This window comes from Pantoea sp. B_9 (genome assembly GCF_008632015.1).
GTDB classification, from domain to species: Bacteria; Pseudomonadota; Gammaproteobacteria; order Enterobacterales; family Enterobacteriaceae; genus Pantoea; species Pantoea dispersa.
Genome location: NZ_VWVL01000006.1, coordinates 229,395 through 287,065, shown reverse-complemented (window position 1 = coordinate 287,065; position 57,671 = coordinate 229,395). Strand labels below are relative to the sequence as shown.

The window sequence follows — 57,671 nt, the reverse complement described above, 5'->3', positions numbered from 1 at the left end:
AAATCTGGCGGTTACCTGATTATCGACCAGACCGAAGCGATGACCACGGTGGACATTAACACCGGTGCGTTTGTCGGCCACCGCAACCTCGACGAAACCATTTTTAATACTAATATCGAAGCCACGCAGGCGATTGCGCGCCAGCTGCGGCTGCGTAATCTCGGCGGCATTATCATCATCGACTTTATCGACATGAATAATGACGATCATCGCCGGCGCGTGCTGCACTCGCTGGAGAGCGCGCTGAGCAAAGATCGCGTTAAAACCAGCATCAACGGCTTCTCCGCGCTGGGGCTGGTCGAGATGACGCGCAAACGCACGCGCGAAAGCATTGAGCATGTGCTGTGTGCCGATTGCCCGGTGTGCCAGGGACGCGGTTCGCTGAAGACGGTGGAGACCGTGTGCTATGAAATCATGCGTGAAATCGTCCGCGTCCATCACGCTTACGACTCCGACAGCTTCCTGGTGTACGTGTCACCCGCAGTGGGTGAAGCGCTGAAAAGCGATGAGTCGCACGCGCTGGCCGAAGTGGAAATTTTTGTCGGCAAGCAGGTCAAAGTACAGGTTGAACCGCTCTACACGCAGGAGCAGTTTGACGTCGTCATGATGTAAGTCGTGAGGTTGAACGCCGTAACCCAACGGAAAGCAAGGAGAGGTGTGTGAGGCGGTTGCCGGGGATTTTGTTACTGCTGCTCGCCGCAATCATCGTCATTGTGGCGCTGCTGGTCAGCGGGCTGCGCCTTGTGATGCCGCATCTCAACAGCTATCGCGGCGAGGTGCTGCACACCCTTTCGCGCGTCAGCGGCGTCACCATCGATGCCAGTGAAATTCAGGGAAAATGGGAGAATTTTGGCCCGACCCTGCAGGTGCGCGATCTGCGTATCGACATGGATAAAGATGGCGAGCTGCAGATTGGCCGCGTTACGCTGGCGCTCAATGTGTGGCAGTCGCTGCTGCACTGGCGCTGGCAGTTCCGCGATCTCACCTTCTGGCAGCTGCGGCTGGCAACCAACCGTCCGTTGCTCACCAGCGACGAGCAAAAAAACAGCTTCAAACCGGCCCAAATCAACGATCTGTTCTTACGCCAGTTTGACCATTTCGATCTGCGCGACAGCAGCATCCGTTTTCTCACGCCATCCGGCCAGCATGCCGAACTGGCGATTCCCCGCCTTACCTGGCTGAACGAGGACAACCGCCATCGCGCCGAAGGCGAAGTGAGCCTGTCCAGCTTCACCGGCCAGCACGGCGTGGTGCAGGTACGGCTCGATCTTAACGATACCAACGGCTTACTCAACGACGGCCGCATCTGGATGCAGGCCGATGACGTGGACGTGCGCCCGTGGATTGGCCGCTGGCTGCGTGATAATACCAGCCTGCAAAGCGCGCGTTTCAGCCTGGCCGCGTGGGTCAATCTGCGCGACGGTGAGGTGTATGCAGGCGATCTGCTGCTGAGCAAAGGCGGCGCGCGCTGGCGCGGCGAGCAGGGCGATCATCAGCTGCAGGTGGATGGCCTGACCGCGCATCTGGCGCGCTACCAGAATGGCTGGAGCCTGACGGTGCCGCAAACCCGGCTGATGACTGACGGCGTGGCCTGGGATGCCGGCCATATCGCCCTGCTGTGGAAGCCGGAAGATAAACAGATGATCGGCGCGAACAGTGCAGCGGAAGTGCGGGTGCGCGCCACCCGGCTCGATCTGCAGCGTCTGGCACCGCTGGTGCCACTGTTTGCGCCGCTCTCGCCCACGCTGCTGGACAACTGGCGGGCGCTGCAGCCGCGCGGCTATATCGACGCGCTGGCGCTGGATATTCCGCTGGCGCAGCCGGAGCAGACGCGTTTGCAGGCGCGCTGGCGCGATCTGGCGTGGCAGCACTGGCAGCTTTTGCCGGGCATCAGCAATCTGAGCGGCAGCGCCAGCGGCAGTCTGAACCACGGCCAGCTGGATGTGCAGATGGGCCAGGCCGAAGTGCCGTACGGCGATATGTTCCAGGCGCCGTTACAGATTCAGCAGGTCACCGGCAGGATTAACTGGCTGCGCGATGGCAACGGCCTGACGCTGGATGGCCAGCAGCTGGACGTGCAGGCACGTTCGCTATGGGCGCGCGGCGATTTCCGCTATCAGCAAAATGTCGGTAAAGCGCCGCGCCTCGACATTCTTGCCGGGATTCGCGTCACCGACGCCGGTGATGCGTGGCGCTACTTCCCTGAGCCGCTGATGGGCCACGATCTGACGCAGTATCTCAGCGAAGCGGTCAAAGGCGGCCAGGTGGAGAATGCCACGCTGCTGTTTGCCGGCGATCCGCGTCTGTTCCCGTTCAAGCACCACGACGGCATGTTTGAAGTGGCCGTGCCGGTGCGCAATGCCACCTTCCAGTTCCAGCCAGGCTGGCCGGCGCTGCAAAACCTCGATATCGACCTCGATTTTATCAACGATGGTCTGTGGATGAAGGCGGCGCAAACCCGGCTGGGCGCGGTGGACGCGCGCAACGTCAGTGCGGTAATCCCGGATTACCTGAAAGAGAAGCTGATCATTGACGGTGATTTGAGCGGCGAAGGTAAAGATATCGCCGACTATTTTGCCCGCACGCCGCTCAAATCCACGCTGGGTGCGGCGCTGGAGCAGCTGCAGATTAGCGGCAACGTGCGTGGTTCGCTCAACCTGGATATTCCGCTGGATGGGGAACTGGTGCACGCCAGCGGTAACGTGGTGCTGAATAACAACAGCCTGCACATTAAGCCGCTCAACACCACGCTGAAAAACCTGACCGGACGTTTCCGCTACAACAACGGAAACCTGGAGAGTGAAGAGCTGCAGGCCAACTGGTTCGGTCAGCCCACCGGCGTGCGTTTCAGCACCACGGAAAATCCCGATGATTTTGGCGTTAACGTCAAACTGCTGGGCGACTGGCAGCCGGCAAAACTGGCCATGCTGCCTGCCAGCGTAAGCAGTAAGCTGGGCGGCAGTCTGGCGTGGCAGGGCAATGTCGACATCACGCTGCCGCATCAGGGTGGGGCGCGCTACAAGGTTGATATCAACGGTGACGGCAAGACAGTGAGCAGTCACTTACCTCCACCACTGGATAAAGAGGCCGGTGAGGCACTGCCCATCGCCATTAATGCCAGCGGCGATTTGCACAGTTTTAACCTCAGCGGCAGCGTGCGTGAGCACCATCGCTTTAACAGCCGCTGGCTGCTGGAGCCGCAGCTGCGCGTTGATCGTGGTATCTGGCTGAATGATGCCAAAAGCACGCCGGCGCTACCGGATCGGCGTGGGATGGTGCTTAATCTGCCGGCGCTGGACGGCGAAGCCTGGCTGGGGCTGATGACCGGCGCGACGGGTTCACGCAATGCGCAGGGCGAGACGGACATCGGCGGCGCACTGCTGCCGGGCGATGTGACGCTGCGCACTCCGGCCCTGACGCTCGGCGGCCAGCAGTGGCACGATGTTAATGCCACGGTGACCCAGGGCGCGGGCGGCAGTACGCAGCTGCAGCTGGAGAGCCGCGAAGCGCGCGGCAGCCTGCGAACCGCACAACACGCGCCGTGGCAAATCGACCTGAGCTATCTTTATTACAATCCGCAATGGAGTGACGACGAAGCGGGCAAGGCCTCCTCGCCGTTCAGTGGGGACAGCGGCATTGATTTCCGCAGCTGGCCAGCGCTGCAGCTCAACTGCGCTGAGTGCTGGCTGCGCGGGCAGAAGTTCGGCCACATTCAGGCCAGGCTCCAGCCGCAGGGAGAGACGTTAGCACTCACTAACGGCAGCGTCGATACCGGCAGCTCGAAGCTCAATGTCGCGGGTGAATGGGTGAACAAAGCGGGCGAGCAGCGCACCTCGTTAAAAGGCAGCCTGAGCGGCAAAAATATCAATGATGCCACCAACTGGTTTGGCATGAACACGCCGCTGCGCGATGCGCCGTTTAAAATTGATTATGACCTGCACTGGCGCTCCGCACCGTGGCAGCCTTCAGAAAAGACGCTGAGCGGCACGCTGAAAACCCATTTCGGCAAAGGGCAGATTGCGGATGTGAACACCGGTCGTGCCGGACAGTTGTTGCGGCTGGTGAGCTTCGATGCCCTGCTGCGTAAGCTGCGCTTCGATTTTAGCGATACCTTTAATGAAGGTTTCTGGTTTGATTCGATCAACGGCACGGCGTGGATTGAAAACGGCGTGATGCGCACCGATAACCTGCTGGTGGATGGCCTCGAAGCGGATATCGCCATGCAGGGCAAAATAGATCTGGTGCAGCGGCAAATCGACATGGAAGCGGTGGTGGCACCGGAGATCGGCGCCTCGGTTGGCGTGGCCACCGCGTTTGTGATTAACCCGGTGGTCGGCGCGGCGGTTTTTGCCGCCAGCAAGGTGCTGGCACCGTTGTGGAATAAGATTTCGCTGCTGCGCTATCACATCAGCGGACCGCTGGATAAGCCGGAAATCAATGAAGTGCTGCGCAAACCGCGCGAAGCCGATAAGAAGTGAATTTGACGCCGTCGGGGAATTGCCGCAGGCTATGACTATCCGAGCACATAATGAGTGAGAAACGATGACTCTGAATCTGGTAAGTGAGCAGTTACTAGCTGCGAACAGCATTAATCAGCAGGACCTTTTTTCCCTGTTAGGGCAGCTTTCAGAACGTCGTCTGGACTATGCCGATCTCTATTTTCAGTCCAGCTTCCATGAATCCTGGGTGCTGGAAGACAAAATCATTAAAGATGGCTCTTATCACATCGACCAGGGCGTGGGCGTCCGCGCGGTAAGCGGCGAGAAAACCGGTTTTGCCTATGCCGATCAAATCAGCCTCAACGCCCTGCGCCAGTCGTCCGAAGCGGCGCGCAGTATTGTGCGCGAGCAGGGCAACGGTAAAGCGCACGCGCTCTCCGCGGTGCTTAACCGTTCGCTGTACGCACCAGTCAATCCGCTGGACAGCCTGACGCGCGAAGACAAAATCGCGCTGCTGCACCGGGTTGATAAAGTGGCACGCGCTGCTGATCCGCGCGTGCAGGAAGTGAATGCCAGCCTGAGCGGCGTCTACGAGCAGGTGCTGGTCGCCGCCACCGACGGTACGCTGGCGGCGGATATTCGCCCGCTGGTGCGCCTGTCCATTAGCGTTCAGGTGGAAGATCAGGGTAAACGCGAGCGCGGCGCCAGCGGCGGCGGTGCGCGTACCGGCTACGAATTTTTCCTCGCCGATGAGAGCGGCGACGTACGGGCCGATGTCTGGGCGCGCGAAGCGGTGCGCATGGCGCTGGTTAACCTGTCCGCCGTCGCGGCGCCAGCCGGTACGCTGCCGGTGGTGCTGGGTGCGGGCTGGCCAGGCGTGCTGCTGCACGAAGCGGTGGGCCACGGTCTGGAAGGGGATTTCAACCGCCGCGAGACTTCCGTCTTCAGCGGTAAGATGGGCCAGCTGGTGGCGTCCGAACTCTGCACCGTGGTTGACGACGGTACCCTGCAGGGGCTGCGTGGTTCGCTGGCGGTGGATGATGAAGGCGTGCCGGGACAGTACAACGTGCTGATCGAAAACGGCGTGCTGAAAGGCTATATGCAGGACAAGCTCAATGCGCGTCTGATGGGCGTGCCGCCTACTGGTAACGGTCGTCGTGAATCCTATGCGCACCTGCCGATGCCGCGCATGACCAACACCTATATGCTGGCGGGCAAATCGACGCCGCAGGAGATCATTGAGAGTGTGGAGTATGGTCTCTATGCCCCTAACTTTGGCGGCGGCCAGGTCGATATCACCTCCGGCAAGTTTGTGTTTTCGACTTCCGAGGCTTATCTGATCGAGAACGGCAAAGTCACCAAACCGGTGAAAGGCGCGACGCTGATCGGCTCCGGCATTGAGGCGATGCAGCAGATTTCCATGGTCGGTAACGATCTGGCGCTGGATAAGGGCGTCGGCGTGTGCGGTAAAGAGGGCCAGAGCGTGCCGGTCGGCGTAGGTCAGCCCACGCTGAAGCTGGATAAAATTACCGTGGGCGGAACGGCTTAAGGTTCATGCTGGTGCGCATCAGTGCGCACCCTGTCAAAACCGCGCAATGGGTTTGTACAATGCTTGTCAGTTATGAGTAAACAGCACGCACACTTTGGTAGCGGCGCAATTTATTGCGCGAAGCATGGATGGGAACGGTGCTGCTAGTAGTACGCGCGATTAATCGCGCCGCTACGAAATCTGCGGTAATTGAATTTGGTACTTAACTGATCGGCATTACTCAATTGTTTTGCCAGGTCACCTTTCAGGGTGACCTGGCATGCATAACTGCCCCGCATTTTCCCGTATGCGCCCTTCAGGCCGACCACACCAGCGCCAGACGGCGGCTAACTTTTGCGGTGCTGCTGATACTGCCTTGCCACCTGCCTGAAATACTCGGTCAGATAATTGATACACACCTGCACCTTGAGCGGCAGCTTATCCTTCTCGGTATAGACGGCATACACCGGGCGCGGCTCCGAGTGATACTGCGGAAACAAAATATCGATCTCACCGGCGTTAATCTCATCAATCACCCACATTAGCGGCACATAGGCGATACCGCAGCCGGCTTTCAGCCAGCGAATCAGCGTCTGAGAATCATTGGTGACAAAACGTCCCTGCGGCGTCAGGCGCGTCACCAGACCTTCCGGCGCCACCAGCTCGAAGGTGTTATCCGGGCGCACGCTGTACTCCAGCCAGGAAAAGTTGTCGATTTCAGCCGGCTTTTCCGGCGTGCCGTGCTGGGCCAGGTAGCTCTTCGCCGCGCATACCACCATCGGCATGGCACCCAGCCGGCGCGAGAACAGGTTGGAATCCTGCAGCTCACCGACGCGTATCACCACATCCAGCCCGTTAGCAATCAGGTCCGGCGCCGGTATGCCGGTCATCAGGTTGACGCTCAGTCCCGGGTATTCGTGCAGCATCTCGCTGGTCATGGCGGAGAGGACATTTTGCGCCATGGTGGTTGAGCAGCCGATGCGTAAAATCCCGATCGGCGTGTTGTTGAAGGCGTACAGCTGTTCGTGCACCTGCGAGGCCTCAGCCAGCATGCGGCGGCAGCCCTGATAATAAATCTTACCGGCTTCGGTCAGGCCCAGACTGCGGGTGCTGCGGTTAAGCAGTTTCACCTGCAGCTCATCTTCCAGTCTGGCAACAATCTGGCTGATTGACGAGACGCTAAGCTGCAGCTGGCGTGCGGCGGCGGTAAATGAGCCCAATTCAACCACTTTGGCGAAAATGGACATGCCTTTGAGTCGTTCCATTGTTTACTCTGGCTAAAAAGTGATTTAGCTCACAATATGTAGAAAACGTATAGTCAAGCGCGTTACTATACGCACGCTGGGTCTCTTCACCGCACCTGAACACGGCAGTGTTTACCCGATGATACGCTATGATTAGCTCAACGCGGCCTGAATGTTGTCATCAGATTATCCGTCATCCCACTATCATCAACCCGACGTGCCAGAGGGCATGAGGGCAGGTATCGGTGCAATCCGGCAAGGTCGAACTAAGGAACCGAAATGAGTGTGCTTCCGGTATTTGTCGTATTCGGGCTGTCTTTTCCGCCCATCTTCATTGAACTACTGGTTTCGCTGGCGCTGTTCTGGCTGGTGAAACGCGTGCTGACGCCCAGCGGGATTTACGATCTGGTGTGGCACCCGGCACTTTTTAACACAGCGCTGTATTGCTGTGTGTTTTACCTTGTATCCCGTCTATTCGTCTGAGGTTTTAAGTGAAAGCGCTAATAAGAAAAATCGCGCGTTACGCCATTACGCTCCTGCTGGTTATCATCGCTGTTATTATCATCTTCCGCGCCTGGGTGTTCTATACCGAGTCGCCGTGGACGCGTGACGCCAAATTCTCCGCCGACGTGGTGGCGATCTCCCCGGACGTGACCGGACTGATCACTGACGTCCCGGTACACGACAACCAGCTGGTGAAAAAAGGCGATACGCTGTTTATCGTTGACCGTCCGCGCTACCAGAAAGCGCTGGATGAGGCGCAGGCGGATGTCGAATATTACCAGGCGCTGGTCAGCGAAAAACGCCGTGAAGCGGCGCGCCGTAACCAGCTCGGTACCAGCGCGATGTCGCGTGAAGCCATTGAGCAGTCGAACAGCGACCTGCAGACCAGCGAACATCAGCTGGCCAAAGCGGTGGCGACGCGCGATCTGGCGGTGATCGACCTCGATCGCACCACCATCAAAGCGCCGTCCGACGGCTGGGTCACCAACCTCAACGTCTATCAGGGTGAATTCATCACGCGCGGCTCGGTGGCCGTGGCGCTGGTGCAGCAGCACTCGTTCTACGTGCTGGCCTACATGGAAGAGACCAAGCTGGATGGTGTGCGTCCCGGCTTCCGCGCGGAGATTACCCCGCTGGGCAGCAACACGGTGCTGCGCGGCACGGTTGACAGCATCGCGGCTGGCGTGACCAACAGCAGCAGCAGCGTCGACAGCAAAGGCATGGCCACCGTGGACTCCAACCTTGAGTGGGTGCGTCTGGCGCAGCGCGTGCCGGTGCGTATTCGCCTTGACGATCAACCCGGCAACCGCTTCCCGGCGGGGACCACCGCCACCGTGGTGATCACCGGTGACAAAGACCGCCAGACCAAAGTGTCGCCGATGGCGCAGCTGTTCAACCGCCTGCGTGAGTTTGGTTAAGCGGGGGCGATATGATTGAGTTTTTGCGTTTCCCGGTAAAGCTGACCTTCGCGCTGGTGGCAGCGCTGATGATTGGCTTTCATTTCAATCTGGAAACGCCGCGCTGGGCGGTGATGACCGCCGGCATCGTGGCTGGCGGCACCGCCTTTGCCGCGGGCGGCGATCCCTACTCTGGCGCACTGCGCTACCGTGGCGTTCTGCGTATTATCGGCACCTTTATCGGCTGTATCGCTGCACTCACCATCATGATTGCGACGGTGCGCGCGCCGGTGGTGATGCTGCTGCTGTGCTGCCTGTGGGCCGGCATGTGCGTCTGGCTCTCATCGCTGATTAAAGTCGAAAACTCCTACGCGCTGGGCCTCGCCGGCTACACTGCGCTGATCATCGTGGTGACCGCAGATGCCAGCGGCGGTCTGACGCTGGCGCCGCAGTTCGCCGTGGAGCGCTGCAGCGAAATTGTGCTCGGTATCCTGTGCGCCATTCTCGCCGACATGCTGTTCTCTCCGCGCTCGATCAAGAAAGTGATTGATGCGGAAGTGGATGCGCTGCTGGTAGCGCACTACCGCCTGCTGCAGCTGTGCGTGGCACACGAGGATAAAGAGGAAGTCGACAAAGCCTGGAGCGCACTGGTGCGCCGCACGACCGCGCTCAACGGTATGCGCAGCCAGCTGCTGATGGAGTCGTCGCGCTGGAGCAACACCAGCCGCCGGTTGCAAATGCTCAACACGCTATCGCTGACGCTGATTACTCAGGCCGCTGAGACCTTCCTGATTCAGAATTCGCGCCCGGATTACATCCCCCCGCAGTATCGTCTGCTGATTGAAAAAGAGATAACCAGCGTCAGCGACGTGCATAAGCGCATGAAGCTGATGCGCCGCGTTATTGGTGTTAGCAGTAAAAGCGTGCCGTTTACCCTGGCCAGCTGGGTCGGCGCGGCGACCGAATATCTGCTGCTGATCAATGGCGTCAAAAGTAACAGCCGTATCACCACGCTGGAGGAGAGCATTCTGCAGCGTGAGGTGGTGATCCAGGCGCGTTCAGCGGAGACGCATCATGCGATGATCAATGGCGTGCGTACCTTTGTCGCCACCGCGCTCGGTTCGCTGTTCTGGCTGTATACCGGCTGGACTTCCGGCAGCGGCTGCATGGTGATGCTGGCGGTGATTACCGCGCTGGCGATGCGTATGCCGAATCCGCTGATGATGGCGAAAGACTTCTTCTACGGCATGGCCTTTGCGGTGCCGCTGGGCATGCTCTACTTCATCTGGGTATTGCCGGGCACCCAGCAAAGTGCCTTGCTGTTGTGTATCGCGATTGGCGCACTCGGCTTTATCGGCGGCATCTTTGTACAGCGGCGGCAGATTGGTACGCTGGGCGCGCTGATCGGCACCATCAATGTGCTGGTGCTGGATAACCCGATGAAGTTTGAGTTCAACGTGTTTCTCGACAACGCGCTCGGTCAGTGGATTGGCAGCTTTGTAGCGATGATGGTGATTTTGCTGATTCGTGACAAATCCAAAGCCCGCACCGGACGCAAGCTGCTGAATCGCTTTATGTATGCTGCGGTGGCCGCGCTGACCACCAATCAGGCGCGCCGGCGGGAAAACCATTTACCGGCGCTTTATCAGCAGCTGTTCCTGCTGCTTAACCTGTTCCCGGGCGATATCGACAAATACCGGATTGCGCTCACGCTGATTATTGGTCATCAGCGCCTGCGCAACGCGGAGGTACCGGTCAATGCCGATCTGTCGGCGTATCACCGCCAGCTGCGCGCCACCGCCGACCGCATTATTGCGGCCAGCAGCGATGATAAACGGCGCTACTACTTTGAGCGCCTGCTGCAGGAGCTGGACGTTTATCAGCAGAAGCTGCAGCACTATGCCGCCCCGGCCAGTGTGACTGAACCGGTGAAACGGCTGTCGATGATGCTGGATAAGTACCAGAACACCCTCATCCAAATCTGAAACTGGCCGCTGCCTGGCGCAGCGGCTGGCCTGATGCCACGCTGACCCTCATTGCCCGATTATTGCCATCTATACTTTCCTGACAGGATGCTTACTGACAGGAGAATAACGATGTCCACTTCCCTGCAACAACACGAACTGTTCAACACTGGCTACTTCTCTGACGGCCAGTGGCACACCGCCAGCAGCACCTTTGATGTCACCAATCCGGCCACCGGCGAGGTACTGGCGCAGGTGGCGAAAGCCGGCAAGGCTGAAACCGAACAGGCGATTGCCGCCGCGCAGCGCGCCTTTCCGGCGTGGCGCGACAAAACCGCCAAACAGCGCAGCGAAATCCTTTATCGCTGGTACCAGCTGATCATTGAGCACAAAAGCTGGCTGGGCCAGCTGATGACCGCCGAGCAGGGCAAACCGCTAAAGGAAGCCGAGGGTGAAGTAGAGTACGCCGCCAGCTTTATTCAATGGTTTGCCGAGCAGGCGAAGCGCGCCAACGGCGAAATTATCCCGCCAGCCAAAGCCGGTTCGCGCATTCTGGCGACGCGCGAGCCGATTGGCGTGGTCGCGGCCATCACGCCGTGGAATTTCCCGATGGCGATGCTGACGCGCAAACTCGGCCCGGCGCTGGCGGCCGGCTGCACCGGCATCATCAAGCCAGCCAATAACACCCCGCTCAGCGCCTTTGCGCTGGTGGCGCTGGCACAAAAAGCGGGCGTGCCGGACGGCGTGCTGAACGCGGTAGCTGGCGACACGCACGCCATCAGCGACGCCATTATGGCTTCCCGCGCGGTGCGTAAAATCTCCTTTACCGGTTCCACCGCAGTGGGGAAAACGCTGATGCGGAACGCGGCCGAAACCATGAAGAAAGTCTCGATGGAGCTGGGCGGCAACGCGCCCTATATCGTGTTTGACGATGCCGATATCGACGCGGCGGTGCAGGGGGCTATCGCCAACAAATTCCGCAACGCCGGGCAGGTGTGCGTCAGCGTTAACCGCTTCTATATCCACAACGCAATATACGACCGCTTTGTGCATCAGCTGGCTGAGGCGGTGGGCAAACTGAAAGTGGGCAATGGCGTGGAGCCGGGCGTGGTGGTCGGGCCGCTGATTGAGCCGTCCGCGGTGGAGAAAGTGGCGGAGCATGTCAAAGATGCGCTGAGCAAAGGCGGGAAACTGCTGGTGGGCGGCGAGCGTCATCCGCTGGGCGGCAACTTCTGGCAGCCGACGGTGATTGCCGATGCGCATGAAGAGATGCAGCTGGCGCAGGAAGAGACCTTCGGTCCGGTGGCCGCCTGCTTCCGCTTTGACGATGAAGCTGAGGTGATCGCGCGCGCCAACAACACCGAATACGGTCTGGCGGCTTACTTCTATACGCAGAATCTGCAGCGCGTGTTCCGCGTTTCGGCGGCGCTGGAAGCCGGCATGATTGGGATCAACGAGTGTGCGGTCTCGACCGAGCTGGCGCCGTTTGGCGGCGTGAAAGAGTCCGGGCTGGGACGCGAAGGATCGGTGCTGGGCATGGAAGAGTATCTGGAAGTCAAAGCGCTGCACCTCGGCGGTCTGGCGTAGCGAGAGGATGTCACCATGAGAACCGAGCGTTTCGACTTCAATGAAATCGTCGATCAGGCTCATTTCTACCGTCAGTTTTGCGAACGTTTCGCGCTGGCGGATCGCACCATTCACGATCTGGACGATCTGTGGGAAATGATCATCGGCGAGCAGATCCCGCTGCCGCTGGAAATTGCGTTCATCAATCTGGGGAAAGGTCAGAAACGCCGCTATGGTGCGCTGATATTGCTATTCGATGAGGCAGAAGAGGAGCTGGAAGGCCAGCTCCGCTTTAATGTTCAGTAGCACAACCAAAAAGGGCCCCGGCAGGCGGGGCCAAAGGGTTCGTCAGAATTGACGAGGAATTATTTGTACAGCTCTGCAGTCAGGTGATAGCTGTCACCGGTGCGCGCTTCAATCACTTTATACGCGCTGGCACCCTGCTCATCGGCTTTCTGAGAAAGCTGAGCGCGGTAATCCATAGGTGAGCCGCCTGTTCCGCTAACGGTAATGGTCTGGCCGGTAGATTGCAGATTCTGCGCGGATTCATCCGTTACCAGTTGGGCAGCCGAAGCGCCAAAAGCGAACAGAGAAAGCAGCGTAGCGGTTGCGATGGTTGTTTTGATTTTCATAATTCGTCTCCTCATTAGAATCAACAACCTGCGGCACGAAGAGGGTAAGCGGGTCGTCGATCTTCTCCCGGCGACTGCATAACGCCGGATCGATAGTTAAAGTTTATTTGTACAGTTCAGCCGTCACGTGGAAGGTGTTGTCCTGATTGTTCTCAATGATGCGGTAATGGCTCGCACCCTGAGCATCGGCTTTCTGGGACAGTTCCTGACGGATATTGGTCTGGTCGCCGTCGACGCCGCTCACGCTAATGGTCTGATTCAGCGGCTGCAGATTTTCAGCCTGGGTGTTGGTTACCAGGGTGGCAGCACTGGCGCCAAAAGACAGAACGGAAGCCAGACTCAGTACAGCAATAGATAATTTGGTTTTCATGATTCACTCTCCTGAAATGGGGTGGGCAACCTGAGAGGCAAACGCCTCTCAAACGGGTCGCCGTTCACACTGCATCTTGTTCCGGCAAACTTATTTATAAAGTTCCGCGGTTGCGTGGTAGCTGTTGTCGTTATAAGCCTCAACAACGCGATAGGCTTTAGCACCTTGCGCTTCAGCTTTGGCGTTCAGCTGCTGATGGATATCCATCGGTGAGCCGCCAATGCCGCTGACGCTGATGGTGCCGACCGGCTGCAGGTTCGCTGCCTGTTCGGCATTGATAGAATCTGCGGCGAAAGCACCAAATGACAGGGCAGATAGAACACTCAGGGTGGCGATAGTAGTTTTAACGTTCATGGTATTTTTCCTCGTCTTCTGTTTTTCTCTTTTTGATTTCGTGTGATTTGCATCACGAAAAGAAGTATAGATCTAATCACCCATGAAATTAATATCCCGCTAATAATGATTGGTTGTAATTCTTTATCCTTATGGCACATTTTTATAACGCAAAGTTATTAAAACCGCCTGGATCTTAACCAGGAGGGTGTATTTCCATGCAAAAACAATGATCTGCATCAAATTATCTTTTTGTGCGAAACAATGTGGTTGATCAAGCTGGCTGCGCGCTAAAAGCAAGAGATAACCGCTAAGCACTAATTGTAAAGCAGCGTAAAATAGCGCAAAGGGTTAAGCAGGCGAAAAGGTCGTACCAATACTTCCCCGCATTGAGAACCCGGCGGAATATGGCTAAGCGGTTATTTTGTAAGGTGTTGGCGATAAAACAGCGGGAGAAACGCGGGTGGGCAGGCAAGGTTACCGGCAGGTGAACCGCCGGTAACATACAGGGTTTTATAGTTCCTGTTCGAATAACACCAGCACGGCGTCATACAGCTGCTTCACCGTAAAGGCGCGCGCTGGCGTAATAAAGATGGTGTCGTCACCGGCGATGGTGCCGAGGATGCCTTCGGCTTTGCCGAGGGAGTCGAGCAGGCGGGCGATCAATTGGGCTGCGCCCGGGCTGGTATGAATCACTACCAGCGCATCGTTATAGTCGATATCCAGCACCAGATTCTTCAGCGGGCTGGTGGTGGTGGGCACGCCCAGTTCGGCAGGCAGGCAGTACACCATCTCCATTTTGGCGTTACGCGTGCGCACCGCGCCAAACTTGGTCAGCATACGAGAAACTTTTGACTGGTTGATGTTGCCGAAGCCGTCTTCCTGCAGCGCCTGGACAATTTCGCCCTGAGAGCTGAACTTTTCTTCTTTCAGTAAGGCTTTGAACGCCTTTATTAGATCGTCTTGTTTAGATGGGTTTCGCATAAGCTACCAATAAAAGAGGGTTGCAGCAGGCAACAGGCCCGTCGCAGATAAATTATTATGCATTTAGATGAATTTTTATGCAATAAGCGGATGCGTGAATTCACGGCATGCGCGTGTGGGGCGGGCATGATAACAGAGTTTTATCCTGCACCAAAATCGCGCGCTGGCGCGCAAAGCGAAGGTTGCAAAGTTGTTATATTATTGAAGTGGTAACAACAAAACGATGATCATTGCCGTCCATAGTCTTCTGGCTGCGACTGGATCATTCAGGCGACTTCTGAAGTGGAGATGTCTCGGGAGCCGATTGCGGCGTAATGTTATTGCGCGACAGGTGTGTCGCTATCGCCTGAGAAGTTGATTAAACTCGTAACCTGATGGATTTCCGGCATATCTCTGCCCCACCTTAATAAGGAGTTCAGGATGAAAGTTGCCGTTCTCGGTGCAGCTGGTGGTATTGGCCAGGCACTCGCTCTGCTGCTCAAGACCCAATTACCCGCAGGTTCAGCCCTCTCACTGTATGACATTGCCCCGGTGACACCAGGCGTCGCGGTTGATCTCAGTCACATTCCTACCGCCGTGAAAGTTGAAGGGTTCAGTGGCGAAGATGCGACGCCGGCTCTGCACGGCGCCGATGTGGTGCTGATCTCGGCCGGTGTGGCACGCAAACCTGGCATGGACCGCGCCGATCTGTTTAACGTCAACGCCGGTATCGTGCGTAACCTGATTGAACAGGTGGCGACCACCGCGCCAAAAGCGCTGATTGGCGTCATCACTAACCCGGTAAATACCACGGTGGCGATTGCCGCCGAAGTGCTGAAAAAAGCCGGTGTGTACGATAAAAACCGGCTGTTTGGCGTCTCGACGCTGGATGTGATTCGCGCCAATACCTTTGTCGCTGCCCTGAAGGGCAAACAGCCTACGGAGATTGAAGTGCCGGTGGTCGGCGGGCATTCAGGCGTGACCATTCTGCCGCTGCTGTCGCAGGTTAAAGGCGTCAGCTTCAGCGAGCAGGAGATCGCCGACCTGACGAAACGTATTCAGAATGCCGGTACCGAAGTGGTGGAAGCCAAAGCCGGTGGCGGCTCGGCGACGCTGTCGATGGGCCAGGCGGCGGCGCGCTTTGGTCTGTCGCTGATTCGTGCACTGCAGGGCGAAGCCAATGTCGTAGAGTGCGCCTATGTGGAAGGCGACGGCGAGTACGCGCGCTTCTTCTCGCAGCCGCTGCTGCTGGGCAAAAACGGTATCGCCGAACGCCGTCCGCTCGGGCCGCTCAGTGATTTCGAACAGCAGGCGCTCAACGGCATGCTGGAGACGCTGAAAAAAGATATCGCGCAGGGCGAAGAGTTTGTGAAGTAACCCGCGCGTAAAGAAAAAACGCCCGGCGCATACCGGGCGTTTTGTTTTACAGGCCACCGGATTTGAAGGTCCGGCTGCCAGGCGAACCGTTGCTGGCCGGCGTTTTGCGCCCCAGCGTTTCCATGCGAACCTGGAACGGCGGGAACGGCATCTCAATGCCATGCTCTTCAAAGCCGCGCAGAATCAGCTGATGCAGCTCATGACGCAGCGGCATACGATGGCCCATCTCCGCCGCGTGCACGCGCAGCTCAAACAGCTGAATGCCCTGCTGCAGGTCCACCAGGAACACATCCGGCGCTGGCATATCCAGCACATAGGTGCAGCGATCGGCCGCCTGCTTCAGGATGGTCGTCACCTCTTCGCTGTTAACGTGGGCCGGTGCCGGAATGGTCAGCACCACGCGCGTCACCGAATCCGACAGCGACCAGTTGACGAACTGCTCGGTGATAAAGGCCTTGTTCGGCACGATAATCTCTTTGCGGTCCCAGTCGGTAATGGTGGTGGCGCGCGTATTGATGCGGGTGATGCTGCCGGTCAAATCGCGAATGGTCACGGTATCGCCGATACGAATGGGTTTCTCAAACAGGATGATCAGACCGGAGATAAAGTTGGCAAAGATCTCCTGCATCCCGAAGCCCAGCCCCAGACCCAGCGCCGCTACCAGCCACTGCAGTTTTGACCACTCCACGCCAATAATCGAAAAGCCAATCAGACCGCCGACCAGCATCAGCGCGTATTTGGTCAGGGTGGTAATGGCGTAACCGGTACCGGGCGACAGGCTGAGGTGTTGCAGCAGCGCCAGCTCCAGCAGCGCCGGCATATTGCGCACCAGCTGGGTGGTAATGATAAAGATCAGGATGGCGATCAGCACGGCACCCAGCGTAATGGGCTGTACGCTCTCGACGCCCTGCACCGTGGTGCTGGCATCCCACAGCGGAATGTTGTCGAGGAAGCTGAACGCGGAGTGAATCTCAGACCACAGCACAATCACTGACACCAGTGCAATCAGCGTCAGAATCGAGCGGACCAGCCGCAGCGACTGCGCGCTGATCGCATCCAGATCGATAATCGGCTCTTCGACTTCCACGGTATCGGTGCTGACGGCAGACTGCTGCTCTTTTTCCTCTTCGCTGCGCGCGCGGTTGGCCAGCATATCGGCACGACGCTGGCGCGCGCGGTCAAAAGCGATGCGGCGGCGCTGAATCAGCATCCAGCGGCGAATGATGTGGTAAATCACCAGCAGGAAGAACCAGATGCCGACCGAGGTTTCCAGACGCGCCAGCAGCGCCTGCGCGGTGGCCAGATAGCCAATGCAGGAGGCCAGCGCCGCCACCAGCGGAATGGCGATCATCAGGTTCCACAGAATCCGGTTAACGAAGTTGTCGCCGTTGCCCTCTTTATCCAAATAGAGCGGGATACCGGCGCGTTTCAGACTGACGGTGACAATGCTCAGCGCCCCGCAGATCAGAATAAAGCACAGGCGCCCCAGCGTGGCGGAGAACTGCGGATCGTCGAGATTGGCGAAAGCAATCAGCAGCATAATCAGCGGTACGATCAGGCCGACCGTCAGCGAGTAATAACGCATGGCGCGCGCGACCCGCGCCTGCGGCCAGCGGAAGTGCACGACAAACAGGCCGTCAGGACGGGCAAACGCCGCGCTGATCATGAACGCCCACAGCAGCGGCAGGGTGGCAGTGATGCCATCGCCAATCGCTACGGCAAACGGGTAAGGCCAGGCGTGCTGCAGGCCAAAGCCGAGCGCGGCCCACAGTACCGGCAGCGGCACCGCGACCAGAATCGACCAGAAGACGGTGCGCAGCGTCAGGCTGAAGCGGTCCTGCGTTACTTTCCCCACGCGGCTGGCCGCGCGCGCCATAAAGGCGTTGTAGTGACGACGCGTGCTGATGCTAAAGCCCACCAGCAGAATGGCGCCGATGATCGGCAGCACCGTTTCGCGGTTAGTGAACATCATCGCCAGCGCTTTGCCCAACTGGCCCAGCGTGTCCAGCGACAGCAGGCGAGTCAGATCGGTGGCCACATCCAGCGGATATTTCAGGCCAACCGGGCTGACGTCGGCGGTCCAGAACAGATAGCGGTGCGTCGCCTCTTTGACTTCACTCAGCGCGTCCTGCAGCTGCGTATTGGAAACCTTCAGCTTGGTGATTTCCAGAATCAGCGTGTCGCAGCCGGAAATCAGTGAGTTCAGCAGTTCACGCTGGGTTTTCAGCTGGGCATCCAGAATGCGCGTCTGTTCACTGGTGAACGGCGTGCCGTCCGCCTGTTTCTCTTTGCGCAGCGCCTGCTGGCGCTCCAGCAGGTCTTCATAATGCAGCCGCTGCACGCGCAGCTGGCCCATTTCACTGTCGATCTGCTGGGATTTCGGCATCTCCGGCAGGCGCGCCACCTGCGCGCGCAGCGCTTCACCCAACAGATTCGACACGCCCAGCCACTGTGACTGCTCGCGCAGCGTGCTCAGCGCCTGGCGCACCTGCAATGTCTGATTGGTGGCGAGACGCTGCTGCGAGGCCACCAGATCCATACGCTGCGCCTGCTGATTCAGATCGGCGGAGAGCTCGCGGTTAACGCGGAACTGATCGCTGATGGAGGCCGGCAGATCGCCGCTGTTTTCCGCCAGCTGTTCGGTGCGCTCCAGCGCCAGTTCGGCTTCGCGCTGACGCTGGTTGTTGAGCTGATTGCGCAGCGCCTGCAGATAGTTATCCAGCTGGGTCGCTTTGCGCTGATGCACTTCCGCGCGCATGCGCGCCAGCTCCTGACGGTTATTGGCCGACAGCTGCGCCAGCTCCAGCTCATCTACCCGCGCTTTACTGGCAGCGCTCTCGGTCTGACGCGCATAAATCTGCGCCTGTGCCAGCGGGGTAGCGGCAGCCGCCACGCCCTGTGCGCGCCGTTCGCTTTCGGTCATGGCGCGCCGCGCATCGGTCTGCTGCTGCGGCAGCTGCGACAGTGAATCGCTGATTTCGCGGGCGCGATCCTGCTCCTGCTGCGCCTGGCGGCTCTCCTCCAGCAGCTGGCTGCTAACCTGCAGGATCTCCTGATCCAGCTCGGCATTGCTCATGTTGCTGCGCACTGGCTTGCTGCTGTCAGTCAGCGTGGCGATTTGCTGACGCAGCTCGCGCGCCAGCCGCGGGAAATCATCGATCACCTGCTGATACTGTTTCGCCCGCTCCAGCGAGTCGTCGCGTTCGGACAGGAAATTAATTGCTGCTTCCAGCGCCTGCACCTGTTCGGCCTGGCTGGGCGAGCTTTTCGCGGATTTCGCCGTTTCCAGATCCTGTTTTAACTGGCTGGCGGGTGGAACGGTGGCGGCAAAGACGGTGCTGCTGAGCACCAGGCTCAGCAGCAGAAAAAGAGAGGCGCGCACGGCGGTGTTTCCCGGAATTAGTCGATGAGCGGAGCACTGTCGCCGGGCTGCGGCAGGGCGATAGCCAGCGGCTGACCCAGGCGGGTTTTGCTTTCGGCTTCAAGGCTTTCAGCCAGCTTAACGCGGTTCGGCGCGAACAGGTTGATCACCGTCGAGCCCAGCTTAAAGCGGCCCATCTCCTGACCTTTCAGCAGCACGACCGCGCCATCATGATCGGCCGATGGGTAGCGCCAGCGTTTGATCACCCCTTCGCGCGGCGGCGTCACGGTGCCGGCCCAGACGGTTTCGATGCTGCCGACAATGGTGGCGCCCACGAGGATCTGCACCATCGGGCCGTGATCGGTATCGAATACGCAGATCACGCGTTCGTTACGGGCAAACAGGTTCGGGATGTTGCGCGCGGTCAGCGGGTTAACCGAGTAGAGGTCGCCCGGCACGTAGATCATTTCGCGCAGGATGCCGTTACACGGCATGTGCACGCGGTGGTAGTCGCGCGGCGCAAGGTACGTGGTAACGAACTCACCGTCGACAAATTTTTCCGCCAGATCGTCATTGCCGGCCAGCAGCGCCTGCAGCGAGTAGGTGTGGCCTTTGGCCTGGAAGATCTGATCGCCAGCAATACGGCCCAGCTGGCTGATGGCGCCATCGGCTGGCAAGGCCAGCAGCGAAGCGTCCGGATCGATAGGGCGCGCACCCTCTTTTAACGGGCGTACAAAGAAGTCATTAAAGGTGCGATAGCTGCCGGTGTGCGGCTTGCTGGCTTCCGCCATATCCACTTTGTAGAACCAGACAAAAATGTCGATGACCGCTTTGGTCAGCCAGCCAGCGCGGCGGCTGGCGCCCCAACCGGCGAGTTCGGTCAGCGCTTTTTTAGGCAGAATGTGATTCAGGCCGAGTTTAAAACGATCAAACACCGTTGCCTCCTGGCTTAATAACGTTTGGTTTACACAAAAGGGGGCGGATTGTAGCAGCGCCCCGGTCAGTTGGCGAATGTGCCGTTGTACCCGTTAATCTTCGCTGGCGGAAAAGTTTTTACGCGTTTTTACCTGCGCCATGCTCTCCAGAATACGGTGGTAGTTATCGAAGCGTGAAATGTCGATGATCCCGTTCTCCACCGCTTCGCGGATGGCGCAGCCTGGGTCGTTGTCGTGCTTGCAGTCACGGAACTTGCAACCGCCGAGAAATTCACGAAATTCGACAAATCCCTGAGTAATTTGTTCCGGCTCCAGATGCCACAAACCGAACTCGCGCACGCCTGGCGAATCGATGACATCGCCGCCGTGCGGGAAGTGATACAGCCGTGAGGCGGTGGTGGTGTGCTGGCCGAGGCCGGACACATCCGACACATCATTGGTCAGGATCTCATCGCCTGCCAGGTCGAGGCCGAGCAGGTTGTTCAGCAGGCTGGATTTGCCCACGCCCGACTGGCCGGCAAAAATGCTGACCCGGCCGGTGAGCGCCGCTTCCAGATCCTTCAGTCCGTCTTTGGCGCGGCTCGACACCATCAGTACGCGATAGCCAATGTGGCGATAGATATCCATCTGCTCATCGACAAACGCCCGCGCGTCGTCATCCAGCAGATCGGTTTTATTCAATACCAGCAGCGGCTCCACGCCGAGCGTTTCGCTGGCCACCAGATAGCGATCGATAATGTTCAGCGACAGCTCCGGCAGGATCGCCGACACAATAATGATCTGATCAATGTTAGCGGCGATCGGTTTTACGCCATCATAGAAGTCCGGGCGCGTCAGCACCGTCTGGCGCGGGTGTACGGCTTCAACAATACCTTTGCCGCCGTTTTCGCCGGCGGCGCGCCACACCACGCGGTCGCCGGTGACCAGCGAGCGAATGGTGCGGCGGATATTACAGCGATGCACCTCGCCGGCGCTGTCTTCCACATCCGCGTGCATGCCAAAGCGGCTGATCACTACGCCCTCAGAGGCTTCACCAAACAGGCTGTCGTCCGGTTCCGGCTTTTCGTTCCGTTGCTGCAGACGACGCTGATGGTTGGCGCTGACGCGACGTTGTTGACCCTTCGACAATTTATTTTTGCTCACGCATCCTCTCACGCTTTCGCCAGGCTTCGCCCCGCTGGGCAAAACGTCTATGATACACCTTAATTCAGGCTAATGACGACTTTGGCAACAGGCGGGAAATGCATGACAGCGGGAAATGAAAACAATCTGATTTGGATCGACCTGGAAATGACCGGACTGGATCCGGAGCGCGATCGCATTATTGAGATCGCCACCATTGTAACGGACGCCAATCTTAATATTCTGGCCGAAGGTCCAGTACTGGCGGTGCATCAGTCCGATGCGCAGCTGGCGCTGATGGATGACTGGAACGTGCGCACCCACACCAATAGCGGGCTGGTTGCGCGCGTGAAAGCCAGCCAGCATGACGATCGTGCGGCGGAGCAGGCGACGATTGCGTTTCTGCAGCAGTGGGTTCCGGCCAACACCTCACCGATTTGCGGCAACAGCATTGGCCAGGATCGCCGCTTCCTGTTTAAGTACATGCCGGCGCTGGAAGCCTATTTCCACTACCGCTATCTGGATGTCAGCACGCTGAAAGAGCTGGCGCGCCGCTGGAAGCCAGAGATTCTGCCAGGCTTTAAAAAGGCCGGTACGCATCAGGCGCTGGACGACATTCGCGAGTCCATTGCCGAGCTGGCCTACTACCGCGAGCACTTCCTGCAGCTGTAAATTAACGCGGGTGCGCAGGAAAGCAGCAGTTTGCCGATTAAAACAGCAAACGCGCGCAAAGCGCAAAATTTTGCTTTGCAACGCTTGCGGCGGGAAGGATTTCTCGTATAATGCGCACCCCGTACCGGTGAAGAATTTACAACAGGTACGGAGCAGTAAAAGTAACAAATGTTCTGAATCAGGTAGTTCAGTTGCGCTAAGGCGGTCAACGCCGCAGCAGATTGAAAGACAATGATGCGGGAATAGCTCAGTTGGTAGAGCACGACCTTGCCAAGGTCGGGGTCGCGAGTTCGAGTCTCGTTTCCCGCTCCAGAACGTGCAGTAAAAAGTAATGCACCAGAATCAAGGATTTCAACTGCGTCCAGGCCGTTAACGCCGCAGCGTAATGAAAGACGAAGATTATGCGGGAATAGCTCAGTTGGTAGAGCACGACCTTGCCAAGGTCGGGGTCGCGAGTTCGAGTCTCGTTTCCCGCTCCAGTCTCTGTTGCAGTACGCCATCCAAATCACGGATTTAGTCTTTTTGCGGTTGTTGTGACTTAAGAATGCCGGTACATAATCGAGTATTTGAGTTTGCAACAAGGCGGCAACTGAGCGAATCCCTGGGAGCTTACACGAGTAAGTGACCTGGGTGAGCGAAGGCAGCCAACGCCGTGGCAGACTAAAATACGAAGATTATGCGGGAATAGCTCAGTTGGTAGAGCACGACCTTGCCAAGGTCGGGGTCGCGAGTTCGAGTCTCGTTTCCCGCTCCAGATTTTCATATTCACTAAAGTTATTTGCCCCCGGGCGCAATCAGACATACAACTGCTGCAGTCGTTTTACCTGTGCGGTTCCGCTTGTTATCTGGAAATTTTGCACGCTGCGTGAGTGCCGAAGATGTCTGCGTCTGTTGCAGTAATCTTACAGGTTATCCACAATGCGCCCGCAACGTGCTGACGGCGTTTTACCCTATCTGCAAAACCGTTTTGAACAGAGTTATCCACAAGCTCTGGACAAGCCCCTGCGCGCAAAACCCGACGTAAATGTTTACAGTAATTATCTAACTCTATGTTTTTTATTAGGTAAATGATATTTCAGACTGTGAATGCCCCTTTTAGACGAAATAACGATCCACGTCACTATTCGGGGAAATAATTTTATTCACAGCATGTGGAAAAGCATAATATCCTGCGCGATTGCTCAATCATGCATCACGCGGTAACCCTTTCTCGACGGCGCGCACCAGCCGCTGCTGCTGTGCCGATTGCACCTCTACCGCCTGCGCCGCGCGCTTTTGCCGCTGCTGCGCTATCGCCCAGTCAATGTGCTCATCCAGCAGCGGATGTTGACCGCGCCGCTGTTCTAATGCCGTGAGATTCTCGGGTGCCCAGGGCGCATTACCCAGCGCCACCGCTACGTTACGCAGCCAGCGCAGATGGCCGATGCGGCGAATGGCAGAGCCTTCCGTGACGCGCAGAAAACGGGCTTCATCCCAGCCGAACAGTTCGACCAGCTGCGGCGCGTGCAGCACCGCGCGCGGCGAAAAATCCTCCTCATCGGTCAGCTGACCATAGCGGTTCCACGGACAGATCAGCTGGCAGTCGTCACAGCCGTAAATGCGGTTGCCGATCAGCGGACGCAGCGCTTCGGGAATGGCGCCTTCCAGTTCAATGGTGAGATAGGAGATGCAGCGGCGCGCATCGACGACATAAGGTTCGACGATGGCGCCGGTCGGGCAGATGGTCATGCAGGCGACGCAGCGGCCGCACTGCTCTTGCTGCGGCTCATCCACCGGCAGCGGTAGATCAATCAGCAGTTCGCCGAGGAAAAACCACGAGCCGGCTTCGCGATTCAGCACCAGCGAATGTTTGCCGGTCCAGCCGAGTCCGGCTTTGACGGCAATCGGCCGCTCCAGAATCGGTGCGGAGTCGACAAACGGACGAAAATTGAGTTCGCCGCAGTGGGCATGGATTTTTTCTCCGAGCTTTTTCAGTCGATTGCGCAATACTTTGTGGTAATCGCGGCCCAGCGCGTAGCGGCTGACATAACCCAGCTGTGGGTTTTTTAACGTGCTGGCAAACGCGGCTTTGGCCGGAAGATAGTTCATGCGTACGCTGATCACGCGCAGCGTGCCGGGCAGCAGTTCATGCGGACGGGCGCGCATCATGCCGTGATGCGCCATCCAGTCCATCTCGCCGTGATACTGTTTCTCCAGCCACTGCTGCAGTTTCGGCTCTTCGGCGCTCAGGTCGGTATCGCAAATCCCCACCTGCTGAAAGCCGAGTTCGCGCCCCCACTGTTTAATCTGTTGAGCGAGCTGTTGAAGATCGAGAGGGTATGACATGAGAGACCAGGCAATTGAAGCAAACGCACGCAGTTTACCACACTCTGTCTGGCCTGCGCAGGCCATGCCGCAACTGGAGTGCGACGCCGCCGATAGCCTGGGACTGACGCTGTATGAACTGATGCAGCGTGCCGGGCAGGCCAGTTATGAACGGATTCGCCAGCAGTGGCCGCAGGCGCAGCACTGGCTGATTTTATGCGGCCACGGTAATAACGGCGGCGATGGCTACGTGGTGGCGCGGCTGGCGCAGGCCGCCGGGCTGAGCGTGACGCTGCTGGCCTGTGACAGCGAACGTCCGCTGCCGGAAGAAGCACAGCAGGCGCGCGACGGCTGGCTGGCGGCGGGCGGCGTGATTCATGCCGCCGACGCTGCCTGGCCGGAACACATCGACGTAATTGTTGATGCGCTGCTGGGCACCGGGCTGAATCGCGCGCCTGCCGCGCCTTATCAGTCGCTGATCGAACAGATCAATGCGCACGCCGCGCCGGTGTTTGCCGTCGATATCCCTTCCGGGCTGGTGGCGGCGACCGGCACCACGCCAGGGGCGGCGGTCGTGGCGGACTGTACGTTAAGTATGATTGCGCTGAAGCCCGGTCAGCTCACCGGCAAAGCGCGTGACCACGTCGGCGTGCTGCATTGCGCGACGCTTGGTCTGGACGCGTTTCTGGCTGGCGAGCCGGCGCCGATTCATCGCTACGCTGCAGCGGATTTACCGCGCTGGCTGAAGCCGCGTAAAGCCACCTCGCACAAAGGCGATCACGGCCGTTTGCTGGTGGTTGGTGGCGACAGCGGCACGGCCGGCGCGATCCGCATGACCGGCGAAGCGGCGCTGCGCAGCGGTGCCGGGCTTGTGCGGGTGTTAACGCATGAAGATAATATTGGTCCGATTCTCAGCGCACGACCGGAGCTGATGGTGGATGCCCTGAGCGACGCGCGGCTGGACGACGCGCTGGCGTGGGCGGATGTCATCGCCATCGGCCCCGGTCTTGGCCAGCGTGAATGGGCTCAGAAGGCACTGAAAAAGGTGGCACTGAGTGAAAAGCCGATGCTTTGGGATGCTGATGCGCTTAACCTGCTGGCAATCAATGCAGATAACCGTCAGAATCGCATCATTACGCCGCATCCCGGCGAGGCAGCACGCCTGCTCGGGGTGAAAACCGCAGAGATTGAGAGTGACCGCTTACACGCCGCGCAGACCCTGGCAAACCGCTACGGCGGCGTGGTGGTGCTGAAAGGTGCTGGTACGGTAATTGCCAGCGCGACGGGCGACATGGCGATTGCGGATGTCGGCAATGCAGGCATGGCGTCCGGCGGTATGGGCGATGTGCTGAGCGGTATTATCGCCGCCCTGCTGGGCCAGCAGGCCACCCTGTTTGACGCCGCCTGTGCGGGCTGTGTCGCGCACGGTGCCGCGGCGGATGCGGTAGCGCGACAGCGCGGGACGCGCGGCATGTTAGCCACTGATTTGTTCGCACTGCTGTGGCAGTTTGTTAATCCAGAGATGATCCAACAATAAAGCATGAAGACCTGTGTTATTCCTTTGCCCGATGAGGCGGCAACCCTGAATCTGGGTGCGCAACTGGCCCGCGTTTGCAGCAGCGCGGTGGTGATCTATCTGTATGGCGATCTGGGTGCCGGTAAAACCACCTTCAGCCGCGGCTTTTTGCAGGCGCTTGGCCATCAGGGCAACGTCAAAAGTCCAACCTATACGCTGGTTGAGCCCTATCAGCTGGGCGACCGCAGTCTGTACCATTTCGATCTCTATCGCCTCGCCGACCCGGAAGAGCTGGAGTTTATGGGCATCCGTGACTACTTCAGCGGCGACGCGCTGTGCCTGGTTGAGTGGCCGCAGCAGGGCGCGGGTGTGCTGCCAGAGCCGGATCTGGCACTGACGCTAAGCTACGTTGCCAGCGCGCGCGCAGCGGAAATCAGCGCGCATTCGCCGCTGGGCGATACGCTGCTGCAGCAGTTTCAGCAGGGCAGGGAACCGGCATGATGTCACGCGTTACCGGGATGATGCTCGCCCTGCTGTGTCTGTTCTCCTCGTCGGCGCTGGCCGCGACACTATCGGATATCAAAGTCGATAACGGCGACAGCCAGGCGACGGTGACCCTGAGCTTCAACGGCCAGCCGGTGTATGGCTTCTTTCCGCTGCACAACCCGAACCGGGTGGTGCTGGATATTCGCCAGAGCGGCAATATTCAGGGGCTGCCGCTCAACTTTAGCGGCGAAAACATCGTTAAACGGATTCGTAATAGCCAGCCGAAGGATAAGCAAAGCATCCGGCTGGTGTTTGAGCTGACCCAGGCGGCGAAAACGCGCGCCAGTACGCAGCGCGACGGCAATCAGTACCGCGTGGTCTTCACCATCAGCGGCACCCAGCCGGCCAGACGCACCACCGCGGCGGCACCGGTGACGCGTGCGCGCCAGAGCGACAGCGCCACAACCAGCCAGGGCAATCCGTTCAACGCCAATCCGGTGACGGCGGTGACCAGCAGCAACACCACGGTACGTCCGGGCGGTGCTGTCAGCCGTAATGATGCGGTGATCGTGGCGATTGATGCCGGACACGGCGGTCAGGATCCTGGCGCGTCGGGCCAGCACGGCTTACATGAAAAGAATGTCACCATCGCCATCGCGCGGAAGCTCAAGGCGCTGATGGATCAGGACCCGATGTTTAAACCGGTGCTGACGCGTAACGGCGACTACTTTATTTCGGTGATGGGCCGTTCCGAGGTGGCGCGTAAAGAGAACGCTAACCTGCTGGTATCGATTCACGCCGACGCCGCACCGAATCACTCTGCTACCGGGGCTTCGGTTTGGGTGCTGTCCAACCGTCGCGCCAACAGCGAAATGGCTAATTGGCTGGAGCAGAAAGAGAAACAGTCTGAGCTGCTGGGCGGCGCGGGCGATCTGCTGGCGAACAGCCAGGCCGATCCCTACCTGAGCCAGGCGGTGCTGGATCTGCAGTTTGGCCATTCACAGCGCGTCGGCTATGACGTGGCGGTTAAAGTGCTGCAGCAGCTGCGCGGCGTAACGCCGTTGCACAAACGTCTGCCGGAACATGCCAGCCTCGGCGTGCTGCGTTCGCCGGACATCCCTTCTTTACTGGTTGAAACCGGCTTTATCAGTAACGCCGGGGAGGAGCGGCTGCTAGGCAGCAGCGCGTATCAGGAAAAGATTGCCCAGTCGATTTACAAAGGACTGCGTAACTATTTCCTCGCGCATCCGCTGCAATCGGTCCCAAAGGAGGAAAACCGGCCGCTGGATCGCGCACCAGCGGTTAGCGTCGCCAGCAACCCGGCGACCGGCACCGTGCAGTACACCGGTGCTACCCAGCGTCATACCGTGACGCGCGGCGAGACGCTGTCCGGCATCGCCGCGCGATACGGGGTCAGCATGGCGACGCTGCGCGAGCTGAATAACCTGAAGCGCGATGTGGTGTGGGTCGGCCAGCGGCTGAAAGTGCCGGCCGGTTCCGTCGTCAGCAGCGCGGCCAGCCGTCCGGCGCGGCACAAAGTGGTGCGCGGTGATTCGCTGACGGCGATTGCCGCGAAGTACGGCGTCAGCCCGAAAGCCATCATGCAGGCGAATAACATGAAGTCGAGCAACGTGATGCTGGGGCAAAATTTAAAGATTCCACAATCCTGATGAGGGGCTGCGCGCAGCCCATACCTGATAAGGATCACCACCATGCCAATACAGATTTTACCGCCTCAGCTGGCGAACCAGATTGCCGCTGGCGAAGTGGTTGAGCGCCCGGCCTCGGTCGTAAAAGAGCTGGTGGAAAACAGCCTTGATGCCGGAGCGACACGCATTGAGGTCGATATTGAGAAAGGCGGTGCAAAGCTGATCCGCATCCGCGACAACGGCTGCGGCATTGCCAGAGATGAACTGGCGATGGCGCTGGCCCGCCACGCCACCAGCAAAATTGCCTCGCTGGATGATCTGGAGGCGATTGTCAGCCTCGGCTTTCGCGGCGAAGCGCTGGCGAGTATCAGCTCGGTGTCGCGCCTGACGCTGACGTCGCGCACCGCCGATCAGCAGGAAGCCTGGCAGGCCTATGCCGAAGGGCGCGATATGGCGGTGACGGTCAAACCCGCCGCCCACCCGGTGGGAACCTCGCTGGAAGTGCTCGATCTGTTCTACAACACGCCTGCCCGCCGTAAATTCATGCGCACCGAAAAGACCGAGTTCACCCATATTGATGAGGTGATTCGCCGCATTGCGCTGGCGCGTTTCGACGTTGCCATTTCGCTGACGCACAACGGCAAGCTGGTGCGTCAGTATCGCGGCGTGACGCAGGAGGCGCAGCGCGAGCGGCGTCTTGGCGCCATCTGCGGGACACCTTTCATGCAGCACGCGCTGCGCATTGACTGGCAGCACGACGATCTGGCGCTGCGCGGCTGGGTGGCCGATCCGGCGGGGTCGCGTCAGGTTACCGACCTGCAATACTGCTACGTTAACGGTCGCATGATGCGCGACAAGCTGATTAATCACGCCATCCGCCAGGCCTATCAAACCCAGCTCGGTGAGGATCAGCAGCCAGCCTATGTGCTGTATCTGGAGATTGACCCGCACCAGGTGGATGTCAACGTGCATCCCGCCAAGCACGAGGTGCGTTTTCATCAGTCGCGGCTGGTACATGACTTTATCTGGCAGGGTGTGATGAGCGTGCTGCAGGCCAGTCGCAGCGCCGAATTGCCGCTGGCCCATGCCGAAGAGCCGCCGCCGCAGTGGCAGCCGGAAAACCGCCAGGCCGCCGGGACAAATCACTTTGCTCAGCCGGCAACCGGCGCGCGCAGCGGTGGCAGTGCGGCATCCGGCGGCACGGGCGGCCAGTGGCAGCCGAAAGAGCCGGGCTATCGCGCGCGTGAAGGGGCGGTTTATCAGCAGCTGATAAAAACACCGGCGGCGGAGACGCCACGCGTACCGGCCGCTGAACCCGCGCCCGCGCCACGCCCGGCACCCGCGCGTGAAGCGCCGCTGGCCGCCCATATGCAAAGTTTTGGCCGGGTGCTCAGCGTGGTGCGCGAGCGCTATGCGCTGCTGGAGCGCGGGGAGACCTTGCAGCTGCTGTCATTAAGCGTAGCGGCGCGCTGGCTCAAACAGGCCCAGCTGCAACCCGGCGATGAGGGGCTCAAACCGCAGCCGCTGCTGATCCCGGTACGGCTGAAAATCGCTCACGAAGAGTTAAGCGTGATTGCTGCCCAGGCGGCGCTGTTAAGCCAGATGGGCATTGATTTACAACGGGAAGGACAGCATGTGACGCTGCGCGCTGTCCCTTTACCGTTACGAACACAAAATTTACAAATCTTGATTCCAGACCTGTTAGGCTATCTCGCCCGGCAGCAAGAGGTTTCTGCTTCCGCACTGGCCCAGTGGCTGGCGCGACGCGACGATGCGGCAGAACCTCACTGGAATCACTCGCAGGCGATCACGCTGCTGGCAGAGCTCGAACGGCTCTGCCCGCATCTGCTGAAATCGCCGCCTTCAGGTCTGTTACAGACCCTTGAGATTGAGAGCGCGCTAAACGCGTTGAAGCATGAGTGAACTGAACCAGGCTAGCCGGCCAAAGGCAATTTTTTTGATGGGACCGACCGCCTCCGGTAAGACGGCATTAGCCATTGCGCTGCGTCAGCAACTTCCGGTGGAACTTATTAGCGTTGACTCTGCCTTAATCTATCGCGGGATGGATATTGGCACGGCGAAACCGTCGGCACAGGAGTTGGCGCAGGCACCCCATCGCTTGCTGGACATTCGCGACCCGGCGGAGAGCTATTCCGCTGCTGAGTTTCGTCGCGATGCGCTGGCAGAAATGGCGGAGATTACCCAAAAAGGTAAGATTCCGCTGCTTGTTGGTGGAACCATGCTTTACTTCAAAGCGTTGCTGGAAGGATTGTCGCCGCTGCCCTCGGCCGATCCGGAAGTGCGTCAGCGAATAGAGCAAATGGCGGCGGAAAAAGGCTGGGAAGCCCTGCACCGCCAGCTGTGTGAAATCGATCCGGTCGCCGGTAGTCGTATTCATCCGAATGATCCGCAGAGACTTTCGCGAGCACTGGAAGTTTTTTTTATTTCGGGTAAAACTTTAACGGAACTGACAAAAACGGCCGGTGAAGCGTTACCCTACGATGTGTACCAGTTTGCTATCGCTCCGGCGAGCCGTGAACTGTTACACCAGCGCATCGCGTTGCGTTACGACCAGATGTTAGCGTCAGGTTTTGAAGCGGAGGCTCGGGCACTGTTTGCACGAGGTGATTTGCATACGGACATGCCTTCCATTCGCTGTGTTGGTTACCGTCAGATGTGGTCTTATCTGTCTGGCGAAATCGATTACGACGAAATGGTTTATCGGGGAATTTGCGCCACCCGGCAGCTCGCTAAACGCCAGATGACCTGGTTACGTGGCTGGCCCGACGTCCACTGGTTAGACAGTGACGCGCCAGAATTAGCGCGTAATGCGGTGCTTCAGGTTGTTAGTGCGTAGCAGGGATGATTGTGTACAATTGGTCCGTTATCGTGCGCAAATTTTTACGCAGTTTTTCTGAACCACGGTTCACAAAGTAACAAACAACAAGCATATAAGGAAAAGATAGAATGGCTAAGGGGCAATCATTACAAGACCCGTTTTTGAACGCATTGCGTCGTGAACGTGTACCGGTTTCGATCTATTTGGTGAATGGTATTAAGCTGCAGGGACAAATTGAATCCTTTGATCAGTTCGTCATTCTGTTGAAAAACACGGTAAGCCAGATGGTGTATAAGCACGCCATCTCTACAGTGGTTCCTTCTCGTCCGGTTTCGCACCACAGCAACAACGCGGGCGGCAGCGGTGGCAGTAACTACCACCATGGCGGAAGCAACCAGGGCGCTCAGTCGCAGCCACAACAAGACGGCGATAACGCAGAGTAATTCTGCACGGCCGTAAAGCCAGGGCTGGGGAGCGAGTGCGTTTTCCCGTCCTGGTTATTTTATTTTAGCGAGGTTATAGCTTGTTTGACCGTTATGATGCCGGTGAGCAGGCCGTACTGGTACACATCTGGTTCTCCCAAGACAAAGAGCTGGAAGATTTGCAGGAGTTTGAAACTCTTGTCTCTTCTGCGGGCGTCGATGCGCTGCAAGTGATTACCGGCAGCCGTAAAGCGCCACATCCCAAATATTTTGTCGGTGAAGGAAAGGCAGTTGAAATTGCCGATGCGGTGAAAGCGAGTGGAGCATCGGTCGTTTTATTCGATCATGCCTTATCCCCTGCTCAGGAACGTAATCTTGAGCGGCTTTGCGAATGTCGCGTAATCGATCGCACCGGCTTAATTCTCGATATTTTTGCCCAGCGCGCCCGCACCCATGAAGGGAAATTGCAGGTCGAGCTGGCACAGTTACGCCATCTTGCCACCCGTCTGGTGCGCGGATGGACTCACCTTGAGCGGCAGAAAGGCGGTATCGGGCTGCGTGGACCGGGTGAAACCCAGCTGGAAACCGACCGTCGCTTACTGCGCGGCCGCATCAGCCAGATTCTGTCCCGCCTTGAACGCGTGGAAAAACAGCGTGAGCAGGGACGTCAGGCGCGTGCGAAAGCCGATGTGCCGACCATCTCCCTGGTGGGCTACACCAACGCCGGCAAATCCACCCTGTTCAACGCCATCACTTCAGCCAACGTGTATGCTGCCGACCAGCTGTTCGCCACGCTGGACCCGACGCTGCGCCGCCTGAATGTGGCCGATGTCGGCGAAGTGGTGCTGGCGGATACGGTAGGCTTTATCCGTCACCTGCCGCATGACTTAGTGGCGGCGTTTAAAGCCACCCTGCAGGAAACCCGTCAGGCGTCGCTGCTGCTGCACGTGATTGACGCCGCGGATTTGCGCGTCAATGACAACATCGACGCCGTAAACGAAGTGCTGGCAGAGATTGAAGCCGATGAGATTCCGGTGCTGCTGGTGATGAACAAGATCGATATGCTGGATGGCTTTGAGCCGCGTATCGATCGCGACGAAGAGAACCGGCCGACGCGCGTGTGGCTGTCGGCGCAGAGCGGTGCCGGTTTGCCGCTGCTGTGGCAGGCGCTGTCCGAGCGCTTAGCCGGTGAAGTGGCGCAGTATGATTTACGTCTGCCGCCGGAAGCGGGCCGCCTGCGCAGCCGCTTCTATCAGCTGCAGGCGATTGAAAAAGAGTGGAATGAAGAAGATGGCTGCGTAGGTTTGCAGGTGCGAATGCCGATTGTTGACTGGCGCCGCTTGTGCAAGCAGGAACCGCAGCTCGCCAGTTATATTGTTTGACCGTTGCCCAACTCATTTACCCCAAGACGTGCCCGGCACGTGGCAGGGTAAACTTATATACAATAAATGGAGTAGAGACATGGCGTGGAATCAGCCCGGAAATAACGGACAGGACCGCGACCCGTGGGGAAGCAGCAATAACCAAGGCGGCAACTCTGGGGGAAATAAAGGAGGTCGCGATCAGGGACCTCCTGATCTGGATGATATCTTCCGTAAGCTGAGTAAAAAACTCGGCGGACTGGGCGGTGGCAAACAGAGCGATAACGGCCAGCGCAGCGGCGGCAGCGGTGGCAAACTGGTTGGCATTGTCGCCGTGGCGGCAGTGGTCATCTGGGCAGCCAGTGGTTTCTACACCATTAAAGAAGCGGAACGCGGGGTCGTGACGCGTTTCGGCAAATTCAGCCATCTGGTTGAGCCTGGCCTCAACTGGAAACCGACCTTTATCGATCAGGTGCGGGCCGTCAACGTCGAAGCGGTGCGTGAGCTGGCGGCGTCGGGCGTGATGCTGACTTCGGACGAGAACGTGGTGCGCGTGGAGATGAACGTGCAGTACCGCGTGACCGATCCGGAGCGCTACCTGTATGCGGTCACCAGTGCCGATGACAGCCTGCGTCAGGCCACTGACAGCGCGCTGCGCGGCGTGATTGGCCGCTCGACCATGGACCGTATCCTCACCGAGGGCCGTACCGTCGTGCGTAGCGATACCCAGCGTGAAATCGACGAAACCATTCGTCCTTACAACATGGGTATTACGCTGCTTGACGTCAACTTCCAGGCGGCGCGTCCACCGGAAGAGGTCAAAGCCGCGTTTGACGATGCGATTGCCGCCCGCGAAAACCGCGAGCAGTACGTGCGTGAAGCTGAAGCGTACGCCAACGAAGTGCAGCCGCGTGCCAACGGTCAGGCACAGCGTATCCTGGAAGAGGCGCGCGCCTACAAAGAGCGTACCGTGCTGGAAGCGCAGGGTGAAGTGGCGCGGTTCGCGCGTCTGCTGCCGGAGTACAAAGCCGCACCGCAGATCACCAAAGAACGTCTTTACATTGAAAGCATGGAGCGCGTGCTCAGCCATACCCGCAAAGTGCTGGTTAACGACCGTGGCAATAGCCTGATGGTGCTGCCGCTGGATCAGCTGATGCGCGGCGGCCAGGCAGGCGGCCAGAGCGGTCAGAACAATGCCAATCTGATGAAGTTACCGTCGTCACCGGGCAGCAATGCCGGCCGCGGCGACACTTCATCCTACAGTCCGGACAGCATCATGGATCAGCGTCGCGCCAATGCGCTGCGTAACGATACCCAGCGCGAAGGGAGGGAGTAATCGATGCGTAAGCCAATCATCGCCGTAATTATTGTTGTTCTGGTGGTGCTGTACGCCTCACTGTTCGTGGTGCAGGAAGGCCAGCGCGGTATCGTGCTGCGCTTTGGTAAAGTGCTGCGTGACGATGAGAACAAGCCGCAGGTGTACGCACCGGGTCTGCACTTCAAGATTCCGTTTATTGAAACCGTGAAGTCGCTGGATGCGCGCATCCAGACCATGGATAACCAGGCCGATCGTTTCGTCACCAAAGAGAAGAAAGACCTGATTGTTGACTCTTACATCAAGTGGCGCATCAGCGATTTCAGCCGTTACTACCTCGCGACCGGCGGTGGCGATGTGTCTCAGGCGGAAGTGCTGCTGAAACGTAAGTTCAGCGACCGTCTGCGTTCAGAAATGGGCCGTCTTGATGTGAAAGACATCGTCACCGACTCGCGTGGCCGTCTGACCACCGACGTGCGCGATGCGCTGAACACCGGCAGTGCCGGCAATGACGACGAAGTGCAGACGCCAGCCGCTGACGATGCGATTGCCAGCGCGGCTGCCCGCGTTGAGCGTGAGACCAACAGCAATGAGCCGGCGCCAAACCCGAACAGTATGGCGGCGCTGGGTATTCAGGTGGTCGACGTGCGCATCAAGCAGATCAACCTGCCGACCGAAGTGTCGGACGCGATCTACAACCGTATGCGCGCCGAGCGTGAAGCAGTAGCACGTAGCCAGCGTTCACAGGGTCAGGAAGAGGCGGAAAAACTGCGCGCCCAGGCCGATTATCAGGTAACCCGTACCCTGGCAGAAGCGCAGCGTCAGGCGCTGATCAGCCGTGGTGAAGGGGATGGTGAAGCGGCCAAGCTGTTCGCCGACGCCTTCAGCCAGGATCCTGATTTCTACGCCTTTATCCGCAGCCTGCGTGCCTATGAGAACAGCTTCGCGGACAATCAGGACGTGATGGTGCTGAGCCCGGATAGCGATTTCTTCCGCTATATGAAGGCGCCAACTAACGTCTCGCGTTAATAACTGTTATAACCTTGAGGCCGACACTGATGTCGGCCTTTTTTTTGGGAAAACAGAATGAACACAACCGTCTGGATGGCGCTGGCTTTGGTGCTGGTGCTGGAGGGATTAGGACCGATGCTGCTGCCGCGCCTGTGGCGTCGCATGATTCTGGCGATGACGCAGTTACCGGACCGTATACTGCACCGTTTTGGCGGCGGGCTGGTGGTGGCGGGCGTGGTGATTTACGCCATGCTGAGCACGCACGCGAATGGCTGAGCAAAAATCTGCGCGCTGCCGCACGGCTAAATTGTGTCTGCTGCAAAGCATTGCCCCCAACATGTTGTAGTGATCAAAACTCAGGCAAAAAACAGCGCAATCGTATGCTAAAAGTGCTGAAAGAGTGAAAATCCGATGGTAGAATCCATTTTTAAGCAATCGGTGATTTTAGAAAATGGGTAAGAACGTCGTCGTACTGGGCACCCAATGGGGTGATGAAGGTAAAGGTAAGATCGTAGACCTTCTGACTGAACGCGCGAAATATGTTGTGCGTTACCAGGGTGGCCACAATGCAGGCCATACACTTGTCATCAACGGTGAGAAAACCGTCCTCCACTTAATTCCCTCTGGCATCCTGCGTGAAAACGTCACCAGCATCATTGGTAATGGTGTTGTGCTGTCACCTGAAGCCCTGATGAAAGAGATGAACGGTCTGGAAGCGCGCGGTGTGCCGGTACGTGAACGTCTGCTGATCTCTGAAGCTTGTCCGCTGATTCTGCAATACCATGTGGCGATGGACCTGGCGCGTGAAAAAGCGCGCGGTGCCAAAGCTATCGGTACCACCGGTCGTGGTATCGGCCCAGCCTACGAAGATAAAGTTGCCCGTCGCGGTCTGCGCGTCAGCGACCTGTTCAACAAAGAAACCTTCGCCGTGAAGCTGAAAGAGATCGTTGATTTCTACAACTTCCAGCTGGTGAACTACTACAAAGAAGATGCTGTAGACTACGATAAAGTGCTGAGCGATGTACTGGCGGTGGCCGACATCCTGACCGGCATGGTCGTTGACGTGTCTGAACTGCTGGACGGCGCGCGTAAGCGTGGCGACCTGATCATGTTCGAAGGCGCACAGGGTACGCTGCTGGATATCGACCACGGTACCTATCCGTACGTGACTTCGTCCAACACCACTGCTGGTGGCGTGGCGACCGGTTCAGGTATCGGTCCACGTTACGTGGATTACGTGCTGGGCATCGTCAAAGCTTACTCGACCCGCGTCGGTGCCGGTCCATTCCCGACCGAACTGTTTGATGAAACCGGCGAATTCCTGTGTAAGAAAGGTAACGAGTTCGGTGCCACCACCGGCCGTCGTCGTCGTACCGGCTGGCTGGATGCGGTAGCTGTGCGCCGCGCGGTGCAGATCAACTCCCTGTCCGGCTTCTGCATGACCAAACTGGACGTGCTGGATGGCCTGAAAGAGGTGAAAATCTGCGTCGGTTACCGTATGCCGGATGGCCGCGAAATGACCACCACGCCGCTGGCGGCAGAAGGCTGGGAAGGCATCGAGCCGATTTATGAAACTCTGCCGGGCTGGAGTGAAAACACCTTTGGTGTTAAAACACTGGAAGGCCTGCCGCAGGCAGCACGTGATTACATCAAACGTGTTGAAGAAGTGACTGGCGTGCCGATTGATATTATTTCAACCGGTCCCGACCGTAGTGAGACCATGATTCTGCGCGATCCGTTCGACGCTTAATCACGTTTTGCAGGCCGGACACTGTCCGGCCTTCGTTTATCTGCTCTTTGACTCCGCTCACTTCATTTTTTCCTGCTGGTTTCGGGAGTTGCAGGAAAAAAGCGCTCCGGGTTTTCCACACTGGTTTATCATCAATGTTAATCGAAGCGCTCACGGGCGTTATAACAACAATATCGATGATTCACTGAGGTACATGTGCAGCTAACAAGTTTTACCGATTTCGGTCTGCGCGCCCTGATTTACATGGCGACATTGCCGCAAGGTCAGCAGACCAACATTACCGAAGTCACCGATACCTACGGGGTATCGCGTAACCATATGGTTAAAATCATCAATCAACTGAGCCGGGCCGGCTTTGTTGCCGCGACACGCGGTAAAAACGGCGGAATTCGTTTAGGCATGGACCCGGAAAAAATCGTCATTGGCGATGTCGTGAGAAAAATGGAGCCTTTGCAGCTGGTAAACTGTAAAGAGTGTGCGATAAATCCCGCCTGTCGCCTGCGTAGCGCGCTGAATAATGCGGTCCAGCTGTTCCTGCAGGAACTGGATAAATATACGCTCGCCGACCTGGTGCAAAACAACGATTCGCTTTACCACATCTTATTGTCCGAACCGCCGGTGGCAATTCCACATAAATGACATCGGAGGAACCGTAATGTCAAAAGATCCCTTTCAGGATAGAGAAGCTGAAAAGTACGAAAATCCTATTCCCAGTCGGGAATTTATCCTCGCGCTATTAGAAAAGCGTGAAAAGCCGGCGAGTCGCGAAGAGATCGCCGAAGAGTTAAACATCACCAGCGAAGATCAGCTTGAAGCGCTGCGTCGCCGCCTCCGCGCCATGGAGCGTGACGGCCAGCTGGTGTTCACCCGTCGCCAGTGCTACGCCCTGCCGGAGCGTCTGGATTTACTGCGCGGCAAAGTGATTGGCCATCGCGATGGCTACGGCTTCCTGCGCGTTGATGGTCAGAAAGATGACTTCTACCTCTCGGCGGAGCAGATGAAGTTCTGCCTGCACGGTGATGTCATCCTCGCCCAGCCGGGCGGCTCCGACCGCAAAGGGCGGCGTGAAGCGCGCGTGGTACGCGTGCTGGAACCGCGCAACAGCCAGATTGTTGGCCGCTACTTCACCGATGCCGGCACCGGCTTCGTGGTACCGGACGACAGCCGTCTGAGTTTTGACATTCTGATCCCGGCGGAAGAGACGCTGAATGCGCGCATGGGATCGGTGGTTGTGGTGGAGATCGTGCAGCGCGCGACGCGCCGCAGCAAAGCTATCGGCAAAATTACAGAAATTCTCGGCGACAACATGGGCACCGGTCTGGCCGTAGATATGGCGCTGCGCACCCATGAAATTCCCCACTCATGGCCGGAAGAAGTTGAGAAAGAGATTTCCAGACTGAAAGAGCAGGTACCGGAATCGGCGAAAAAAGGCCGCGTCGACCTGCGTGAACTGCCGCTGGTAACCATCGACGGTGAAGACGCGCGTGACTTCGATGACGCCGTTTACTGTGAGAAAAAACGCGGCGGCGGCTGGCGCCTGTGGGTGGCGATTGCCGACGTCAGCTATTACGTGCGTCCTGGCACCGCGCTGGATAACGAAGCGCAGCAGCGCGGCACCTCGGTCTACTTCCCATCGCAGGTGATACCGATGCTGCCGGAGATCCTCTCGAACGGCCTGTGCTCTCTCAATCCGCAGGTGGATCGCCTGTGCATGGTGTGCGAGATGACCATCTCGGCCAGCGGTAAACTCACTGGCTTCAAACATTACGAAGCGGTGATGAACTCACATGCGCGTCTGACCTACAACAAAGTGTGGAGCATTCTGCAGGGCAACCCGGAGCTGCGTGAACAGTATGCGGCGCAGGTGAAGCACCTCGAAGAGCTGCACCGTATGTATGAGGTGCTGGAAACCGCCCGCGAACAGCGCGGTGGCATCTCGTTTGAAACCGACGAAGCCAAATTCATCTTCAACGCTGAGCGTCGCATTGAGCGCGTGGAGCGCACCGTACGTAACGATGCGCACAAGCTGATCGAAGAGTGCATGATTCTGGCGAACATCGCCTCCGCGCGTTTCGTTGAGAAACATCAGGAGCCGGCGCTGTTCCGCGATCACGATCGCCCGAGCGAAGACAGCATCACCAGCTTCCGTACCGTGCTGGGCGAGCTGGGCCTCAGCCTGCCGGGTGGGTCGAAACCGCAGCCGATCGATTATGCCGATCTGCTGACGCAGATTGCCGACCGTCCGGATGCTGAAATGCTGCAAACCATGCTGCTGCGTTCGATGAAGCAGGCGGTGTACGATCCGGAAAACCGCGGTCACTTTGGCCTGGCGCTGGCGTCGTATGCGCACTTTACCTCGCCAATCCGTCGCTATCCGGATCTGCTGCTGCACCGTGCCATCAAGTACCTGCTGGCTAAAGAGCAGGGCACGGTAAAAGGCAACACCACGCCAACCGGTGGTTATCACTACGATATGCAGCAGATGCTGCAGCTGGGTCAGCACTGTTCGATGACCGAACGCCGTGCCGACGAAGCGACGCGCGATGTGGCCGACTGGCTGAAGTGTGACTTTATGCAGGATCAGGTGGGTAACGTATTCAACGGCGTGATCTCCAGCGTGACCGGCTTTGGCTTCTTTGTTCGCCTCAACGATCTGTTCATTGATGGTCTGGTGCACGTCTCCACGCTGGACAATGATTACTACCGCTTCGATCCGGTGGGCCAGCGTCTGATTGGCGAATCCGGCGGTCGCACTTACCGTCTGGGTGATGCGGTGGAAGTGCGCGTTGACGCGGTGCACATGGATGAGCGCAAGATCGATTTCGCGCTGATCTCCAGCAAACGCGTACCGCGCGGTGAAGGGAAAACCGCGCGCGAGCGTGAGAAGCGTGGCGGCAAGCCACCGGCGAAGCGGCGTCGCGACGCGGGTCGCAAGGGCAACTTTGAGCCGGACGCCGCTTTCCGCGGTGAGAAGCAGCCGCCTGCGGCGAATAAAAGCGAGAAAAAAAGCAAAAAAGTCTCCGAAAAAACCCGTAAAATCGCCGCCGCAACCAAGGCGAAGCGCGCAGTGAAGAAGAAGGCCAGCGAAGCCTGATGACCTCTTCACCCGCCAGCGGCCAGGTGCGTCAGCGCTGACGCACCTTGCTCAACCTGTTTCGCAGGCTGCGCCCCAACGCGCAGCCTGATTAATGTTCTGTATTCAACGATATACATCCAACCTTGAGCAAAGTAATGAGTGAAATAATTTTTGGCATTCACGCCGTGCAGGCGCTGCTGGAGCGTGATCCCCAGCGTTTTCAGGAAGTCTTTATCCTTAAAGGCCGCGATGACCGCCGCCTGCAGCCGCTGATCGCCGCACTGGAAGCTCAGGGAATAGTGATTCAGCTGGCCAACCGCCAGTGGCTCGACGGCCAGGTCGAAGGCGGCGTGCACCAGGGTATCGTGGCGCGCGTTAAGCCGGGTAAAAACTATCAGGAAGGCGATCTGCCGGATCTGCTGGCTTCACTGGATCAGCCGTTCCTGCTGATTCTGGATGGCGTCACCGATCCGCATAACCTGGGTGCCTGCCTGCGCAGCGCCGATGCGGCCGGTGTGCATGCGGTGATCGTGCCGAAAGACCGTTCGGCACCGCTCAACGCCACGGCGAAAAAAGTCGCCAGCGGGGCGGCGGAAAACGTGCCGCTGATTCGCGTCACCAATCTGGCGCGCACCATGCGTCTGCTGCAGGAGTACAACGTCTGGATCGTCGGCACGGCCGGTGAAGCAGACCACACGGTGTATCAGAGCAAAATGACCGGCGCGATGGCGCTGGTGATGGGTGCGGAAGGAGAAGGCATGCGCCGCCTGACGCGCGAACACTGCGATGAGCTGATCAGCATCCCGATGGCCGGCAGCGTCTCTTCCCTCAACGTTTCGGTGGCCACCGGCGTTTGTCTGTTCGAAGCGGTGCGTCAGCGCCAGGCGTGATCGCCGCCGCAAAACCTCAGCTGTACCAGGCATAACTGCACATCCTCTCCATACTTATAGCCACATCAGTACGGGCAACTGGAGAGGAGAGTGCCATGGCCTGGACCACTCACAGCGTATTCAATCAACCATCTCCGCTCAGCAACAGCAATCTCTTCACCGGCGACAGCGCGCTGTGCGAGGCGGTGGTGCGTGAAGGGGCCGGCTGGGACCGCGAATGGCTGGCGTCCGTTGGCCTGCAGCTCGGCAGCGCGGAGTCACTGGAATTAGGTCGCCTGGCCAATGCACAGCCGCCGGAGCTGCTGCGTTACGACGCGCGCGGTGAGCGGCTCGACGAGGTGCGCTTTCATCCTGCCTGGCATCTGCTGATGCAGGGCGTGTGCGCCAGCCGGTTACATAACCTGAGCTGGCAGCCTGACGTGCAGGGCAGCGCCATGGTGGCACGCGCGGCGCGTTTCATTCTGCATGCGCAGGTGGAAGCCGGTTCGCTCTGCCCGGTAACCATGACTCACGCCGCGATCCCGCTGCTGCAAACCCATCTGCCCGCTCCCTACGCCGACTGGCACGATCGGCTGCTGAGCGATCGGTATGATGCGCATCATCTGCCCGGCAGCCAGAAGCGCGGCCTGCTGATTGGCATGGGCATGACGGAGAAGCAGGGCGGCACCGATGTGCTGAGCAACACCACACGCGCCGAACCGCCTGGCACGCGTGCGCCGGGCGAACCCTGGCGCATCACCGGCCACAAGTGGTTTTTCTCGGTGCCGCAAAGCGACGCGCACCTGATTCTGGCGCAGACCGCCGCGGGGCTGAGCTGCTTCTTTCTGCCGCGCCTGCTGCCGGACGGCACGCGCAACGCCATTCGTCTTGAACGTCTGAAAGACAAGCTGGGCAACCGCGCCAATGCCAGTGCCGAAGTGGAGTTTCAGGATGCCTTCGGCTGGTTGATGGGTGAGGAGGGCGATGGCGTGCGGCTGATCCTGAAAATGGGCGGTATGACGCGCTTTGACTGCGCGCTCGGCAGCCATGGCCAGATGCGACGCGCGCTGGCGATTGCGCTGCATCACGCCGGTCAGCGCCAGGTGATGGGCAAAAACCTTAGCGATCAGCCGCTGATGCGCGCGGTGCTGGCGCAGCAGGCACTGCAGCTGGAGGGACAAACCGCACTGCTGCTGCGTCTGGCGCGCGCCTGGTCAACGCCGGCCAGCGCGCATGAACGGCTGTATGCACGCCTGTTCACTCCGGCGGCCAAATTCGTTATCTGCAAAGCCGGTATGCCGTTTGTGGCTGAAGCCATGGAGGTGCTGGGCGGCATTGGCTACTGCGAAGAGAGTGAACTGCCGCGCCTGTATCGCGAGATGCCGGTGAACAGCATCTGGGAGGGCTCGGGTAACGTGATGTGCCTGGATGTGCTGCGTGTACTGGGACGACATGCAGAAGTGCTTAGCATGCTGCAGGATGAGTTTGATGCGGTGAAGGGCAGCAATCGCCACTTCGATCGCTGCTGGCGTCAGCTGCGGCTGCAGCTCGGCAACCTGCGCGAAGAGCAGGGACGGCAGGTCAGCGACATGCTGATTCGGCTGGCGAGTGCCGCGGTGCTGCTGAAAGCGGCAGAACCGCCGCTGGCGGACAGCTGGTGTGCGCGTTATCTCTCATCGCGCCCGGCACAGGCGCTGAGTGATGATCTGAGCGCACGCTTACTGCAGCGTGCTACTGCCGCCTGAGGGCGCGCCGTACAGAATGGCGGTGGCATACCAGAAGCCAGGCATGGTGGTCTCATCGACCATCAGGATCTGATAGTAAACCGCACCGCTCTGATTGGCGCGTGCAGCGATCGCACGCTGCACATCATCCGGCGAGCCGCGTGAATGGGCGCTGACGGTGCCAAGCTTCGGCAGGCCATAGCTTTGCGCGCGGGTGATCTCCTGCGCCTGAGTGGTGGGCGCTGGCGGGGGTTGTGGCGTGGTGTGCAGTGCGGCACAGCCGCTCAGCAGCAGGCCCAGCAGCAGAATAAGCGTACGCATGGTGGCTCCGGAAAACAGGCAGATGACTCAAGTGTAAGCCATCTGCCCCGGCTCATCAGTCGTTGAGGCGGAAAATACTCACCAGCTGTGTCAGATGATGGCCTTTCTGACTCAGGTGCTGCGCCGTGTGTTCGGACTGGTTAATCATATCGCTGCTCTGATGGGTCGCATGGCTGATGTGGTTCATCGCCAGATTGACCTGACCAATGCCCGCGGCCTGCTCCTGGGCGGCGATATTGATTTCCCCCATCAGGGTTTTCACCTGTTCGATATGGCTGACAATATGGCTCATGGCGTCACGCGTTTGTTCCGAGAGCGCATGGCCAGCGGCCACTTTGTCGATCGAACTGGCAATCAGCCCGTCAATCTCCTTCGCCGCATTGGCGCTGCGCTGCGCCAGTGCACGCACTTCCGCAGCGACGACCGCGAAGCCTTTGCCGTGCTCACCGGCGCGCGCCGCCTCAACCGCAGCGTTGAGCGCCAGAATATTGGTCTGGAAGGCAATCGACTCGATCACGTGGGTAATGTCGGCGATGCTCTGTGAGGCAATGCGAATCTCCGCCATGGTCTCTACCGAGCGCGCCACGGTGCTGCCGCCCTGGCTGACGGTACTGGCGGCTTCACCGACCAGCGCCATCGCCTGACGCACGTTAGCGGCGGTTTGCGCCACGGTTGCGCCAAACTGCTCCATGCTGGCCGAGGTCTCTTCGACGCTGCTCGCCTGGCGGCCAATCTGCTCGCTGATGCTGGAACTGCTGGCCGCAATGGTGTCGGTGCCGTCGCTGATCTCACGCGCGGCGGCGCGTACCTGGCCTACCACTTTCTCCAGGCCGTCGCCAATGCCGTTAATCGCGCTCACCAGCTGGCCGATCTCGTCGCGGCGCGCTGAGTCGAGGTGCGCCTGCAGATTACCCGCCGCGTACTGCTCGGCCAGATGGATCACCTGCTGCAGCGGCCGGGTAATGGCGCGCCGGCTATACAGCACAAAGCCAATGGCAAAGGCGAGCACCAGCGCCAGGCCAATCAGCATGAACAGATTGCGGCTGTGGGTGATCGGTGCCAGCAGACTGGCGCGGCTGACTTCACCGGCGATAATCCAGTTCCAGCCCGGCAGTTGCTGCCATGCCAGCAGGCGGGTTTCGCCCTGATGCGCGATCTCCAGCAGGCCGTGCGGCTGCGTCAGGATCTGCTGCTGTACGCTGCGATCCCAGTCCGGCAGCTTGCCTTCGGACTGACGGGCAAACAGATACTGGCCCTGTGCGCTGCCCGGCGTGCCGTTCAGCACGAAGAAGCTGCCGCTGTCGCCGAGACGTCGCGCCAGCATTTTCTCCCGCATCAGCGCGTACTGTTTATCAATCTGCACGCCAACAAACAGAATGGCGATCACTGCGCCACTGTCGTCCTGCACCGGCTGGTATTGGGTGATATAGCGATGGCCGAACAGCGTCGCCAGGCCGCGATACACTTCGCCCTTATTCACGCTGCGCCACGCCGCGCTGCTGCGATCAAGCTGGGTGCCCACCGCGCGGCTGCCATCCTCTTTCTTCAGTGAGGTCGCGATGCGAATGTAATCCTCGCCGTCGCGCACAAAAATGGTGGAGACTGCACCGGTACGATCGAGAAAATCGTCCACGGCGATCTGATCGAGGTTGAGGGTTTTCAGCCCGGCACGCAGCGTCGGCGTGCTGAACGATCCCACCTGAATGCGTGAGCTGTCGTCACGGCTGAATCGCTTAGGTAAAAAGCTCTGAAACAGCCGGGTATAGTTCGCCACTTCTTCCGATAAGGTCGCGTTAAACATCGTGGCCATTTCATTAATGCCGAGCACCTGGTTTTGCATATCGTCGACAGCCAGCTGCTCCAGCTGGCGCGCGGCGTTATGGCTGAGCGTTAACGTCAGGGCAAACAGCACGATTGCCACACTGAAAGACGTCAATACAGACAGCTTAATTCCGAGACTCATGGCGCTGAGAGAGAGACGCTTCATAAAGTACCTTTAATAAATAACTGGAGGGGTACAGGATCAACGGCAAAATGCGGCAAATGTTTAGGGCAGAAATTAATCGAAATAAATGTGATGTGGCTCGCGTTTTGGCCGGCAGCACGTACACTGAGACCAGTGATAATCATTCTCAACGGAGACGGTATGATTGAGTTGGCAACGGAGAACCTGGCGGGCATTGAGTGTATTCACGCGGCACCGGCCGGACAGCGGCTGGCGCGCCTACCCACCATCCTGTTTTATCACGGATTTACCTCGTCGAAAGAGGTGTACAGCTACTTTGCCGTGGCGCTGGCGCAGGCCGGTTTCCGTGTGGTGATGCCGGATGCAGAGATGCACGGCGCGCGCTACAACGGTGATACCGACGCGCGCATGACGCACTTCTGGGAGATTTTGCGCCAGAACATCGATGAAGTGCCGCTGCTGGAAGCGGTGCTGCGCGACAACGATTGGGTGGCAGATGAGCGTTTCGCTATTGCCGGCGCCTCAATGGGCGGGATGACCGCGTTGGGCGCGATGGCACGCTATCCACACCTGCACAGCGTTGCCTGTCTGATGGGCTCCGGCTACTTCATGCAGCTCAGTCAGACGCTGTTCCCGCCGCTGGTGGCGCACACGCCAGAGCAAAAAGCGGCGTTACAGGCGCGGCTGGCCCCGCTGGCGGCCTACGATCCCTGTCAGCAGCTGGCGCAGCTGGCTAACCGGCCGCTGCTGTTATGGCACGGTGAAGCGGATGAAGTCGTACCGTTTGCCGAAACGGTACGGCTGGAGAAGGCGTTGCGCGAGGCGCAGCTCGACAGCCGGCTCACCTTTCTGGCGGAAAAGCAGATCGGGCACAAAATCACGCCGCCAGCGCTCACCGCGCTGGTCAGTTTCTTTAAACATCATTTGTAAAACGGAACGGGCTAGCGGTGCGGAGCACGCCAGCCCGGGATAACAGGCCGGACTACAGTTGTGACGACAAGCGGTCGGCGGCGCTGGTGTTCGCGCTGACCGGGTTACCGCCTGGCGCATCCAGCCGGTTAACGTAGACATAGCCTGAAGCCGCTTTGCTGCTGTTACTTCTCATCTGCAGCGCCTGGTCAGCGGAGCTGGCAAGAGCGGGGGTAGACAGGAAGAGACCCAGTAAAGTGGCGATAATGACAGCTTTCATAATCGACTCCTCACTCCAGGGATTTCACTCTCAGGCGCGCTGATTAAGCCAAACCGTTGCGCCTGTAGAGAGTTTAGTTCTTCACCAGTACGACGCCAGATCGTCGTGCTGAACGCCTCGTTCAGGGATTTTGAACAATCTCTGACTAACCTGCTGAATCTCAATCCTTAGCACAAAAGGTGTCCCCGCCTGGCACGACAGCGACAATTTGATGAATTGTGCGCTTGAGTTTCCCCGGCGAGGTCAGTATGATTACGCGTCAATTTTTCAGCTGCATTCAGAGGTGTGTTTCATCTTTTGGGTGATTCGCAACCTATAACGTTCCTTGCTTCCGTGGGCCGCAGCTGACCCTGACAGGAGGCTGAATAATCCGTAAGGAGCTATCGATGCGTCATTACGAAATCGTATTTATGGTCCATCCTGACCAGAGCGAGCAGGTTCCGGGCATGATCGAGCGTTACACTGGTGCTATCACTGGTGCACAGGGCACGATCCACCGTCTGGAAGACTGGGGTCGCCGTCAGCTGGCTTACCCGATCAACAAACTGCACAAAGCACACTACGTTCTGCTGAACGTAGAAGCACCGCAGGAAGTGATCGACGAGCTGGAAACTAACTTCCGCTTCAACGACGCCGTTATCCGCAGCATGGTTATGCGCGTTAAGCACGCGGTAACTGAAGCTTCTCCGATGGTTAAAGCGAAAGACGAGCGTCGTGAGCGCCGCGAAGACTTCGCTAACGAATCGGCAGAAGACTCAGATGCTGGGGATTCTGAAGAGTAATCCACGATGACGGCCAATCGGCTGCGCCTGTCTGGTACCGTGTGCAAGACGCCAGTTCGAAAAGTCAGTCCGTCAGGGATTCCTCACTGCCAGTTCGTGCTTGAGCATCGTTCTGTGCAGGAGGAAGCCGGGTTTCACCGGCAAGCCTGGTGTCAGATGCCGGTGATTATCAGCGGCAGCGCCCATCAGGCGATTACTCAACATATAACGGTCGGCACGCAACTCACACTCGAAGGTTTTATTAGCTGCCATCAGGCACGCAATGGCCAGAGCAAACTTGTGTTACATGCCGAGCAGATTGAATTGATAGATTCTGGAGACTAGCCAAATGGCACGTTATTTCCGTCGTCGCAAGTTCTGCCGTTTCACCGCGGAAGGCGTTCAAGAGATCGATTATAAAGATATCGCAACGCTGAAAAACTACATCACTGAAAGCGGCAAGATTGTTCCAAGCCGTATCACCGGTACTCGTGCAAAATACCAGCGTCAGCTGGCTCGTGCTATCAAGCGCGCGCGTTACCTGTCTCTGCTGCCGTACACTGATCGTCATCAGTAATCGGCAACTGTCCATTAACGACTTTAAGAGGATAAGGTAATGCAAGTTATTCTGCTTGATAAAGTAGCAAACCTGGGCAGCCTGGGTGATCAGGTTAACGTTAAAGCGGGCTACGCTCGTAACTTCCTGGTTCCACAGGGTAAAGCTGTTCCTGCTACCAAGAAAAACGTTGAGTTCTTCGAAGCGCGTCGCGCTGAACTGGAAGCCAAACTGGCTGACGTTCTGGCTGCTGCTAACGCACGTGCAGAGAAAATCAATGCACTGGGCACCGTTACTCTCGCGTCTAAAGCAGGCGACGAAGGTAAACTGTTCGGTTCCATCGGTACCCGCGACATCGCTGATGCAGTTACTGCAGCTGGCGTTGAAGTGGCGAAGAGCGAAGTTCGCCTGCCAAACGGCGTTCTGCGCACCACCGGTGAGCACGAAGTTGACTTCCAGGTTCACAGCGAAGTATTCGCGAAACTGGTTGTGAATGTAGTAGCTGAGTAATTTTTTACTTGGTTTGAAAGCGCCGGCCTTGTGCCGGCGTTTTTGTTTCTGTCGCTTACTGTGCGCGGATAAAGCTGCCGTCCGGCTGGCGGGTAAACAACACCGGACCGTTACTGCTCTCGACCGTTAAGCCGGTCACCACGCCCTGCGCGTTCTGACGGATCTTCACCTGCTGACCACTCTGCAGCGCGCTCAGCGGCTGCCCATCGCCTTCCACCCGCGCCATGGCAAACACATCATTGACCGGCAGATTGTTGTCACGGAACAGCTGTGCCAGCGTCTGGCCCGAGGCCACGGTATAGCTGTGCCATTCGCCCTGGGCATCACTCTTTGGCGTCGTATTCTGCGGCGGCTGCGTATTGTTATCGTAGATTTCCGCCTGCATCGGCACCTCTTTGCCACTGCTCTCTGCCGGACGTTCCACCGGATACTGCGGCGTGCTGGCAGGCCAGAGAAACGCCAGCAGCATCACCAGCAGGGCAATAACGATACCGCGTCGGTGCAGCGGCGGCAGCGGATCCATCCAGCGTACGTTATCCAGCAGATGCCAGATGCGCTGCAGCACAGCGGGTATACGCGACGGGGTTTCAGAAGCCATTCTTTCCTCCTCCTCGCTGGCGGTCGTGACGCGCCTGTCAGGCAGCCAGCGTTGCAACCGGGAAAATAAGGTACGCGGTGCGCGCGTCCTGCGACGTCGTGGGGCGATTTGGCCCATGGATGCTCTCTTGTTCTATAGTATGGGCAAAGCGGGCGCGAAGTGCCTGCCAGCATTGAAAAATTTGACCTGCATATTGTTTCTCTTTCCCCGGGAAATGTCATCCGCGGCGCGCGAGATTTTACGCCAGCCGCCTGCGCTGTTATGCTGCCGGTTCTATTTTCTCCGGGATTAAGGAAACAAGATGACGACCCCTTCATTTGACAGCGTCGAATCACAAGCAAGTTACGGTATCGGTTTACAGGTTGGTCAGCAGCTGCAAGAGTCTGGACTGCAGGGTCTGCAGCCAGAAGCGCTGCTTGCGGGCCTGCGCGACGCGCTGGAAGGGAACTCACCGGCAGTTCCGGTTGACGTGGTACACCGTGCGCTGCGTGAAGTCCACGAGCGTGCCGAAGGCGTACGTCGTGAGCGCGTCGAAGCCATGGCGGCCGAAGGTCAGCAGTTCCTCGAGCAGAATGCACAGCGTGAAGGCGTGAGCAGCACCGAATCCGGCCTGCAGTTCAGCGTCATCACCCAGGGCGATGGTCCAATCCCATCACGTCAGGATCGCGTACGCGTGCACTACACCGGTAAGCTGATTGACGGCACCGTGTTTGATAGCTCCGTTGCCCGTGGCGAACCGGCTGAATTCCCGGTCAGCGGCGTGATTGCTGGCTGGATTGAAGCGCTGACCCTGATGCCGGTAGGCTCGAAGTGGGAGCTGGCCATTCCGCACAATCTCGCTTACGGCGAGCGCGGCGCGGGTGCCTCTATCCCGCCATTCAGCACCCTGATTTTCGAAGTCGAGCTGCTGGAAATCCTGTAATAAACAGCGGGCGCCGTGTCTGGCGCCCCTGTCACTACTTCTTCTCTGCCTGCTTCTGTAAATCCACCTGCCAGATTGCAAAGCCCGTTTCATCACTGCCGACGGCTTTCATCGGATAATCAGCATACTTCTCAATAAACTGCGTGGCTTTTGCGCCCGGCGCGGTCTCAAAGCGAATATCCAGTGGCGTTGCGCTGGCGATCGGTGCCAGCCGCCAGTTGTGATCGGCCTGTGGCTGCACCGCGCCGTGGGTGCGGGTTTCTCTGCTGATGTAGGCGGCCACCACCGAGCGGTTCTCATCCGGCGAAGCAAAGGCAACATACTGCTCGCCGGTACCGGCAAATTTGCCGCCCCAGGCACGGTAATTATTGGTGGCAACGAGGAAGGTCGCTTTGGGGTCGATCGGTTTGCCCTGCCAGCGCAGATCCTGAATACGTGATGCCGCCGGGTTAATCAGCTGGCATTCGGCGTCGTAGCGCGCCGGTTGCGTCACATCGATCTGATACTGCACGCCGTCGATCACATCAAAATTGTAGGTGCGGAAATCCCAGTTGATCAGCGACTGCGGCTGACGACGATGCACGTCGATTTGATTAAACTGCGCCGCCGAGCACTCCAGCCACTCTTTCACCTGTGCGCCGCTGATTTTCATCACCACCAGCGTATTCGGGTAGAGATAGAGATCGGCGGCATTACGGAAGGTGAGATCGCCTTTTTCCACTTCAACGTAGCTGGCCGGATCGTTCTTACGGCCGCCGGCTTTAAACGGTGCCGCTGCCGAGAGCACCGGTAAGCGGCCCAGATCGGGATCGCCCTGAATGAAGCGTTCGACGTAAGCACGCTGCGCATTATTGACGATCTGCACGGTGGGATCGTCCTGCACCAGCGACAGGTAGCTGTACATCACATCCGCCGACTTGCCGATCGGTTTTGCCACAAACTCACGCGTGGCGCGATGATCGTCGGCCAGCACTTTGACCAGATCGGCATCTTCCGCCGCCAGCGATTTTTTCGCCACCGCATCGTAAACGGGCCGTGCTTCGGCTTTACCCTGGGTCACCTGCCAGTTGCCGCCGTCATTTTTCAGCACCAGGTCAACCACGCCGAGATGATCGCCCCACATGCCGGGCATCACCGCCGGTACGCCGTTAAGCGTGCCCTGAGCGATATCCGCGCCTTTAATCGCCGCAAACTCTTTGCCGGGAAACACCGCGTGCGCATGGCCGAACATGATGGCATTGATACCTGGCACCTGACTGAGGTAATACACCGAGTTTTCCGCCATGGCATGGTACGGCTCACTGCTCAGACCGGAGTGCGGAATAGCGATGATTATTTCAGCACCTTTTGCGCGCATTTCCGGCACATAGCGCTTCGCTGTCTCGGTGATGTCATCAACGCGCACTTTACCCTGCAGATTGTTGCGATCCCACACCATAATCTGCGGTGGTACGAAGCCGATATAGCCGATTTTCAGCGTATGCGGCTTGCCGTCGCTGTCTTTTACCGCGGTTTCTTTAATTAAATAGGGGGTAAACAGCGGCTTGCCACTGGTTTCATCGATAACGTTGGCGTTGATGTAGGGAAAACGTGCCCCGGCAATCGCCTGCTGCAGATAGGGCAGGCCGTAGTTAAATTCGTGGTTGCCCAGATTGCCCACCGAGTAATCCAGCGTATTAAGGGCTTTATACACCGGATGGATTTCTCCCGGCTGCAGGCCTTTGGCCGCCATGTAATCGCCCAGCGGGCTGCCCTGAATAATGTCGCCGTTATCCACCAGCACGCTGTTTGCTACTTCGCCGCGCGCCTGCTGGATGAGCGTGGCGGTGCGCACCAGACCAAACTTTTCGGTCGGCGTGTCTTTGTAGTAATCGAAATCCATCATGTTGCTGTGCAGATCGGTGGTTTCCAGAATGCGTAAATCCACCGTGGCAGCCTGTACCGTGGCGGCTGCAACGCACAGTGCCAGTAACGACATGCTCGCTTTGAACATGGCTTGCTCCTTGTTCGCTTTAATGGGCCTCTCAAAATAATGTAAAACCATGACGAATTATCATTTCAATTTGTGATGGGGCTCGGGATTTTGCCTCTTTTCTGCGCAAGCTGTCGGAGTGCCGGCCATTCAGCATTGCGCCATAGCCGCCACGAGCGAACTATGATATTGATAATCAAAGCGAATACGCGTAGCTGCGGCTGTCACAGCGCAGCTGCTAAAATATCTGGAGACGGGCTGCCGGGGTTTCAGCGGCAGCATCAGCCGAAATGAGGTGAACAATGTTAGATAAAATTTGCCAGCTGGCGCGAAGCGCGGGCGATGCCATTATGCAGGTCTACGATGGCGCACAACCGCTGGACGTGACGCGTAAATCGGATGATTCACCGGTCACGGCGGCCGATCTGGCGGCACATCAGGTTATCGTGCAGGGCTTAGCAGCGCTGACGCCTGACGTGCCGGTGCTGTCGGAAGAGGATCCACCCGGCTGGGATGTGCGTCAGCACTGGCAGCAATACTGGCTGGTCGATCCGCTCGACGGCACCAAAGAGTTCATCAAGCGTAACGGCGAGTTTACGGTCAATATCGCGCTGATTGAGCACGGCAAACCGGTGCTGGGCGTGGTGTACGCGCCGGCGCTGGGGGTGATGTATTCTGCGGCCGAAGGCAAAGCGTGGAAAGAAGAGGGCGGCCACACCACGCAGATCCACGTACGTGAAGCGCGACCGCTGCTGGTGGTGGTGAGCCGTTCGCACGCCGATAAAGACGAAGAGCTGAAAGAGTATCTGACCCAGCTGGGCGAGCACCAGACCACCGCTATCGGCTCCTCGCTCAAGTTCTGCCTGGTGGCAGAGGGCAAGGCGCAGCTCTATCCGCGCTTCGGGCCGACCAATATATGGGATACCGGTGCCGGCCATGCGGTGGCGATTGCCGCTGGCGCACACGTGCATGACTGGCAGGGCAAAACCCTCGACTACGCGCCGCGCGAGTCGTTCCTGAATCCGGGCTTCCGCGTCTCGCTGTTCTGATACGCTATGCGCGCCACCCGCTGTGGCGCAATCACGCCTGCAGCAGCTGATGGATCAGTTTCATCGCCTGCTGCACTTCATCCTGCGTCAGCGGACCGTCTTTGGCGTAACGCACATGTCCGGTGTTATCCAGAATCACAATCGCCGAACCGCCTTTCTCCAGCTGCCACGCCTTGCGCGCGTTGCCATTGCTGTCGACAATGAACTGCGACCACGGATACTGCTGTTTATTGCTCTCAATGCTGCTGCGCACAAACATCCCGGTGCCGGGAATGGCATCATCGGTATTGACCACCGTGGTGGTCTGATAGCGGTCGTGCGGCAGCTGGGCGGCTTTGATGGCTTCAATCAGCGCGGCGTTCTGTTCTTTGGCTGACGAGCGTCCGGCAATATGCAGGATGACCCGCACTTTGCCGCTCAGCTGGGCGCTGTTCCAGGGCTGGTAGCGAAACTTCTCCTGCTGATACAGCAGTTCTCCTTTGTCGTTAACGCCGACTGCCGGTACGCGCTCGCCAACCTTAAACGCGTGGGCTGAGGCAAGACTGGGCAGCAGCAGCGCCAGGGCTATCACGGAATGTGCCAAACGCATGGTAATGCTCCTTAGTGATCCGACCAGTTATTCATGTTTTTGCAATATTAGGCGTGGATGATGCGCCTGTCGCGATGAGATAGCAGCTTTGTAACCCATGCCACAATTCCTTAACCAATGAAGGTTTATACTGGATTTTGTGATCGTTATGACAGAGTTCTCTGTAATGATGTGTCAATTCAGTAAAAAATCCATTTTTTCGGAACATCGGCAAGGAATCATGTTCTATAGTTATGCCTCATTTGCGCTTCAAGGGCTCGTACCGAATTTGGCAACGGCGAAGCGTATTACATCTGTTCAGGAGTTAAACAGCATGAAGATCTTCCAGCGCTATAATCCGCTGCAAATTGCGAAATATGTAAAGACGCTATTTAAAGGAAGGTTGTACATCAAGGATGTTGGCGCGTTTGAGTTCGACAAAGGCAAAGTCATGTTGCCGCGCGTCAAGGATAAACAGCACCTTAGCGTGATGTCAGAAATCAACCGCCAGGTGCTGCGGCTGCAAGCCGAGTACAACTAAGCAAAAGAAAGGGCGCCGCTGGCGCCCTGAATCTTTCTGTAACCGCACGATCACTGCTACGCGGCAGGCCCTTCAGACTCATCCAGCGTACTCTTCGACACATTCAGCACCGGCGGGCGGTCATCAATGCGCGTCACCAGCAGCTGGTCGATGCGATAGCTGTCGATATCCACCACCTCAAATTTGTAGCCGGAGAATTTGACGAAATCGGTGCGTTTGGGGATCTTACGCAGCATATACATCATAAAGCCGCCGATGGTCTCGTAGTTGCCGGACTGCGGGAACTCGTCGATATCCAGCACGCGCATTACGTCATCAATCGGCGTACCGCCTTCCACCAGCCAGGAGTTCTCGTCACGCGCCACAATCTGCTCTTCCAGCCCCTGGCCGACCAGATCGCCCATCAGCGTGGTCATCACGTCGTTAAGCGTGATAATCCCGACCACCAGCGCATATTCATTCATGATCACCGCGAAGTCTTCGCCGGCGGTTTTAAAACTCTCCAGCGCCTCTGACAGCGTCAGCGTATCCGGCACAATCAGCGCCGAACGAATCTGCACGCCGCTGTTGAGCGTCATGCTCTGGTTGCCCAGCACGCGCAGCAGCAGCTCTTTGGAATCTACGTAACCGACGATATGGTCGATATCGCCGTCGCACACCAGAAACTTCGAATGCGGGTGTTGCGCGATTTTGGTTTTCAGGCTGGTTTCGTCTTCGTGCAGATCGAACCACACGATGTTTTCACGCGAGGTCATGGACGAAGGCACGGTGCGTGATTCCAGCTCAAACACGTTCTCGATCAGCTCGTGCTCCTGCTTGCGCAGCACGCCGGCCAGCGCGCCCGCTTCTACCACCGCGTAAATGTCATCCGAGGTGATGTCATCTTTACGCACCATCGGCAGCTTAAAGATGCGAAAGAACACGTTGGCCAGGCCATTGAACAGCCAGACCAGCGGGCGGAAAACCAGCAGGCAGAAGCGCATCGGATTGATGATGCGCAGCGCGATGGCTTCCGGCGCGATCATGCCGACGCGTTTTGGCGTCAGGTCGGCAAACAGAATAAACAGGCTGGTGACGATGGTGAAGGAGCAGATAAAGCTGAGCTGATCCGCCAGTTCCGGCTCCATAAAACGGTTGAACAGGCTGCTGAAGGCGGGCGAAAACGCCGCATCGCCGACGATACCGCCGAGAATCGCGACGGCGTTGAGGCCAATCTGTACCACGGTGAAGAACATGCCAGGCTGTTCCTGCATCTTCAGCACGCGCTGCGCGTTGATGTTGCCTTCATCGGCCAGCAGTTTCAGTTTGATCTTGCGGGCAGCCGCCAGCGAGATCTCCGACAGAGAAAAAAATGAACTGATTACGATCAGTAAAAGAATGACAAGCAGGCTATCAAGCATAAAAGATCCGTTGGGTTAATCACTTGTCATTTTTGGCCTGGGCAGCGCGAAGAGGCGTACATCCGGTACTTACCCGTCAAACAGGGCTATCCGTGCCAAAAATGTCTGCGCCAGTTCGACAAAGTCACGTTAACGTCGGGGCAGAAATGCGTGCAGGCGAGGCCTGCTGGTCGCTGATTATAGCAGCAGCGCTATTGCTGCCGCCAGCGGCGTGATTGGCCGGCTCGGATTAATCCGAGTGGCGGCTGGCGGTGCGCAGAAGTGCGGCTTCGTTGTTGTATCGGTACGCACATTTACCGACAATAGCAGTCGATTTGGCTTAGCGGCCGTTTTTACGCAGCCGCTCGCAAAAAAGAGCGGCTATGCTGATGGGTATGCAAGGTGTGGTGATACCCTTTCCACCAGAGTTAACGCCCCTGCGGAATAGGGGCAGGCATTATTAACAGGAGTACGCGTGCCGCGATTTCATGCTTATTGCTTGGCCAGTCTGCTGCTTGCCGCACCTGCTGTTGAGGCAGCCAAAGTGCGACTGCAGCTGGAAGGCCTGACCGGGGAGTTACAGAAAAACGTCAGGGCGCGCTTGTCCACTATCGGCAGTGACGAGGTGTCGAACGACGGCCGTTTCCAGGCGCGCGTGGCTGCCGCGATCAAAGAAGGCCTGCGCGCGCTGGGCTATTACGAGCCGCAGATCGACTTTGAATCACGCCCGGCACCGCCGCAGGGGGGCCGTCCGGTGCTGATTGCCCGCGTCACCGCCGGTGAGCCGGTGAAGATTGGCGGCAGCACCATCGTGGTGGAAGGCGCCGCAAAAGACGATCCTGATTATCAGGCGTGGGTGAAGCAGGGCAGGCCGAAAGTCGGCAGCCAGCTCAATCACGGCGACTACGATAAATTCAAAAACGGCTTCTCCAGCCTGGCGCTGCGTAATGGTTACTTCGACGGTGACTTTAAGCAGAGCCAGCTTGGTGTCTCGGTAGAACGGCGCTTAGCGTTCTGGGATATCGACTACGACAGCGGCCCGCGCTATCGCTTCGGCGATGTCAGCTTTGAAGGCTCGCAAATCAATGAAGCCTATCTGCGCAACCTGGTGCCGTTCAAAAAGGGCGATCCCTACAGCTCACGCGATTTGGCCGAACTCAATCGTCGCCTCTCCGCCACCGGCTGGTTTAATTCTGTCGTCGTGGCACCCGAGTTCGATAAAGGGCGCCAGACCAAAGTGCTGCCGCTCAGCGCCGCCGTGTCGCCGCGCGTGGAGAACACCATCGAAGCCGGTGTCGGTTACTCGACGGACGTCGGACCGCGGCTGAAAGGCACGTGGAAAAAGCCGTGGATCAACGACAGCGGCCACAGCCTGACCTCCAGCGCCTATATCTCCGCGCCGGAGCAGCAGCTTGATCTCAGCTATAAAGTGCCGCTGCTGAAAAGTCCGCTGGAGCAGTACTACACCTTCTCCGGCGGCCTGAAACGCACCGATCTCAACGACACCAAATCGGACACCACCACGCTGGCGATGTCGCGTAACTGGGACAGCAGCTCCGGCTGGCAGCGCGCGGTTAACCTGCGCTGGAGTCTCGACCACTTTACTCAGGGCAGCGTCACCAACACCACCATGCTGCTCTATCCGGGCGTCAGCCTGAACCGCACCCGTTCGCGCGGCGGCCTGATGCCGACCTGGGGCGATTCACAGCGCTATTCGGTAGACGTGTCGGACACCACCTGGGGCTCGGACGTCGACTTCCTGATCCTGCAGGCGCAGAACGTGTGGATCCGCACGCTGGGCGAGAAGCATCGCTTTGTGGCGCGCGGTAACCTTGGCTGGATTGAAACCAACGACTTTGAAAAAGTCCCGCCCGATCTGCGCTTCTTCGCCGGCGGTGACCGCAGCATTCGCGGTTACAAATACAAAGATATCTCGCCGCGCGATGACGAAGGCAAACTGACCGGTGCTTCAAAGCTGGCCACCGGCTCGCTTGAGTATCAATACAATGTTTCTGGCAAATGGTGGGGCGCGGTATTCGTCGACTCCGGTGAAGCGGTCAACGACATCAAGCAGAGTAATGTTAAAACCGGTGCAGGCTTCGGCGTGCGCTGGTCTTCTCCGGTAGGGCCGATCAAGTTTGATATCGCGCGCCCGATTGGTGACGACAAGGAGCATGGATTGCAATTTTATGTAGGACTGGGGCCTGAACTATGAAGCTGTGGAAAAAGGTCCTGATCGGTATCGGTATTTTCCTGCTGGTGCTGTTGGCCAGCGTGGCGTTTCTGGTGGGCACCACGCCCGGATTGCATCTGTTGTTTAAAGGTGCCGATCGCTGGGTGCCGGGCCTGTCGATTAACAAGGTGGAAGGCGGCTGGCGCGATCTGACGCTGAGCGGCGTGAAGTACCAGATGCCGGGCGTCAGCGTGGATGCCGGGCGCTTCCATCTGGCGCTCAACCTCAACTGCCTGCTGCACTCCTCGGTGTGCGTGAACGATATCGCGCTGCAGGATGTCAGCGTGGTGGTCGACAGCAAAAAAATGACGCCCGCCAGTGCGCCGCCGCCGGAAGAGGAGAGCGGCAGCAGCAATCTCAGCACGCCATACCCGATTACCCTGAGCCGGGTCAGCCTGCATAACATCAACGTCAAAGTCGATGACACCGCCATTTCGCTGCTCGACTTCACCAGTGGCCTGCAGTGGCAGGATCGCGCGCTGACGCTCAACACCACCCATATCCAGAGCCTGCTGATCGCGCTGCCGAAGGCGGCGAAAGTGGCGGAGGAACAGGTGGTGCAGCCTAAAGTGCAGCAGCCGCAGCCGGATGAGAAACCGCTGGGCGAAACGCTGCAGGCGATGTTTGCCGAGCCGCTGCTGCCGGCACTGCCGGATTTCCAGCTGCCGCTCGACATCGACGTGCAGCAGCTGTTGGGTGAGCAGTTGCGCATCACCGGCGATACGGACGTGGCGATTACGCGTCTGCTGCTGAAAGCCAAAACTACCGACCGGCATGTGCAGCTGGAGACCTTTGACGTCGACTCGCCGCAGGGACAGATCAACGCCAGCGGCGATGCCCGGCTGGCGGATAACTGGCCGGTCAATTTTGTGCTCAAC

General features: G+C 58.3%; 51 protein-coding genes and 3 tRNA genes (2 of these 54 cut by a window edge). 38 read left to right on the top strand and 16 right to left on the bottom strand.

All coding sequences use genetic code 11. From position 1 onward, the window contains the following. The 3 genes from rng to tldD form a co-directional block, all read left to right on the top strand. Positions 1–612: the final stretch of a ribonuclease G gene (gene rng / locus F3I21_RS18350; protein ID WP_021508149.1), read on the top strand. It extends 858 nt beyond the left edge of the window; 612 of the gene's 1,470 nt are visible here — the last part of the coding sequence; its start codon lies off the left edge, out of view; it ends in the stop codon at positions 610–612. Between the two features lie 47 nt (positions 613–659). After that, positions 660–4,478, top strand: coding sequence for an AsmA2 domain-containing protein YhdP (gene yhdP / locus F3I21_RS18345; RefSeq protein WP_150059492.1), 3,819 nt, complete (start codon positions 660–662; stop codon positions 4,476–4,478). A 64-nt stretch (positions 4,479–4,542) separates the two neighbouring features. Further along, positions 4,543–5,988 carry a metalloprotease TldD gene (gene tldD / locus F3I21_RS18340; protein ID WP_021508147.1) on the top strand — a complete coding sequence of 482 codons (1,446 nt, stop codon included), beginning with the start codon at positions 4,543–4,545 and terminating at the stop codon, positions 5,986–5,988. Between the two features lie 326 nt (positions 5,989–6,314). On the opposite strand, the gene aaeR is transcribed toward tldD, so the two are convergent. Continuing rightward, entirely contained in the window at positions 6,315–7,232 is a 918-nt protein-coding gene (aaeR, locus tag F3I21_RS18335) for an HTH-type transcriptional activator AaeR (RefSeq protein ID WP_058771467.1), read from the bottom strand. Between the two features lie 258 nt (positions 7,233–7,490). Between aaeR and aaeX the strand changes: the two genes are divergently transcribed. The 5 genes from aaeX to F3I21_RS18310 all read left to right on the top strand — a co-directional run bounded on the left by aaeX (position 7,491) and on the right by F3I21_RS18310 (position 12,447). Further along, on the top strand, positions 7,491–7,694 hold the full coding sequence (gene aaeX, locus F3I21_RS18330; protein WP_021508145.1) for a p-hydroxybenzoic acid efflux pump operon protein AaeX: 204 nt from the start codon (positions 7,491–7,493) through the stop codon (positions 7,692–7,694). An 8-nt stretch (positions 7,695–7,702) separates the two neighbouring features. Beyond that, positions 7,703–8,632, top strand: a complete 930-nt coding sequence (gene aaeA / locus F3I21_RS18325) for a p-hydroxybenzoic acid efflux pump subunit AaeA (protein WP_125310645.1) — start codon at positions 7,703–7,705, stop codon at positions 8,630–8,632. A gap of 11 nt (positions 8,633–8,643) precedes the next feature. Continuing rightward, positions 8,644–10,596, top strand: coding sequence for a p-hydroxybenzoic acid efflux pump subunit AaeB (gene aaeB / locus F3I21_RS18320; protein ID WP_150059491.1), 1,953 nt, complete (start codon positions 8,644–8,646; stop codon positions 10,594–10,596). 111 nt (positions 10,597–10,707) lie between these two features. Next, positions 10,708–12,162, top strand: coding sequence for an NAD-dependent succinate-semialdehyde dehydrogenase (locus F3I21_RS18315; RefSeq protein ID WP_150059490.1), 1,455 nt, complete (start codon positions 10,708–10,710; stop codon positions 12,160–12,162). Positions 12,163–12,177: 15 nt separating this feature from the next. Beyond that, positions 12,178–12,447 (top strand): hypothetical protein, encoded by a 270-nt coding sequence (locus tag F3I21_RS18310; RefSeq protein WP_021508141.1) that lies wholly within the window; start codon positions 12,178–12,180, stop codon positions 12,445–12,447. Positions 12,448–12,506: 59 nt separating this feature from the next. Here F3I21_RS18310 and yhcN (F3I21_RS18305) read toward each other — a convergent pair whose 3' ends face one another. The 4 genes from yhcN (F3I21_RS18305) to argR all read right to left on the bottom strand — a co-directional run bounded on the left by yhcN (F3I21_RS18305) (position 12,507) and on the right by argR (position 14,460). Next, complete coding sequence (gene yhcN / locus F3I21_RS18305; RefSeq protein WP_021508140.1) at positions 12,507–12,773, bottom strand: peroxide/acid stress response protein YhcN; 267 nt, start codon at positions 12,771–12,773, stop codon at positions 12,507–12,509. A 103-nt stretch (positions 12,774–12,876) separates the two neighbouring features. Beyond that, the gene (locus F3I21_RS18300; protein ID WP_021508139.1) at positions 12,877–13,143 is read right to left on the bottom strand and encodes a YdgH/BhsA/McbA-like domain containing protein; all 267 of its coding nucleotides are present in this window, start codon (positions 13,141–13,143) and stop codon (positions 12,877–12,879) included. Between the two features lie 90 nt (positions 13,144–13,233). After that, positions 13,234–13,497, bottom strand: a complete 264-nt coding sequence (yhcN, locus tag F3I21_RS18295) for a peroxide/acid stress response protein YhcN (protein ID WP_021508138.1) — start codon at positions 13,495–13,497, stop codon at positions 13,234–13,236. Positions 13,498–13,989: 492 nt separating this feature from the next. Continuing rightward, complete coding sequence (gene argR, locus F3I21_RS18290) at positions 13,990–14,460, bottom strand: transcriptional regulator ArgR (protein ID WP_021508137.1); 471 nt, start codon at positions 14,458–14,460, stop codon at positions 13,990–13,992. Positions 14,461–14,880: 420 nt separating this feature from the next. On the opposite strand from argR, the gene mdh reads away from it, so the two are divergent. Then, the gene (gene mdh / locus F3I21_RS18285; RefSeq protein WP_021508136.1) at positions 14,881–15,816 is read left to right on the top strand and encodes a malate dehydrogenase; all 936 of its coding nucleotides are present in this window, start codon (positions 14,881–14,883) and stop codon (positions 15,814–15,816) included. Between the two features lie 46 nt (positions 15,817–15,862). Here the strand turns inward: mdh and mscM are convergent, their stop codons facing one another. The 3 genes from mscM to rsgA form a co-directional block, all read right to left on the bottom strand. Beyond that, complete coding sequence (gene mscM, locus F3I21_RS18280; protein WP_150059489.1) at positions 15,863–19,198, bottom strand: miniconductance mechanosensitive channel MscM; 3,336 nt, start codon at positions 19,196–19,198, stop codon at positions 15,863–15,865. Between the two features lie 17 nt (positions 19,199–19,215). Continuing rightward, on the bottom strand, positions 19,216–20,112 hold the full coding sequence (gene asd / locus F3I21_RS18275) for an archaetidylserine decarboxylase (RefSeq protein WP_021508134.1): 897 nt from the start codon (positions 20,110–20,112) through the stop codon (positions 19,216–19,218). 93 nt (positions 20,113–20,205) lie between these two features. Then, complete coding sequence (rsgA, locus tag F3I21_RS18270; RefSeq protein WP_031279822.1) at positions 20,206–21,255, bottom strand: small ribosomal subunit biogenesis GTPase RsgA; 1,050 nt, start codon at positions 21,253–21,255, stop codon at positions 20,206–20,208. Positions 21,256–21,357: 102 nt separating this feature from the next. On the opposite strand from rsgA, the gene orn reads away from it, so the two are divergent. From orn to F3I21_RS18250, 4 genes are all read left to right on the top strand, one after another. Continuing rightward, on the top strand, positions 21,358–21,906 hold the full coding sequence (orn, locus tag F3I21_RS18265) for an oligoribonuclease (RefSeq protein ID WP_058759872.1): 549 nt from the start codon (positions 21,358–21,360) through the stop codon (positions 21,904–21,906). A 236-nt stretch (positions 21,907–22,142) separates the two neighbouring features. Then, positions 22,143–22,218 (top strand) — tRNA-Gly (locus tag F3I21_RS18260). A 91-nt stretch (positions 22,219–22,309) separates the two neighbouring features. Beyond that, a tRNA-Gly gene (locus tag F3I21_RS18255) sits at positions 22,310–22,385 on the top strand. Positions 22,386–22,584: 199 nt separating this feature from the next. Then, a tRNA-Gly gene (locus tag F3I21_RS18250) sits at positions 22,585–22,660 on the top strand. Positions 22,661–23,091: 431 nt separating this feature from the next. Here the strand turns inward: F3I21_RS18250 and queG are convergent. Beyond that, positions 23,092–24,231 carry a tRNA epoxyqueuosine(34) reductase QueG gene (queG, locus tag F3I21_RS18245; protein WP_150059488.1) on the bottom strand — a complete coding sequence of 380 codons (1,140 nt, stop codon included), beginning with the start codon at positions 24,229–24,231 and terminating at the stop codon, positions 23,092–23,094. On the opposite strand from queG, the gene nnr reads away from it, so the two are divergent. The 15 genes from nnr to F3I21_RS18170 all read left to right on the top strand — a co-directional run bounded on the left by nnr (position 24,230) and on the right by F3I21_RS18170 (position 42,249). Continuing rightward, positions 24,230–25,747: a bifunctional ADP-dependent NAD(P)H-hydrate dehydratase/NAD(P)H-hydrate epimerase gene (nnr, locus tag F3I21_RS18240; protein WP_072217103.1), complete on the top strand. Its 1,518-nt coding sequence runs from the start codon at positions 24,230–24,232 to the stop codon at positions 25,745–25,747. The two genes, queG and nnr, sit on opposite strands and share 2 nt — an antisense overlap. Positions 25,748–25,750: 3 nt before the next feature. Further along, positions 25,751–26,227, top strand: a complete 477-nt coding sequence (gene tsaE, locus F3I21_RS18235) for a tRNA (adenosine(37)-N6)-threonylcarbamoyltransferase complex ATPase subunit type 1 TsaE (RefSeq protein WP_059012451.1) — start codon at positions 25,751–25,753, stop codon at positions 26,225–26,227. Further along, positions 26,227–27,882 (top strand): N-acetylmuramoyl-L-alanine amidase AmiB, encoded by a 1,656-nt coding sequence (amiB, locus tag F3I21_RS18230; protein WP_370515602.1) that lies wholly within the window; start codon positions 26,227–26,229, stop codon positions 27,880–27,882. The genes tsaE and amiB overlap by 1 nt, the downstream gene beginning before the upstream one ends. A gap of 42 nt (positions 27,883–27,924) precedes the next feature. Beyond that, positions 27,925–29,784, top strand: a complete 1,860-nt coding sequence (gene mutL / locus F3I21_RS18225) for a DNA mismatch repair endonuclease MutL (protein ID WP_104093866.1) — start codon at positions 27,925–27,927, stop codon at positions 29,782–29,784. After that, positions 29,777–30,718, top strand: a complete 942-nt coding sequence (miaA, locus tag F3I21_RS18220; protein ID WP_031280158.1) for a tRNA (adenosine(37)-N6)-dimethylallyltransferase MiaA — start codon at positions 29,777–29,779, stop codon at positions 30,716–30,718. The genes mutL and miaA overlap by 8 nt, the downstream gene beginning before the upstream one ends. A gap of 110 nt (positions 30,719–30,828) precedes the next feature. After that, positions 30,829–31,143, top strand: coding sequence for an RNA chaperone Hfq (gene hfq, locus F3I21_RS18215; protein WP_010618006.1), 315 nt, complete (start codon positions 30,829–30,831; stop codon positions 31,141–31,143). 80 nt (positions 31,144–31,223) lie between these two features. Beyond that, on the top strand, positions 31,224–32,504 hold the full coding sequence (hflX, locus tag F3I21_RS18210; RefSeq protein WP_150059486.1) for a ribosome rescue GTPase HflX: 1,281 nt from the start codon (positions 31,224–31,226) through the stop codon (positions 32,502–32,504). Between the two features lie 79 nt (positions 32,505–32,583). After that, positions 32,584–33,819, top strand: coding sequence for an FtsH protease activity modulator HflK (hflK, locus tag F3I21_RS18205; protein ID WP_021509762.1), 1,236 nt, complete (start codon positions 32,584–32,586; stop codon positions 33,817–33,819). A 3-nt stretch (positions 33,820–33,822) separates the two neighbouring features. After that, positions 33,823–34,827, top strand: a complete 1,005-nt coding sequence (gene hflC / locus F3I21_RS18200; RefSeq protein WP_021509761.1) for a protease modulator HflC — start codon at positions 33,823–33,825, stop codon at positions 34,825–34,827. Positions 34,828–34,884: 57 nt separating this feature from the next. Next, the gene (locus tag F3I21_RS18195; protein ID WP_031280157.1) at positions 34,885–35,085 is read left to right on the top strand and encodes a DUF2065 family protein; all 201 of its coding nucleotides are present in this window, start codon (positions 34,885–34,887) and stop codon (positions 35,083–35,085) included. 175 nt (positions 35,086–35,260) lie between these two features. After that, positions 35,261–36,559, top strand: a complete 1,299-nt coding sequence (locus F3I21_RS18190; protein WP_104188201.1) for an adenylosuccinate synthase — start codon at positions 35,261–35,263, stop codon at positions 36,557–36,559. A 195-nt stretch (positions 36,560–36,754) separates the two neighbouring features. Next, positions 36,755–37,198, top strand: a complete 444-nt coding sequence (gene nsrR / locus F3I21_RS18185; RefSeq protein WP_021509758.1) for a nitric oxide-sensing transcriptional repressor NsrR — start codon at positions 36,755–36,757, stop codon at positions 37,196–37,198. Between the two features lie 16 nt (positions 37,199–37,214). Continuing rightward, positions 37,215–39,653 carry a ribonuclease R gene (gene rnr / locus F3I21_RS18180; RefSeq protein ID WP_058771339.1) on the top strand — a complete coding sequence of 813 codons (2,439 nt, stop codon included), beginning with the start codon at positions 37,215–37,217 and terminating at the stop codon, positions 39,651–39,653. Positions 39,654–39,790: 137 nt separating this feature from the next. After that, the gene (gene rlmB, locus F3I21_RS18175) at positions 39,791–40,525 is read left to right on the top strand and encodes a 23S rRNA (guanosine(2251)-2'-O)-methyltransferase RlmB (protein WP_150059485.1); all 735 of its coding nucleotides are present in this window, start codon (positions 39,791–39,793) and stop codon (positions 40,523–40,525) included. Between the two features lie 95 nt (positions 40,526–40,620). Then, positions 40,621–42,249, top strand: a complete 1,629-nt coding sequence (locus F3I21_RS18170) for an isovaleryl-CoA dehydrogenase (RefSeq protein ID WP_021509755.1) — start codon at positions 40,621–40,623, stop codon at positions 42,247–42,249. Here F3I21_RS18170 and bsmA read toward each other — a convergent pair. Together bsmA and F3I21_RS18160 are read right to left on the bottom strand one after the other, a co-directional pair. After that, on the bottom strand, positions 42,223–42,549 hold the full coding sequence (gene bsmA / locus F3I21_RS18165; RefSeq protein ID WP_021509754.1) for a biofilm peroxide resistance protein BsmA: 327 nt from the start codon (positions 42,547–42,549) through the stop codon (positions 42,223–42,225). The genes F3I21_RS18170 and bsmA overlap by 27 nt on opposite strands. A 55-nt stretch (positions 42,550–42,604) precedes the next feature. Then, positions 42,605–44,536 (bottom strand): methyl-accepting chemotaxis protein, encoded by a 1,932-nt coding sequence (locus F3I21_RS18160; RefSeq protein WP_150059484.1) that lies wholly within the window; start codon positions 44,534–44,536, stop codon positions 42,605–42,607. 159 nt (positions 44,537–44,695) lie between these two features. Here F3I21_RS18160 and yjfP point away from each other — a divergent pair, with 159 nt between their 5' ends. Continuing rightward, on the top strand, positions 44,696–45,445 hold the full coding sequence (gene yjfP, locus F3I21_RS18155) for an esterase (protein WP_058759864.1): 750 nt from the start codon (positions 44,696–44,698) through the stop codon (positions 45,443–45,445). Between the two features lie 52 nt (positions 45,446–45,497). On the opposite strand, the gene F3I21_RS18150 is transcribed toward yjfP, so the two are convergent. After that, entirely contained in the window at positions 45,498–45,704 is a 207-nt protein-coding gene (locus F3I21_RS18150; protein ID WP_021509751.1) for a hypothetical protein, read from the bottom strand. Between the two features lie 386 nt (positions 45,705–46,090). On the opposite strand from F3I21_RS18150, the gene rpsF reads away from it, so the two are divergent. From rpsF to rplI, 4 genes are read left to right on the top strand one after another with little or no spacing between them, the layout of a single operon-like run. Continuing rightward, on the top strand, positions 46,091–46,486 hold the full coding sequence (gene rpsF, locus F3I21_RS18145; RefSeq protein WP_021509750.1) for a 30S ribosomal protein S6: 396 nt from the start codon (positions 46,091–46,093) through the stop codon (positions 46,484–46,486). Positions 46,487–46,492: 6 nt separating this feature from the next. Continuing rightward, complete coding sequence (gene priB / locus F3I21_RS18140; protein ID WP_031280155.1) at positions 46,493–46,810, top strand: primosomal replication protein N; 318 nt, start codon at positions 46,493–46,495, stop codon at positions 46,808–46,810. A gap of 4 nt (positions 46,811–46,814) precedes the next feature. After that, a complete protein-coding gene (gene rpsR, locus F3I21_RS18135; RefSeq protein WP_000135199.1) occupies positions 46,815–47,042 on the top strand; it encodes a 30S ribosomal protein S18 in 228 nt (75 codons plus the stop codon). 39 nt (positions 47,043–47,081) lie between these two features. Next, positions 47,082–47,531: a 50S ribosomal protein L9 gene (rplI, locus tag F3I21_RS18130; RefSeq protein WP_021509748.1), complete on the top strand. Its 450-nt coding sequence runs from the start codon at positions 47,082–47,084 to the stop codon at positions 47,529–47,531. Positions 47,532–47,586: 55 nt separating this feature from the next. On the opposite strand, the gene F3I21_RS18125 is transcribed toward rplI, so the two are convergent. After that, the gene (locus F3I21_RS18125; protein ID WP_150059483.1) at positions 47,587–48,246 is read right to left on the bottom strand and encodes an OapA family protein; all 660 of its coding nucleotides are present in this window, start codon (positions 48,244–48,246) and stop codon (positions 47,587–47,589) included. Positions 48,247–48,430: 184 nt separating this feature from the next. On the opposite strand from F3I21_RS18125, the gene fklB reads away from it, so the two are divergent. Next, entirely contained in the window at positions 48,431–49,051 is a 621-nt protein-coding gene (fklB, locus tag F3I21_RS18120) for an FKBP-type peptidyl-prolyl cis-trans isomerase (RefSeq protein ID WP_021509746.1), read from the top strand. 34 nt (positions 49,052–49,085) lie between these two features. Here fklB and F3I21_RS18115 read toward each other — a convergent pair whose 3' ends face one another. Further along, complete coding sequence (locus tag F3I21_RS18115; RefSeq protein ID WP_150059482.1) at positions 49,086–51,044, bottom strand: bifunctional 2',3'-cyclic-nucleotide 2'-phosphodiesterase/3'-nucleotidase; 1,959 nt, start codon at positions 51,042–51,044, stop codon at positions 49,086–49,088. A 281-nt stretch (positions 51,045–51,325) separates the two neighbouring features. Here F3I21_RS18115 and cysQ point away from each other — a divergent pair, with 281 nt between their 5' ends. Next, complete coding sequence (gene cysQ / locus F3I21_RS18110; RefSeq protein WP_021509744.1) at positions 51,326–52,072, top strand: 3'(2'),5'-bisphosphate nucleotidase CysQ; 747 nt, start codon at positions 51,326–51,328, stop codon at positions 52,070–52,072. A gap of 31 nt (positions 52,073–52,103) precedes the next feature. Here the strand turns inward: cysQ and F3I21_RS18105 are convergent, their stop codons facing one another. Beyond that, the gene (locus tag F3I21_RS18105; protein WP_021509743.1) at positions 52,104–52,661 is read right to left on the bottom strand and encodes a YtfJ family protein; all 558 of its coding nucleotides are present in this window, start codon (positions 52,659–52,661) and stop codon (positions 52,104–52,106) included. Between the two features lie 313 nt (positions 52,662–52,974). Between F3I21_RS18105 and F3I21_RS18100 the strand changes: the two genes are divergently transcribed. Next, the gene (locus F3I21_RS18100) at positions 52,975–53,181 is read left to right on the top strand and encodes a DUF1107 domain-containing protein (protein WP_031280153.1); all 207 of its coding nucleotides are present in this window, start codon (positions 52,975–52,977) and stop codon (positions 53,179–53,181) included. Positions 53,182–53,237: 56 nt separating this feature from the next. Here F3I21_RS18100 and F3I21_RS18095 read toward each other — a convergent pair whose 3' ends face one another. After that, positions 53,238–54,581, bottom strand: a complete 1,344-nt coding sequence (locus tag F3I21_RS18095; RefSeq protein ID WP_021509741.1) for a hemolysin family protein — start codon at positions 54,579–54,581, stop codon at positions 53,238–53,240. Positions 54,582–55,035: 454 nt separating this feature from the next. Between F3I21_RS18095 and F3I21_RS18090 the strand changes: the two genes are divergently transcribed. Then, positions 55,036–56,775: an autotransporter assembly complex family protein gene (locus F3I21_RS18090; RefSeq protein WP_031280152.1), complete on the top strand. Its 1,740-nt coding sequence runs from the start codon at positions 55,036–55,038 to the stop codon at positions 56,773–56,775. Next, positions 56,772–57,671: the 5' end (the start) of a translocation/assembly module TamB domain-containing protein gene (locus F3I21_RS18085; RefSeq protein WP_150059481.1), read on the top strand. 2,871 nt of this gene lie beyond the right edge of the window; only the first 900 of its 3,771 coding nucleotides appear in the window; its start codon is at positions 56,772–56,774; its stop codon lies beyond the right edge, outside the window. The genes F3I21_RS18090 and F3I21_RS18085 overlap by 4 nt, the downstream gene beginning before the upstream one ends.

Bases quoted from the DNA above. Each gene is read 5' to 3' on its own strand.
- mutL (WP_104093866.1), top strand. From the start codon at position 27,925: ATGCCAATACAGATTTTACCGCCTCAGCTGGCGAACCAGATTGCCGCT.
- rpsF (WP_021509750.1), top strand. From the start codon at position 46,091: ATGCGTCATTACGAAATCGTATTTATGGTCCATCCTGACCAGAGCGAG.
- aaeR (WP_058771467.1), bottom strand. From the start codon at position 7,232: ATGGAACGACTCAAAGGCATGTCCATTTTCGCCAAAGTGGTTGAATTG.
- F3I21_RS18125 (WP_150059483.1), bottom strand. From the start codon at position 48,246: ATGGGCCAAATCGCCCCACGACGTCGCAGGACGCGCGCACCGCGTACC.
- argR (WP_021508137.1), bottom strand. From the start codon at position 14,460: ATGCGAAACCCATCTAAACAAGACGATCTAATAAAGGCGTTCAAAGCC.
- tldD (WP_021508147.1), top strand. From the start codon at position 4,543: ATGACTCTGAATCTGGTAAGTGAGCAGTTACTAGCTGCGAACAGCATT.
- aaeX (WP_021508145.1), top strand. From the start codon at position 7,491: ATGAGTGTGCTTCCGGTATTTGTCGTATTCGGGCTGTCTTTTCCGCCC.
- hfq (WP_010618006.1), top strand. From the start codon at position 30,829: ATGGCTAAGGGGCAATCATTACAAGACCCGTTTTTGAACGCATTGCGT.
- F3I21_RS18160 (WP_150059484.1), bottom strand. From the start codon at position 44,536: ATGAAGCGTCTCTCTCTCAGCGCCATGAGTCTCGGAATTAAGCTGTCT.
- rpsR (WP_000135199.1), top strand. From the start codon at position 46,815: ATGGCACGTTATTTCCGTCGTCGCAAGTTCTGCCGTTTCACCGCGGAA.
- hflK (WP_021509762.1), top strand. From the start codon at position 32,584: ATGGCGTGGAATCAGCCCGGAAATAACGGACAGGACCGCGACCCGTGG.
- F3I21_RS18190 (WP_104188201.1), top strand. From the start codon at position 35,261: ATGGGTAAGAACGTCGTCGTACTGGGCACCCAATGGGGTGATGAAGGT.
- priB (WP_031280155.1), top strand. From the start codon at position 46,493: ATGACGGCCAATCGGCTGCGCCTGTCTGGTACCGTGTGCAAGACGCCA.
- rnr (WP_058771339.1), top strand. From the start codon at position 37,215: ATGTCAAAAGATCCCTTTCAGGATAGAGAAGCTGAAAAGTACGAAAAT.
- F3I21_RS18100 (WP_031280153.1), top strand. From the start codon at position 52,975: ATGAAGATCTTCCAGCGCTATAATCCGCTGCAAATTGCGAAATATGTA.
- hflC (WP_021509761.1), top strand. From the start codon at position 33,823: ATGCGTAAGCCAATCATCGCCGTAATTATTGTTGTTCTGGTGGTGCTG.
- F3I21_RS18195 (WP_031280157.1), top strand. From the start codon at position 34,885: ATGAACACAACCGTCTGGATGGCGCTGGCTTTGGTGCTGGTGCTGGAG.
- rplI (WP_021509748.1), top strand. From the start codon at position 47,082: ATGCAAGTTATTCTGCTTGATAAAGTAGCAAACCTGGGCAGCCTGGGT.
- orn (WP_058759872.1), top strand. From the start codon at position 21,358: ATGACAGCGGGAAATGAAAACAATCTGATTTGGATCGACCTGGAAATG.
- yjfP (WP_058759864.1), top strand. From the start codon at position 44,696: ATGATTGAGTTGGCAACGGAGAACCTGGCGGGCATTGAGTGTATTCAC.
- F3I21_RS18105 (WP_021509743.1), bottom strand. From the start codon at position 52,661: ATGCGTTTGGCACATTCCGTGATAGCCCTGGCGCTGCTGCTGCCCAGT.
- F3I21_RS18170 (WP_021509755.1), top strand. From the start codon at position 40,621: ATGGCCTGGACCACTCACAGCGTATTCAATCAACCATCTCCGCTCAGC.
- bsmA (WP_021509754.1), bottom strand. From the start codon at position 42,549: ATGCGTACGCTTATTCTGCTGCTGGGCCTGCTGCTGAGCGGCTGTGCC.
- tsaE (WP_059012451.1), top strand. From the start codon at position 25,751: ATGAAGACCTGTGTTATTCCTTTGCCCGATGAGGCGGCAACCCTGAAT.
- cysQ (WP_021509744.1), top strand. From the start codon at position 51,326: ATGTTAGATAAAATTTGCCAGCTGGCGCGAAGCGCGGGCGATGCCATT.
- F3I21_RS18095 (WP_021509741.1), bottom strand. From the start codon at position 54,581: ATGCTTGATAGCCTGCTTGTCATTCTTTTACTGATCGTAATCAGTTCA.
- aaeB (WP_150059491.1), top strand. From the start codon at position 8,644: ATGATTGAGTTTTTGCGTTTCCCGGTAAAGCTGACCTTCGCGCTGGTG.
- nnr (WP_072217103.1), top strand. From the start codon at position 24,230: ATGAGAGACCAGGCAATTGAAGCAAACGCACGCAGTTTACCACACTCT.
- yhcN (WP_021508138.1), bottom strand. From the start codon at position 13,497: ATGAACGTTAAAACTACTATCGCCACCCTGAGTGTTCTATCTGCCCTG.
- F3I21_RS18310 (WP_021508141.1), top strand. From the start codon at position 12,178: ATGAGAACCGAGCGTTTCGACTTCAATGAAATCGTCGATCAGGCTCAT.
- amiB (WP_370515602.1), top strand. From the start codon at position 26,227: ATGTCACGCGTTACCGGGATGATGCTCGCCCTGCTGTGTCTGTTCTCC.
- rlmB (WP_150059485.1), top strand. From the start codon at position 39,791: ATGAGTGAAATAATTTTTGGCATTCACGCCGTGCAGGCGCTGCTGGAG.
- mdh (WP_021508136.1), top strand. From the start codon at position 14,881: ATGAAAGTTGCCGTTCTCGGTGCAGCTGGTGGTATTGGCCAGGCACTC.
- F3I21_RS18300 (WP_021508139.1), bottom strand. From the start codon at position 13,143: ATGAAAACCAAATTATCTATTGCTGTACTGAGTCTGGCTTCCGTTCTG.
- F3I21_RS18150 (WP_021509751.1), bottom strand. From the start codon at position 45,704: ATGAAAGCTGTCATTATCGCCACTTTACTGGGTCTCTTCCTGTCTACC.
- fklB (WP_021509746.1), top strand. From the start codon at position 48,431: ATGACGACCCCTTCATTTGACAGCGTCGAATCACAAGCAAGTTACGGT.
- miaA (WP_031280158.1), top strand. From the start codon at position 29,777: ATGAGTGAACTGAACCAGGCTAGCCGGCCAAAGGCAATTTTTTTGATG.
- queG (WP_150059488.1), bottom strand. From the start codon at position 24,231: ATGTCATACCCTCTCGATCTTCAACAGCTCGCTCAACAGATTAAACAG.
- yhcN (WP_021508140.1), bottom strand. From the start codon at position 12,773: ATGAAAATCAAAACAACCATCGCAACCGCTACGCTGCTTTCTCTGTTC.
- F3I21_RS18315 (WP_150059490.1), top strand. From the start codon at position 10,708: ATGTCCACTTCCCTGCAACAACACGAACTGTTCAACACTGGCTACTTC.
- F3I21_RS18115 (WP_150059482.1), bottom strand. From the start codon at position 51,044: ATGTTCAAAGCGAGCATGTCGTTACTGGCACTGTGCGTTGCAGCCGCC.